At 39.0% G+C, this 57671-nt stretch carries 44 protein-coding genes, 1 tRNA gene and 1 pseudogene (1 of these 46 running past the window's edge); 27 read left to right on the top strand and 19 right to left on the bottom strand.

The window, feature by feature from the left end:
- On the bottom strand, positions 1-1091 hold the 5' portion of the coding sequence (locus PHT93_RS01865; protein WP_300238787.1) for a TolC family protein. The gene continues 247 nt to the left of window position 1, outside the view; only the first 1091 of its 1338 coding nucleotides appear in the window; it begins with the start codon at positions 1089-1091; its stop codon lies beyond the left edge, outside the window.
- A 392-nt stretch (positions 1092-1483) separates the two neighbouring features.
- Between PHT93_RS01865 and PHT93_RS01860 the strand changes: the two genes are divergently transcribed.
- Complete coding sequence (locus tag PHT93_RS01860) at positions 1484-1897, top strand: PaaI family thioesterase (RefSeq protein ID WP_300238785.1); 414 nt, start codon at positions 1484-1486, stop codon at positions 1895-1897.
- A 37-nt stretch (positions 1898-1934) separates the two neighbouring features.
- Here PHT93_RS01860 and PHT93_RS01855 read toward each other — a convergent pair whose 3' ends face one another.
- Together PHT93_RS01855 and ppdK are read right to left on the bottom strand one after the other, a co-directional pair.
- Positions 1935-4373: a DUF5686 and carboxypeptidase regulatory-like domain-containing protein gene (locus tag PHT93_RS01855; RefSeq protein ID WP_300238783.1), complete on the bottom strand. Its 2439-nt coding sequence runs from the start codon at positions 4371-4373 to the stop codon at positions 1935-1937.
- A gap of 185 nt (positions 4374-4558) precedes the next feature.
- Positions 4559-7276, bottom strand: a complete 2718-nt coding sequence (gene ppdK, locus PHT93_RS01850; RefSeq protein WP_300238781.1) for a pyruvate, phosphate dikinase — start codon at positions 7274-7276, stop codon at positions 4559-4561.
- Positions 7277-7458: 182 nt separating this feature from the next.
- Between ppdK and rlmD the strand changes: the two genes are divergently transcribed.
- The 3 genes from rlmD (at position 7459) to PHT93_RS01835 (ending at position 10993) form a co-directional block, all read left to right on the top strand.
- Entirely contained in the window at positions 7459-8871 is a 1413-nt protein-coding gene (gene rlmD / locus PHT93_RS01845; protein WP_300238778.1) for a 23S rRNA (uracil(1939)-C(5))-methyltransferase RlmD, read from the top strand.
- Positions 8872-8883: 12 nt separating this feature from the next.
- Positions 8884-10269 (top strand): transglycosylase SLT domain-containing protein, encoded by a 1386-nt coding sequence (locus PHT93_RS01840; RefSeq protein ID WP_300238776.1) that lies wholly within the window; start codon positions 8884-8886, stop codon positions 10267-10269.
- A 583-nt stretch (positions 10270-10852) separates the two neighbouring features.
- The gene (locus PHT93_RS01835; protein ID WP_300238774.1) at positions 10853-10993 is read left to right on the top strand and encodes a hypothetical protein; all 141 of its coding nucleotides are present in this window, start codon (positions 10853-10855) and stop codon (positions 10991-10993) included.
- A 15-nt stretch (positions 10994-11008) separates the two neighbouring features.
- Here the strand turns inward: PHT93_RS01835 and PHT93_RS01830 are convergent, their stop codons facing one another.
- The 5 genes from PHT93_RS01830 to PHT93_RS01810 form a co-directional block, all read right to left on the bottom strand.
- The gene (locus tag PHT93_RS01830; protein WP_300238772.1) at positions 11009-11752 is read right to left on the bottom strand and encodes a hypothetical protein; all 744 of its coding nucleotides are present in this window, start codon (positions 11750-11752) and stop codon (positions 11009-11011) included.
- Between the two features lie 57 nt (positions 11753-11809).
- Positions 11810-12142, bottom strand: coding sequence for a hypothetical protein (locus tag PHT93_RS01825; RefSeq protein WP_300238770.1), 333 nt, complete (start codon positions 12140-12142; stop codon positions 11810-11812).
- Positions 12143-12332: 190 nt separating this feature from the next.
- Positions 12333-12890: a DNA-3-methyladenine glycosylase I gene (locus tag PHT93_RS01820; protein WP_300238768.1), complete on the bottom strand. Its 558-nt coding sequence runs from the start codon at positions 12888-12890 to the stop codon at positions 12333-12335.
- A 13-nt stretch (positions 12891-12903) separates the two neighbouring features.
- Positions 12904-13923, bottom strand: a complete 1020-nt coding sequence (tsaD, locus tag PHT93_RS01815; protein ID WP_300238765.1) for a tRNA (adenosine(37)-N6)-threonylcarbamoyltransferase complex transferase subunit TsaD — start codon at positions 13921-13923, stop codon at positions 12904-12906.
- A 113-nt stretch (positions 13924-14036) separates the two neighbouring features.
- On the bottom strand, positions 14037-16562 hold the full coding sequence (locus PHT93_RS01810) for a glycosyl hydrolase family 8 (RefSeq protein WP_300238762.1): 2526 nt from the start codon (positions 16560-16562) through the stop codon (positions 14037-14039).
- Between the two features lie 229 nt (positions 16563-16791).
- Between PHT93_RS01810 and PHT93_RS01805 the strand changes: the two genes are divergently transcribed.
- The gene (locus PHT93_RS01805; protein WP_300238760.1) at positions 16792-18534 is read left to right on the top strand and encodes a DUF6057 family protein; all 1743 of its coding nucleotides are present in this window, start codon (positions 16792-16794) and stop codon (positions 18532-18534) included.
- Positions 18534-19979, top strand: coding sequence for a hypothetical protein (locus PHT93_RS01800; protein WP_300238758.1), 1446 nt, complete (start codon positions 18534-18536; stop codon positions 19977-19979). Before PHT93_RS01805 ends, PHT93_RS01800 begins: the two co-directional genes overlap by 1 nt.
- Before the next feature lie 105 nt (positions 19980-20084).
- Here PHT93_RS01800 and PHT93_RS01795 read toward each other — a convergent pair whose 3' ends face one another.
- Together PHT93_RS01795 and PHT93_RS01790 are read right to left on the bottom strand one after the other, a co-directional pair.
- Positions 20085-21992: a RagB/SusD family nutrient uptake outer membrane protein gene (locus tag PHT93_RS01795; protein ID WP_300238756.1), complete on the bottom strand. Its 1908-nt coding sequence runs from the start codon at positions 21990-21992 to the stop codon at positions 20085-20087.
- A 21-nt stretch (positions 21993-22013) separates the two neighbouring features.
- A complete protein-coding gene (locus PHT93_RS01790; protein ID WP_300238753.1) occupies positions 22014-25238 on the bottom strand; it encodes a TonB-dependent receptor in 3225 nt (1074 codons plus the stop codon).
- A 497-nt stretch (positions 25239-25735) separates the two neighbouring features.
- On the opposite strand from PHT93_RS01790, the gene PHT93_RS01785 reads away from it, so the two are divergent.
- From PHT93_RS01785 to PHT93_RS01690, 20 genes and pseudogenes are all read left to right on the top strand, one after another.
- Entirely contained in the window at positions 25736-26893 is a 1158-nt protein-coding gene (locus PHT93_RS01785; RefSeq protein ID WP_300238751.1) for an alpha/beta hydrolase-fold protein, read from the top strand.
- A gap of 432 nt (positions 26894-27325) precedes the next feature.
- Complete coding sequence (locus PHT93_RS01780; RefSeq protein ID WP_300238748.1) at positions 27326-27847, top strand: AraC family transcriptional regulator; 522 nt, start codon at positions 27326-27328, stop codon at positions 27845-27847.
- Between the two features lie 108 nt (positions 27848-27955).
- The gene (locus PHT93_RS01775) at positions 27956-29302 is read left to right on the top strand and encodes a sigma-54 dependent transcriptional regulator (RefSeq protein WP_300238746.1); all 1347 of its coding nucleotides are present in this window, start codon (positions 27956-27958) and stop codon (positions 29300-29302) included.
- A gap of 9 nt (positions 29303-29311) precedes the next feature.
- The gene (locus PHT93_RS01770) at positions 29312-30628 is read left to right on the top strand and encodes an ATP-binding protein (RefSeq protein ID WP_300238744.1); all 1317 of its coding nucleotides are present in this window, start codon (positions 29312-29314) and stop codon (positions 30626-30628) included.
- Positions 30629-31571: 943 nt separating this feature from the next.
- Positions 31572-32714 carry a 6-bladed beta-propeller gene (locus tag PHT93_RS01765; RefSeq protein ID WP_300238742.1) on the top strand — a complete coding sequence of 381 codons (1143 nt, stop codon included), beginning with the start codon at positions 31572-31574 and terminating at the stop codon, positions 32712-32714.
- A gap of 6 nt (positions 32715-32720) precedes the next feature.
- Positions 32721-33002, top strand: coding sequence for a hypothetical protein (locus PHT93_RS01760; protein WP_300238740.1), 282 nt, complete (start codon positions 32721-32723; stop codon positions 33000-33002).
- A gap of 258 nt (positions 33003-33260) precedes the next feature.
- A complete protein-coding gene (locus PHT93_RS01755) occupies positions 33261-33605 on the top strand; it encodes a hypothetical protein (RefSeq protein ID WP_300238738.1) in 345 nt (114 codons plus the stop codon).
- A gap of 67 nt (positions 33606-33672) precedes the next feature.
- Positions 33673-34815: pseudogene (locus PHT93_RS01750) on the top strand (6-bladed beta-propeller).
- A gap of 211 nt (positions 34816-35026) precedes the next feature.
- Positions 35027-36277: a 6-bladed beta-propeller gene (locus tag PHT93_RS01745; RefSeq protein ID WP_300238736.1), complete on the top strand. Its 1251-nt coding sequence runs from the start codon at positions 35027-35029 to the stop codon at positions 36275-36277.
- 5 nt (positions 36278-36282) lie between these two features.
- Positions 36283-37503, top strand: coding sequence for a hypothetical protein (locus tag PHT93_RS01740; RefSeq protein WP_300238734.1), 1221 nt, complete (start codon positions 36283-36285; stop codon positions 37501-37503).
- A gap of 293 nt (positions 37504-37796) precedes the next feature.
- On the top strand, positions 37797-39497 hold the full coding sequence (locus PHT93_RS01735; RefSeq protein ID WP_300238732.1) for a glutamine--tRNA ligase/YqeY domain fusion protein: 1701 nt from the start codon (positions 37797-37799) through the stop codon (positions 39495-39497).
- 31 nt (positions 39498-39528) lie between these two features.
- Positions 39529-40977, top strand: coding sequence for a tetratricopeptide repeat protein (locus tag PHT93_RS01730; RefSeq protein WP_300238729.1), 1449 nt, complete (start codon positions 39529-39531; stop codon positions 40975-40977).
- A 100-nt stretch (positions 40978-41077) separates the two neighbouring features.
- Positions 41078-41305, top strand: coding sequence for a 4Fe-4S binding protein (locus PHT93_RS01725; RefSeq protein WP_300238727.1), 228 nt, complete (start codon positions 41078-41080; stop codon positions 41303-41305).
- Positions 41306-41329: 24 nt separating this feature from the next.
- Positions 41330-42409, top strand: a complete 1080-nt coding sequence (locus PHT93_RS01720) for a 3-methyl-2-oxobutanoate dehydrogenase subunit VorB (protein WP_300238725.1) — start codon at positions 41330-41332, stop codon at positions 42407-42409.
- Positions 42410-42591: 182 nt separating this feature from the next.
- The gene (locus tag PHT93_RS01715; protein WP_300238723.1) at positions 42592-43356 is read left to right on the top strand and encodes a thiamine pyrophosphate-dependent enzyme; all 765 of its coding nucleotides are present in this window, start codon (positions 42592-42594) and stop codon (positions 43354-43356) included.
- Between the two features lie 18 nt (positions 43357-43374).
- Positions 43375-43917, top strand: a complete 543-nt coding sequence (locus PHT93_RS01710; protein ID WP_300238721.1) for a 2-oxoacid:acceptor oxidoreductase family protein — start codon at positions 43375-43377, stop codon at positions 43915-43917.
- 72 nt (positions 43918-43989) lie between these two features.
- Positions 43990-46074, top strand: a complete 2085-nt coding sequence (locus PHT93_RS01705; protein WP_300238719.1) for a putative porin — start codon at positions 43990-43992, stop codon at positions 46072-46074.
- Positions 46075-46091: 17 nt separating this feature from the next.
- Positions 46092-46913: a transporter substrate-binding domain-containing protein gene (locus tag PHT93_RS01700; RefSeq protein ID WP_300238718.1), complete on the top strand. Its 822-nt coding sequence runs from the start codon at positions 46092-46094 to the stop codon at positions 46911-46913.
- A gap of 37 nt (positions 46914-46950) precedes the next feature.
- Positions 46951-48180 (top strand): DEAD/DEAH box helicase, encoded by a 1230-nt coding sequence (locus PHT93_RS01695; protein WP_300238716.1) that lies wholly within the window; start codon positions 46951-46953, stop codon positions 48178-48180.
- A 25-nt stretch (positions 48181-48205) separates the two neighbouring features.
- The gene (locus PHT93_RS01690; RefSeq protein WP_300238714.1) at positions 48206-50326 is read left to right on the top strand and encodes a Tex family protein; all 2121 of its coding nucleotides are present in this window, start codon (positions 48206-48208) and stop codon (positions 50324-50326) included.
- 3 nt (positions 50327-50329) lie between these two features.
- On the opposite strand, the gene PHT93_RS01685 is transcribed toward PHT93_RS01690, so the two are convergent.
- From PHT93_RS01685 to PHT93_RS01645, 9 genes are all read right to left on the bottom strand, one after another.
- A complete protein-coding gene (locus tag PHT93_RS01685; RefSeq protein ID WP_300238712.1) occupies positions 50330-50725 on the bottom strand; it encodes a lipocalin-like domain-containing protein in 396 nt (131 codons plus the stop codon).
- The gene (gene hisB, locus PHT93_RS01680) at positions 50722-51849 is read right to left on the bottom strand and encodes a bifunctional histidinol-phosphatase/imidazoleglycerol-phosphate dehydratase HisB (protein ID WP_300238710.1); all 1128 of its coding nucleotides are present in this window, start codon (positions 51847-51849) and stop codon (positions 50722-50724) included. Before hisB ends, PHT93_RS01685 begins: the two co-directional genes overlap by 4 nt.
- Positions 51846-52883, bottom strand: a complete 1038-nt coding sequence (gene hisC, locus PHT93_RS01675; RefSeq protein ID WP_300238707.1) for a histidinol-phosphate transaminase — start codon at positions 52881-52883, stop codon at positions 51846-51848. Before hisC ends, hisB begins: the two co-directional genes overlap by 4 nt.
- A complete protein-coding gene (gene hisD / locus PHT93_RS01670) occupies positions 52880-54160 on the bottom strand; it encodes a histidinol dehydrogenase (RefSeq protein WP_300238704.1) in 1281 nt (426 codons plus the stop codon). Before hisD ends, hisC begins: the two co-directional genes overlap by 4 nt.
- Positions 54147-54686: a GNAT family protein gene (locus PHT93_RS01665; protein WP_300238701.1), complete on the bottom strand. Its 540-nt coding sequence runs from the start codon at positions 54684-54686 to the stop codon at positions 54147-54149. The genes hisD and PHT93_RS01665 overlap by 14 nt, the downstream gene beginning before the upstream one ends.
- A complete protein-coding gene (gene hisG / locus PHT93_RS01660) occupies positions 54683-55534 on the bottom strand; it encodes an ATP phosphoribosyltransferase (RefSeq protein WP_300238698.1) in 852 nt (283 codons plus the stop codon). The genes PHT93_RS01665 and hisG overlap by 4 nt, the downstream gene beginning before the upstream one ends.
- A 254-nt stretch (positions 55535-55788) precedes the next feature.
- Positions 55789-56172 (bottom strand): DUF2007 domain-containing protein, encoded by a 384-nt coding sequence (locus PHT93_RS01655; RefSeq protein ID WP_300238695.1) that lies wholly within the window; start codon positions 56170-56172, stop codon positions 55789-55791.
- A gap of 491 nt (positions 56173-56663) precedes the next feature.
- Entirely contained in the window at positions 56664-56882 is a 219-nt protein-coding gene (locus PHT93_RS01650) for a hypothetical protein (protein ID WP_300238692.1), read from the bottom strand.
- A gap of 15 nt (positions 56883-56897) precedes the next feature.
- Complete coding sequence (locus PHT93_RS01645; RefSeq protein ID WP_300238689.1) at positions 56898-57026, bottom strand: hypothetical protein; 129 nt, start codon at positions 57024-57026, stop codon at positions 56898-56900.
- Between the two features lie 441 nt (positions 57027-57467).
- On the opposite strand from PHT93_RS01645, the gene PHT93_RS01640 reads away from it, so the two are divergent.
- Positions 57468-57552, top strand: a tRNA-Ser gene (locus tag PHT93_RS01640).
- Positions 57553-57671 lie beyond the last annotated feature (119 nt).

The following is a 57671-nucleotide window of genomic DNA, read 5'->3' as shown; positions in this document are numbered from 1 at the left end:
GCTTTTTCGATCGTAATTTGCAGCTGACGTAAAGTTTCCGTTTGTTGTTCGGCAGCAATCCGCATGTTATTACGGGCGCGACGTATAGTAGTTCGATTCTCAAAACCATCAAATAGCGGGATACTGATATTCAAACTAATATATTCCCCACGGTTATTTTTGAACTGCGACTTGAAAGCTGCCGGATCGGCTGCTCCGGAAGATAGATTCTCAAAGTAATTAGTTGAGACACCTGCCGACAAAGAAATCGTTGGAAACAAACGCCCTTTCGCTATAAGATGCTGCAACTTATTATTCTTTAAAGTAAGTGCCGCCTGTTGCGCCAAAGGATTATTCTCTGAAGCATAAGCAAAAATAGCATCGGTTGATTCAGGTTGAAATGTATATTCCTGAGTGGTAAGAGTCGTATCCAGTTCCAATGAAAGACCTGCATCATAATTCATATATTCTTTCAGCGTTAGCAATGCCGTATTATACATGTTTTCCTGATGCGTAAGGTCATAATCATCCGAAGCAACCTGCGCTTCGATCTGCGCAACATCGGCTTTACCTTTCAATCCAAGTTCTTCCTGGCGTTTCGTTTTATAGAGTAATCGTGAACTTTCTTCTAATTTTTCAGCGGCCAATTTCGCCGTTCCCTGATAAAACACCACATCAATATACGCCTGCATCGTATTGATTGCTAATTCATCTTCCGTCTGACGTACAGTCTGTTTCCCCAGCAAACGATTTACTTTGGATAATTTCCACTGATTAATAAGACGACCACCATAAAATATGGGAAGAGAAGAAGAGATAGAATAACCGTTATTAAAGGTTGAAGTGTTACTATATGTATTTGTCTCCGGATCAATGGAACGACCATAGTTTAATTGCGCCCCGACATTTGCAGTCAATGAAGGAAGAAAAGAACCGAAAGCCGAAAGTTGTTCCGCCTTATACGTATCATTCGTATGAAGCGCTTTCTTTACTTTCGTACTATTCTCCACCGCATATTTCATACACTCATCCAGCGTCCAGACTTTTTCCTGAGCAAAAGAAAGACTTCTTAAGCCCACCAAAACCATTACTATATATATTTTCTTTTTCATATCCATTTGCCTTACTCCTTATTTAATCCAAAGCCCGTGCCAAAACGACAAAGCATCTATAAATCAAATAATTAACAAAACAGCAAAATTTCAATAGTGTCCATTTTTTTGACACTATTGTATAGTTTTTTGACAACGATCATATCAAGAAGACTAAAGCACTCACCAAAGACAAGAGTAGAGTCTTTGGAGGGAAAGACTATACTCTTTTTCTTCAAAGACTATACTCTTTGCAAAAAATGCCTCTGGGGTGACCTTTAATCCAGATTAGAATGCTGACCTTTTTTGGGGCCGATATACTCTTTTCCACACGTTTTTTGCTAAATTCGGAGCTTAATTAGACAATTCGACTAATAATGCCGGATTGTAAAATCATGATTCAAAAAATAAACATGAACGAAGAAATAAAAGAAAAGATAATCTCACGCGCTGAAAGTAATCCTTTTGTACGTCATTTAGGCGTAAAGTTTACCTCCATTGAAGATGGAGCTATCGAAGCAAAGATGACACTAAAACCTGAATTCAAGCAATATAGCGGAGTTATTCATGGCGGAGTATTGGCTTCTTTAGCAGATACGGTTGCCGGTTTTGCAGCTTATACGATGACTCCAACAGAGAAAGACGTTTTAACAGCTGAATTAAAGACATCCTTTCTCCGTGCAGCTTGGGGAGACGAACTGATAGCGAAAGGATTTGTGATCAAACCGGGAAGAAATATTCACTTCAGTGAATGTGAAATTTATTGTGACGGGAAACTTGTGTGCAAGGCCTCCGGCACTTTTTGCGTTGTTCATCCGCAGGTTTGAAAGACTACTTTTTTGCTTTTACCCCATGGTTATTTTTCTAAAAAGCACTAAGGTCTATTGCAAATCTCACACCGATTTTGTCATATTTCAAATCATTAAACGAGCTGAAAACACCAATATTCAACAACTTCCCCAAGCCAACCGAATAGCCTACTTCCATATAATTTTTTTTATTGGGAGTATATAAATATTTAGCACCAATGGTTTCACCAAAAACTTTTCCCTGCAAAAAAGGAAGACGTTTTAACAGGATATATTGACTATAGTAATTTACGTTGCCTGCTACCCAATGCTCGTTAGTGGAATGGGTGTAGTAGTCCAGCAACATATACGAATCAAAACTATTTTTACCGGTAAACATCAGATCAGAAGTATTGAAATGTTTATAATCGGCAAAATTCATTTGTTGACGAGAACCAAGAAAAGTTCCGGCGTTCAAAGAGTAGAGAAAAGTACTGAACAGTCCGGTTTTCACAGACTGCTTTATGTTGGCTTCCAGAAATTGGGATCTTTTATTATCTGAATTGTTCATCGGATGATTCTGACTGAAAGAGAGACCTATTGTCGGAGAGTTGGTTCGTCGATAAATTTTTCGTCCATCATAAAATTCGTAATATTGATTAAAGGTATATTCCAAACCAAGATCGTAACGGACACGGTCAAAATGTGAATCTGTCACTAAATTAGAAGTTATTCTATCTTTCTTTGCGAACAGGACATTCGAAGTTGTATTCTCCAGACTGCGCCTTTTAGACAGATCCACTTCTACTGTTAAACGTAGGGCATGCGCTAATTCTATTTTATTTTTCATTCGAATATAATCGTTCTGGTACAACATAGAACGATTCCTACCCCATAAAAAGGAGTTTAATGCATTCTCAATCCGCAATGCACCTTCCGGATTATAATCGCTCGTTGTACTTCCTGCCGACAATTCTACCTTTCCTAAACGTCGCGGTGCATAACCCAATGTTAACACCCCTTCCCAAAGAACACGTTTACGAGAAGTAACATAGTAAATTGAAGGAATAAAATGAAGCGGCCGGTGTTTATTAATATTGATACCCAAATCAAAGCGTTGCCCAAGCCAGAAGCCGTCCACAAAATTATATTCCGGTATAATACGAAGTAAACCACCGTAATTAAGAGAGAAAAGAGTTGAGTCTCCTCCTATCTTTCCCCCGTCCAGCAAACTCTTTAATTCAAACTTAGTGTTATGATAATTCTTCCGTATTGAATCAGTAAAAGCCTGAATAGAATCTTTTCTCTTGTAGCTCAACAGTTCGTCTTTTGAAAGCGGCAGTGTTCTTATTTCGTCCCAGAAAATAGAATCGCGGGATTTTGCCAAAGAATCCGATTTTACGACATAAGCTGTATCCGGTTTTATTTCCAAACTGCGTTTTTCTTTCTTCTTTTTCTCCTGGAGGATAATCGAATCGTTCTGCAATACGTCGATAAATTTAGTGGAAGAAAGATAACTTGCTTCTGCTTTCACTCCCATCAGGCTGATAGCCGACTCTATCTGATAAGTAGTTGGCAAATAAATCGATTCAGCCACAGGATCATATGTAATCGTGTAAATCTGAGTAGAACCCATCACTTTTTGATGAAGTTCTGCAAAACGAATATTCCATTCATCATCGGCAATATAGATATAACCGGAAACAAATAAGGGGTCGTTTAATTTCGGAATGATCCGGATTTTATTAATCACCTGGCCATCTTCTTCAAGAAAACCGTCGTAACGAAAACGATAATAAGAAAAAGCTTTAGGATGTAAGGGGGAAGTCAATCCGGCAAAAGTAGGCTGATACAAGGAACTCTTCGTTATCCGAAATACTTCTTCTGGATTCATATTATCCGGGATAGTACTGCTAAAACCCTTTACCGTCTGTTCATATTTATCCGGTGTGGTAAACCGGATTTCATTAAATGACTCCTGCATAAACAACTTATTCTTATAGTCATTCAGATTTATTCCGTCATCCGTTTCCATTTTCATCCCGGGTATTTTAGGTAGTGCAAGCAACTTAAGCTTCACTTTCTGATAAACCTCAGAATGGTATGATTTGATTTGTTGGGCGTGGAATGGAGCTTTGGCGATGGCCTGTCGCATAATTTCATAAGCGGGATCCTCATCACCGGTCACGACTACTTCTCCTAAAGAAAACGATTTTTCTTTCAGTATTACTTCCACAACAACCTCTTCGCTATCAGAAACATGAATTTTCTTTTGCTCCGTTTCATAACCCAAAGAACGAAATTCAACCCAATAATCTCCCACCTCCATATTAATCTGGAATGCTCCGTCTTCATTACAAACAATACCCTGCATGGTCTCACGAATATATACTGTACTACCAGGGATAGGTTGTCCGGATAGATCCGTAATACGTCCTTTAATTTTTTGGGCGAAAAGAGGAAATACTGAGATTAAAAAACAAATGGAGAAAAGAATTTGACGCTTCGTCATCATCGAGTCATTTATTATTGAAAAACAAACTTAAATGCTGTTTGAGTTAATAAAAGTATAGTCAACGTTAATTTGCGATAACAATACAATTAATGAAGATCTTAAAAACACAAAATCCCGGATTCAACACCGGGATTTTGTATAATTAGAATATTGCAGAGTATATTATCTCTGTGTCAACCAATATATTATTCAATAGCTGCTTGCGCTGCCGCCAAGCGAGCAATAGGCACACGGAAGGGAGAACAAGATACGTAGTTCAGACCAACGCGATGGCAGAACTTAACAGAAGATGGTTCACCTCCATGTTCGCCACAAATACCACATTTCAGATCAGGACGGATTGATCGGCCTTTTTCTGTAGCCATACGAACCAATTGCCCTACCCCTTTTTGATCTAAAACCTGGAATGGATCGACTTTCAGAATCTTCTTTTCCAGATATACAGGCAAGAAGGACGCAATATCATCACGTGAATAACCGAAAGTCATCTGAGTTAAGTCGTTCGTTCCGAAAGAGAAGAACTCTGCAGAAGAAGCAATACGATCAGCTGTCAAGGCTGCACGAGGAATTTCAATCATTGTTCCAACATGGTATTCAATACGATCTCCCTTTTCAGCAAATAAGGTTTCGGCCGTTTTACGAATGACAGCTTCCTGTTCCTTAAACTCATATAGAATACCCGTCAAAGGAACCATTATTTCAGGTTTAGACACTATACCTTCCTTCTTCAGCTCAAGTGCAGCTCCCAATATAGCACGCGTCTGCATTTCAGTTATTTCAGGATATGTATTCCCCAAACGACAACCACGATGACCTAACATAGGATTTTGTTCGCTCAACGAATTAACACGTTGTTGAATCACTTCGATAGACACGCCCATCGCTTTAGCCATATCTTCCTGACCTTTCAGATCGTGGGGAACAAACTCGTGCAAGGGAGGATCAAGAAGACGAACAGTCACAGGGAAACCACCCATTGCCTTAAATATACCTTTAAAGTCGGCTTGTTGGTAAGGTAGAATCTTTGCTAATGCTTTCTTACGACCTTCCGCATTTTCAGCCAAGATCATCTCACGCATAGCTTTAATCTTTTCACCTTCAAAGAACATATGCTCCGTACGGCACAATCCGATACCTACTGCGCCAAACTTACGGGCAATTTCTGCGTCATGCGGCGTGTCTGCATTTGTTCTTACCTGTAGCTTAGTATATTTGTCGGCCAATTTCATCAGATCATCGAAATCACCTGACACTTCAGCCGCTATCGTTTCGACTTTTCCGTCATACACCTCTCCGGTTGTACCATTGATAGAAATAAAGTCACCTTCCTTCAGAACTTTACCATCTATCTCTATTGTTTTCTTCTTATAATCTATATTTAACCCTCCGGCTCCCGACACACAGCATTTACCCATACCGCGAGCAACAACAGCCGCGTGAGAAGTCATACCTCCACGAGCAGTCAGAATACCCTCTGCAACCGCCATACCGGCCAAATCTTCAGGAGAGGTCTCAATACGTACTAACACAACCTTACGTCCATCTTCCGCCCATTCCGTAGCATCATGCGCAAAAAACACGATCTGTCCCGTTGCAGCACCCGGAGAAGCAGGTAATCCTTTTACCAGAACTTTGGCTTTTGATAAAGCTTTTTTATCGAAAACAGGGTGTAGTAGTTCATCCAACTTATTAGGTTCAACACGATTAAGCGCTGTTTTCTCATCAATCATACCCTGTTTCAATAAATCCATGGCAATTTTCACCATAGCAAACCCGGTACGTTTACCACTACGAGTCTGCAAGAACCAAAGTTTTCCTTCCTGAACCGTAAATTCCATATCCTGCATATCCCGATAATGGTTTTCCAGTTTTGTCTGAATTGCATCTAATTCCTTATATACTGCCGGCATAGCCTCTTCCATGGACGGATATTTAGCGGCACGTTCTTCTTCAGAAATACTTGCACGCTCAGCCCAACGTTGTGAACCGATTTTAGTAATCTGCTGAGGAGTACGGATTCCGGCCACAACATCCTCCCCTTGCGCATTAATCAGGTATTCACCATTAAACAGATCCTCACCATTACCGGCATCCCGAGAAAAACAAACCCCCGTGGCAGAAGAATCTCCCATATTACCAAATACCATCGCCTGAACATTAACTGCCGTACCCCATTCTGCAGGTATTCCTTCCATTTTACGATACAAAATAGCACGATCATTCATCCAGGAATCAAACACGGCACAGATAGCTCCCCAAAGTTGCTCATAAGCACAAGTAGGAAAATCCTGACCTGTTTGTTTCTTTACTGCCGCTTTGAATCTTACAACCAATTCTTTCAGGTCGTCAACAGTTAATTCATTGTCTAACTTTACTCCTTTTTCTTCCTTAACCTCTTCAATAATTTCTTCAAACGGATCAATCGCTTCTTTATCTTCTGGTTTCATTCCCAGAACTACGTCACCATACATTTGTACAAAACGACGGTACGAATCCCATGCGAAACGAGCGTTACCGGTTTTACGAATCAGACCTTCCACTACCTCATCATTCAATCCTAAGTTCAGGATTGTATCCATCATACCGGGCATGGATGCACGTGCACCAGAGCGTACAGAGACTAATAGAGGATTGTCAACGTCACCGAATTTAGAATTCATTAATTGTTCTATATTGGTTACAGCATTTTCAACTTCATTGGTCAATAATTCTACAACTTTATCCTTACCAAGATCAAAATACTCCGCGCAAACATCAGTGGTAATTGTAAAACCCGGAGGAACCGGTACTCCTATCAAATTCATTTCGGCAAGATTTGCCCCTTTGCCACCCAGCAGATTTTTCATATCCGCTTTCCCTTCGGCCTTTCCATTCCCAAAGGTGTACACTCTTTTCTTTTCCATAATCAAACAGTTATTATTAGATTCATTTTGCAATCTCGACATTACACTTGCGCAAATATATGCTATTTAATGTTTATTAGGAATAGGGAATGAAGCTGAAAATTTGTGTTTTACAACTATCCTGTATTATGTTATAAACTAAATATGTACATTTGTGTGGCGAAAATTTAAATGTAAACAAATTGGCAAAGAGAAAGAAGCAATTACCTCTGTTAGAGAAGGTAATGATTACGGGTGTTGCAGCTGAAGGTAAAGCAATAGCGAAAGTAAATGATTATGTGGTATTTATTCCCTATGTCGCACCCGGAGATGTAGTTGATATCCAATTAACAAGAAAGAAAAACAGTTATGCCGAAGGGCGCGTAGTCCATTTTCATGAATATTCACCTCAACGAGTTGAGCCTTTTTGTGAACATTTTGGAGTTTGCGGCGGTTGCAAATGGCAGCACCTACCCTACTCAGAACAATTAAAATATAAAAACCAACAGGTGCTTGACAACCTCACCCGAATCGGAAAAGTTGAAATGGAAGAAGTTTTACCGATCCTCGGTTCAGAACGCACCACCTTCTATCGGAATAAACTGGAGTTTACCTTTTCAAATAAGAAATGGCTGACAGATGAAGAAGTAAGATCAGGCGCTACGTTTGATTGCATGAATGCTGCCGGATTCCATATACCCGGTATGTTTGATAAGGTCTTAGATATTAATAAGTGTTGGCTACAGAGTGAGGTATCCAATAGAGTACGTTTGGCAATTAAGGCCTTCTGTCTCTCGCATGAAGGATATCCATTCTTCGATCTTCGCAATCAGGAAGGATTCATTCGCACGCTGATGATACGAAACTCCTCTACAGGGGATTTAATGGTTGTTGTAGTCTTTTATTATGAAGACAAAGAGAAACGGGAAGCTTTATTATCTTATATACAAGAACAATTCCCGGAAATCACCTCGTTATTATATGTCATAAACGAGAAATGCAATGACACAATCACAGATCAGGAAATACATGTTTTTGCCGGAAGGGATCACATGCTTGAAGAAATGGAAGGGCTAAAATTTAAGGTCGGTGCCAAATCATTCTACCAGACAAACAGTGAACAAGCTTATAATTTATATAAGATAGCCCGTGAATTTGCCGGTCTAACCGGTAATGAAATCGTATATGACCTTTATACAGGAACCGGAACTATTGCGAATTTCGTCTCTCGCCAGGCAAAGAAGGTAATCGGAATAGAATATGTCCCGGAAGCGATAGAAGATGCTAAAGTTAATTCATCCATAAACGGAATAGAAAATACATCTTTTTACGCAGGAGACATGAAAGATATCTTAGTAGAAGATTTTATCAAACAAAACGGACAACCCGATGTTATTATTACAGACCCTCCACGCGCCGGAATGCACGATGATGTAATAAATACGATCCTAAACGCAGAACCGGAAAGGATTGTCTATGTAAGTTGTAACCCGGCAACACAAGCCCGTGACCTGAATCTTCTTAGCGTAAAATATTCTGTTAAGAAAGTAAGACCTGTAGATATGTTTCCTCATACCCATCACGTGGAAAATGTAGTGCTTTTGGTAAAAAAATAAGAATTCTCTCTCATGATAAAGAAGGAATTACTCTGTTTATTCATTTTCAGTATTTTGTTTGGTTGCATTGGTCGAAAAGATACTGAAATGATCAGTATCCGATCCTTTGATCAGATTAAGGAATCCGGAGAAATCAAAGCGGTTACGTTATATGGCTCCACCTCCTATTTCCAATATAAAATGCAGGAAATGGGGTATGAATATGACCTGATTCATGACTTTGCCAAATCTCAAGATCTTAAATTAACAATCCTTATTGCAGAAAGTGTTCCCGAGCTAATCGAGATGATAAAGACAGGAAAAGCAGATGTGGCAGCTTATCCTATTTTTATCAATAATGAATTAAAGAAGGATGTGCTTTCATGCGGATACGAAGAATTGACCAGTCAGGTTTTAATACAACGGGCAAACAAAGGTGATAAGATATTAAAAGATGTAACAGAACTGATTGGCAAAGAAATACACGTAAAAGCAAATTCCAAATATTCCGAACGCCTGCAAAATTTAAATGAAGAATTGGGAGGAGATCTGATCATTCGTGAGGTTTACGAAGACTCTGTTACAACCGAAGATTTGATTGAGATGGTATCAAAAGGTGAAATAGCTTATACAGTAAGTGACGATAACTTAGCCCGATTAAACAAAACGTACTACTGGAATATTAATATTGGATTAAAGATCAGCTTTATGCAACGATCTTCATGGATGGTAAATAAAGAAAACAACGGTCTGGCTGATGCTATTGACGAATGGTCGTCAAATAATACAAGTAAACGTGCTTACAGATCGGCCATGAAACGATATTTCGAACTTAGCAAAATGCCGGATATAACCGAAACACCCGAAATCAAAAACGGACACATCTCCCGTTTTGATGAGTCTTTCAAGAAACATGCAAAATCCATCGGATGGGACTGGCGATTATTAGCATCAATAGCATATCAGGAGTCCAGATTCAATCCGAATGTTGTATCCTGGGCAGGAGCAGAAGGATTAATGGGGATAATGCCGGGAACCGCGAGAGGCTTTGGAATAAGTCCGCATGAACTACAAGATCCGGACATTGCTATTCACACAGCAGTACGCTGTCTGCTTGAATTTCGAAAAGGATTGAAGAATATAACTGATCCTGAAGAAAAAATAAAATTCACGTTAGCTGCTTATAATGCCGGTATAGGACATATATATGATGCACAAAGATTAGCCATTAAATACGGTAAAAGTCCAACTCTCTGGGAGAATAATGTTGTAGATTATATCCGGCTAAAAAGCGAACCGACCTTTTACAATGATTCCGTATGCCGACATGGTTATTTACGTGGATCGGAAACAGCAAATTACGTAAAAGAAGTTATGAAACGATTTACTTACTATAAAAACGTACAGACTAAATCTTAAATCAAAAGGGCAGAATGTGTTTCCCAACGAATTCCGCCCATCTACATTTAACCAAACTATTGTTTACAATTCTTGACTTCTCAGTCAATAATCATTTGTATATTAATTCACACCACAGGAATTAAACTTTACGCCATAACGCATAAATGCTCTATACGTCCACTGACAAAAAAAAGTAAAATCATTTACCTTCAATTCGTCCTGAGACGAGATAGGATATTGGTTAACTAAAGCAATGCAACAAGTTTTATTATCAATATGGAAAATACCTGAAGGTAAATCTTCATTTATCTTTTCTAATAATAATTGAATTTCTTTTGTTTATATTTAGCTATCGGAGTAGAAGAGATTGAAAAACTTGATATCATATCCTCATCACTCCTGACTTTGACGGTTTATTTTCGAAAACGAATGATTTTCAGCGTGTATTGTTTTTGTTTAGACACTACACCTAATTTCTACCATCCAGTTTAAATGGTACTGCTTGACAGGTATTTAAACATCGTTTAAATCAAAATGTATTTTTTACTTTTCGTTTAAAAAAAGTGTACCGTTCATTTTGCCAATTATACTTATATCGGATATGGAAAGATTAGCAACAAAACGACAAGCATACATCAATGCAGTAATGGCAAAAGAAGAAAATTCGGACGACTTAGGGGATGCCATTGCCGAATCCGTCCTTATCATCGCTCAAAAGAAAGGCTATAGCATAAAGAAGTAATTTCTCTTGCTATTTCTATCTTTTAGCAAAGATAAAATCAAATAACTCTTTATTCTCAGGAGAACTGAGCATCTTCTTCTTGATATAATGCTTTCTTTGCTTTACAACACTTATTTCTGTTGAGACAAAACATAGCGCCTTTGCATAAGAATCCAACGGCAAAAGAGAAAGGCAACATAATTTTATATCGTTTAGAGTCAGTTTTAGATCAATACTATAAAGCATTTCACAAAACTTATTGAATATCCGGTCGATTTCGTTTTGTAGCATTTTCTGTTTCTCATAACTCAAGACTTTAGCATCTTTTGTTCTTGGTTGTGCTTCCAGTTCTTTTAGTTCTGCAAACAATGCAGTTTGTACAAAAATATCAGCTTGTAAAAGAAAAGAAGAATATTCAATTTCTTTAATTTCTTTCGTTTTAGAATAAATCTCAGAATCAAGACTTTTGAGTTTATTTTCCCCTCTTTTATAGAATAAATGATTCTTTTTGTGTCGTAGATAAGCCCAGAAAAGTCCGACAAGTAATAAAGAACAGAGAAAGTCAACGAGTGTTTTTTCTCTTGAATTAGATCGATCTTCAAAAGTCGCTATTCTTTTATCAACAAAGTCTTTATGATTTCGGGTTTCAGCCTCTATTTCCTGTGACTTTTTATAAAGAAGCATCGCATTCTTGTGATATTCTTCAAGATAAGCCAGAGCAACCGTATAGTTCTCAAGTCGGGTTCCTATAAAATTCAGATATAAATAGTATTTCGACAAGATTTCTCAAACAGTCATTTTTTTCAACAATTCCAATCAAAATCACTTACTATTTTCTCAAACTTCAACATTCTGAATTTTATTATCACTGTCTAATTCCAGTACTCCATCCAGTTTTAATCTTGTATTATCAAAAGACACTTTATAAGTAGCCTTTTTCCCCTTAAAAGGCACCATTCCCGAAAGCGTATATAAGATAGTTTCTGTATATACCCCATTTTTTAATGTATAAGTACCGGAGGCACCGGAAATAATATTCCCCTTAGGGTCTGCTTTCACCCAGATAAAATGAGTTGCAGTAATAGGCTTTTGTTGTGTATAATCTTTAGCAACCGGGATACCACTACTTTCTACCAAATTCCAAGTACCTTGTATTTCCTGCGCCTTCATTATAGCATTTAAAGACAAAAACAAAACAACTATTAGAAATAGCTTCTTTTCATATTATTTTTTTTTAGAGTTAAACATGAAGACAAAAGTAAAGGATCTTTGCATGGAGAAAGACAAAAAAGGTAATATTACCAACATATACCAATCTAATAATCAACCCCTTAAATTCAGCAAGGTAATAAAGGCAAATTTATCGACAATGACACGCGATCAAATGATCATTCACGTATCCTACGGCCTGTAAATGGGCATAACAGATGGTTGTTCCGAAGAATTTGAATCCACGCTTTTTCATGTCTTTACTGATTGCATCGGACAATGGGGTGAAAGCGGGTACTTCTGCTATGGTTTGCCAATGATTAATTATGGGTTTGCCTTCGGGCAAAAATGAACGCATATAGGCGCAAAACGAGCCGAATTCCTTTTGTACTTCTATAAAATGAATGGCATTAGTAATTGTCGATTTGATTTTATTCCGGTTACGAATGATTCCGGTATCTTGCATCAGGCGTTCCACGTCTGCCTCTGTCATCTTAGCCACCTTTTCTACGTCAAAATTGTGAAAAGCGTTGCGATAACCTTCACGCTTTCTAAGGATGGTAATCCAACTCAATCCGGCTTGTGCATTTTCAAGAACGAGAAATTCAAACATTTTATGATCGTCGGTCACTTCTTTTCCCCATTCTTCATCGTGGTATTTTACATAAAGCGGATCCGTACCACACCAACCACAACGTGTTTTTTCCATAATTTCTTTTTTTTTATAATACAACGCGTGAAAAAGGAGCGGCATCCATTGGACAAAATTCCTTATCCATATATTTATAATAGCCCGTAATAGCCACCATGGCGGCATTATCGGTTGTGTAAGCAAACTTGGGTATATGTATTTTCCAGCCAAAACGTTTCGCATGATCGTGGAAGGCATCACGAAGTCCGGTATTAGCCGAAACACCGCCTGCAATAGCCACCTCTTTTATATTCAGGTCTTTTGCTGCTTTGCGCAATTTATTCATCAGAATATCGACTACGGTTACTTGTAAAGACGCACATAGATCGGCTTTGTTTTTTTCGATAAAATCCGGATCTTCCTTCAATCGATCACGGAGAGTATAAAGAAAAGAGGTTTTTAGTCCGCTGAAACTATAATCATATCCTGCTATATTCGGTTTGCTGAATGTAAATGCCTTCGGATTGCCTTCATTAGCCAGACGGTTAACAACCGGACCTCCGGGATATCCCAATCCCATGACTTTCGCACATTTGTCAAATGCCTCTCCCGCAGCATCGTCAATCGTTTGTCCGATCACTTCCATATCGTTATACGCTTTTACCTTTATGATCTGAGAATTTCCGCCTGAAACAAGCAGACACAGGAAAGGATAAGACGGCTGATCTGTATCTTCGGGCGTATCTTTAATAAAATGAGCCAAGACATGCGCCTGTAAATGGTTCACTTCAATCATAGGAATACCCAACGACATGGAAAGCCCTTTCGCAAAAGAAGTACCCACCAATAAAGATCCCATCAATCCCGGGCCGCGCGTAAAAGCGATCGCATCCAATTCGGATTTATCAATACCTGCGCGTTTAATCGCTTCACTTACCACCGGAATAATATTTTGCTGATGTGCACGCGAGGCCAATTCGGGAACAACGCCACCGTATGCTTCATGTACTGACTGACTGGCTATAACATTGGACAGCAATACACCGTCACGGATAACTGACGATGACGTATCGTCGCAAGAAGATTCAATACCTAATATTGTAATACTCATAAACTCGATATTTCTGCAAAAATAACGATTTCTCTGAGGATATAGCTCTACAGCATTCCTGTTTTATTACAATATCCCCAAAAGGCACTGATATGTTTACTGAAAAACAGGGCTCAATTCTTTTCGGGAAAGATAATCCTGTAATTTCCACTCAGATGCATAAAAGAGAATAAACGAAGCAAACCATCAAAATAAGCATCAAAGTATCCGTCTTCATAAGGGAGATGTTTTGCATTCCACAATTGATCTACAAACTCCCGGCTTTTCGGATGTGTACAATTCAACGATACGGCAGCAGATGTAGCCACCAATCCTAACGAGTGCCTCAGTTCTTTGTAGCCACCGGCATCCAATGTATCCGCCACCTGTGTTCCATCTACATTATATTGATCCACAAAAGTTTCAACCCCCTGACTGTAAAGGAAGTTTTGTATCTTATTACCATAATCTTGCTGCCACTTCTTGTCTGCGCACGACCAGGAATAATCCAGCGCAATATTCATCGGTACCCGCCAGGAGTCAAAGCGAAAGGCATCTCCTATAAGTCTGTTATAACCTAACAACGTTCCATCGTAGTTGTTATAATCCGGATTTAGGCCGGTTACCGGATGAATGCTTTTACGTAAATATTCCCGACTTTTCTCTGCACATTCCTGCCAGAACTCCGATCTTTCATCCTTTGCCCATCGTGCCCAGACTTCGTAAAAGGCCGGTAGATGATAGGAAGGATCAGTAAATCGTCCACCCCAGATATCGGGAACGAATGTGATCAATTTATGTTCCAGATTAATGAGGGGAGCAACTCGATTCATTCCTGCTTTTTGCATGGAACAATCCAGAATATGCTGTGCTTCGGCAAGATAATTTATCCCCGTGTCGTTACCCCAACGGTTGGATGCAAAGATGAGTGAGGTTATAAAATACAATTCTCCATCGGAAGCTGGGCCTTGCGCAAGACGTGTACCATCGGTTTTACAACTCCAGGCAAAGTAGCCCTTCAAAGGGCCATCCTTATGCTGCATATATTTTTTACTCCACCGCCACAAACGATCGAATAGATCTTTCCTGTCGAACTGCACGGCAATCATCATTCCGTAGGACATCCCTTCACTGCGCGCATCCTGATTTTTAATGTCACTTATATAGGCCATCGAATCACCAACTTCAAAATAAACTTTGTCCGGGCCGAAAAACACTCCATCGAACACCTCTTTCAGTTTGGCGTCGATATCTGCCTGCTTATAGCCCATTTCGGCAAATAGATTGCGGTATTCTCTCGTTTCAAAAGCGCCTTTTTCCCAAGGTAATTCATCAAAGCCTATCCAATCTATCTCTACATTACTTCCTTTTTGAAGAGAGACAGACAAATCCTGTACTCCTTCCGGTGCAAAACCAACGGGAGCAGTTACGACAGTCCAATCTTTACTCTGCGGTATATTGACCGATGCAATCACATCTCCGTCTTCACCGGCCGTTTGTATTTTTAATATACCTCCCGATTTCGAATTAAGCTTGATTTTTATTTTCTGAACTTTTTCATTGCCGAAATCTACACGATTGTATTGAACCCAGGCGTTCTTTTTACTGAAAACGGTTTTCCATCCGTTGAATTTATCACTTTCATCTAAAAAAGAGATCGATGCACCTGTAGAACTTATAGCAGTATAACGGTCTATCTGAATTCTCGCCCGCGCGTCGGACACGCCCACGCCACGCAAAGTAGGAGCAACTTTCTGAATCGTACCGTCCGCATTAAAGAAAAGTGAATCTACGCGTACGGATCTGTTCTTATCGAACTCCGGAGAGTAATCATTGTGATGATAAAACAAGTACCATTGGTCTTTGTATTCTATGATAGAATGATGATTTGTCCAACAGCTCGTAGGCGACTGATCCATAATTAATCCTTTAAACTCAAATGGTCCCATCGGACTATCTCCCATGGCATAGGCTAAGGTTTCCGTTTTATCCTGAATCCAGGGAAAAGTAAAATAATATTTTCCACTGCGCTCAAAAACAAAAGGACCTTCTTTGAATCCTTCCGGCAAGCCTTCTATCTGTAACGGTTCCGTAGCCAATTCCGTCATATTATCCTTCAGTTTTGCCATGAACATTCTGCGTCCTGCCCAGTAGATATAACTTTGGCCATCGGTATCGACCAAAACACAGGGATCAATTCCATGTATTCCTTCAATAGGTTTGAATTGCGGCATAAAAGGGCCGTAGGGCTTCTCTGCGATAGCAACACCTATGGCAAATCCGCGTTTCTCTTCTCCACGCGGAGTAGAAGGATAATAGAAATAATACCTTCCATCCTTATAAACGCAATCGGGAGCCCACATGGAATAAGACTCCGGCTGTATCCAGGGCACACGTTCTTGACTGACTATAACTCCATGATCTGTCCAATCTATCATATCTTCAGAGGAAAAAACATGGTAATCGGCCATACAAAACCATTCTTTCAAACGTTCTATAGGACTGGGTATGTCGTGAGAAGGATAAACATATATTTTCCCCTCAAAAACCTTAGCCGTGGGATCGGCGGAATATTGGTCTCGTATAATGGGATTTTGTGCAAATACCACGTGTGTAACTAATGATAAAAAAAGAATTAAAAGAGCTTGTTTACTGTTCATGATTGGTCGGATTTAAGATGTATGCTCAAAGTTATCCGACCGGCTACTTCTTCCCAAGAAAATACGTTACAAACACTTTATTATGTATTACGCTTAGGGCAATAATATCATTGTCTTCAGCACTGATGTTACAAAATTTTCTCCCTATGTTACATTTGGAGAAAAACCTCCGGCAGGAACTGTTTTCTATCATTTATTCTACATAATTTTGAGAATAAAGCCACAATCGATGGATAAACGAACAATCTATACGAACAATCTATTACAGACTTCAGGATGGGTAATCCTGTTGATTCTGTTCTTCTTTTTTATTCAAACAACAGGAGCATACAACTTTTGTTACGTTGAAGAATGGAACACTTTTTTTTATGACGCTCATTATATCCGGAATATTCTGGCATACCCCGGAGGACTTGCGCAGCTTATTGCTAATTTTCTGATTCAATTTTTTGTTTATCCTATAGTCGGAGTACTGATTACAGCGCTACTACTCACGCTGATCAGTTTTTTTACTACGCGTATTTTATACAAGCTTACACACAGTAACACCCTTTTATTTCTATCATTTTTCCCTGTTGTCTCTTTACTTTTCCTCCACTTTAATGTCAACTATCTTTACACGGGAACAATTGCTCTTTTATTGATGTTACTATGTATCTGTCTGCAATCCTATTTCCGTAAGTTCAGATCACGTTTCATCTATTCACTCCTGAGTACTTTTTTCTTGTTTATTGCCGCCGGTCCGGTAGCTCTTTTGTATAGCTGTCTTTTATTTATCATAGAACTGTTTCAAAATCCGAAAAAAGCATTCTGGTTTGTCCTTCTGCCTCTCTTCGTTTTTCTATTTGGTAAAACAGCTATGTGGTTTGGACTTTTCGGGAACTTAAAACATGCGATTCTGCCGGATGGATATTTTACGTTAAGACTTCATCCGGGATTTATCATATACCTGCCTTGGGTTTTATTCTTAATCGTATTTTCGATAGCGTGTATCTATAAAATAAGACCTTTCAAAAAGACTTGGACAAAGGGTCTGTTTGTAGCGCTTCAATTTGTAGCCGTAAGTTATTTTATTTTTGCCGGGACGACTAAATACATGGACACGAATAATGAGTTTTTCAAAGAACTAAATCACTATGCACGTCATAATGCATGGGATAAAATCGTTAACAAATGCGATAAAACTCCGATGACAAACCTGCTGTATCAGAACTATCTGAACGTTGCTTTGGCAGAAAAGGGCGTACTGGCTGATAATTTATTTTCTTATCCGTGTGTAGATATACGAAGCATCTATGTAACAGGGAATAAAACACCTTATATTTCAGCTTTGCTTAGTGATGTTTACTTTTCGATGGGACATATAGCCTTATCGCAACGATATGCTTTCGAAGCAAACGAAAGTGTGGGCAATTATTCACCTCGAATGATTCAACGTTTGGTTCAGACGAATCTGGCCTATGGGTATTATGGTACAGCGCAGAAATATCTCCGGTTACTTAATAAGACTCTGTTTTACAAAGATTGGACGATACAACATCAGCATTTTCTGTGGGATGACAAGGCGATAGAACAAGATTCCGTTTTGGGTGCAAAAAGGAGATGCCTCTTTCCCGATAATCGCTTTTCCGGCTATAAAGGGTTGGATGATGATCTGAAACAAATTATTATTCAAAATCCGTCTCATAAAACGACAATCCAATATTTAGGTTCATTGTATCTGCTTTCTAAAGATATGGAAGGGTTCAGATTGACATTGGAGAACTTTTATAACACACCGGCTTTGCCATCTGTTCTGCCTGTTTCATTTCAGGAAGGAGTGCTCGTATTGGCGGAAGAAGATTCGAATATGTTAAACAATTATCAGATACAGGAGAATACGATTCAACGTTATAAAGCATATAAACAGCATACGTTGAAAGAGCGTCATACGTTATGGCATTTTTTGAATTTAAAGACGAAAATTAAGTAATGAAAAAGCAGAATATTCTAAATTTATTTCTCTTCATTAGTGGTGGTTTGTTGACAGCTTGTTCTTCGGAGATCAAAGTAGATCATTTTATGGAATCCCTCCCTCCTATTTATCCGGATTATACAGAGGTTACCGTCCCTCCCAATATAGCTCCGTTAAACTTTACTATGCCGGACAGTTGTGGAATATCCGATCTTCATGCTGTTTTCAATGCCGGAGAAACTCAAGTGAATGTTTCTGATAGAAATGGGCAATTACGCATGGGTGCGTCTGATTGGAAAAAACTATTGGCTTCGGCTATCGGCTCGTCTATCTCTGTCCGCTTACAAGCTAATAAACAAGGGAAATGGGTAGAATATGCTCCATTTAATATCTATGTTGCCACAGAAAAAACAGATCCGTATATCGCCTATCGATTAATAGAACCGGGCTATGAGATCTGGAATGAAATGGGGATTTACCAGCGTTGCTTAGAGAATTATACAGAAACGGCCATACTTACCAACAAAATGACGAATTACGGATGTATGAACTGCCATTCTTTCTGCCTCCAGAATCCGGACAGAATGCTTTTCCATCTTCGCATTGACTATTCGGGTACTTATATTCTGGAAAACGGACAAGTAGAAAAACTGCCGGCAGAAACTCCTTTAGTATATCCATACTGGCATCCGTCGGGCGATTTTATCGCTCTTTCGACGAATACGACTAAACAAATGTTCCATACAACAGATAAAAACAGGGTTGAAGTCATGGATTTCGCCTCAAATATTGTGGTCTATGATTTGAAAAAACAACAGATAATCACATCTCCCCGACTGTCTTCCCCCGAAAGTTTTGAAACCTTCCCAACCTTCTCCCCCGACGGGAAAACACTTTATTTCTGTTCTTCGGATAGCGTAGCAATGCCTGACAATTATCAGAGCGTAAAGTATAATTTATGTGCCATAAGTTTTGATCCGGACTCCCGGTCTTTCGGTAGTCAGGTTGATACGTTATACAACGTACAAAAAGACAACGGAAGCGTTTCATTTCCCCGGATTTCTCCTGATGGAAAATGGTTGATGTTTACGCGTTCTTCTTACGGTAATTTTTCTATCTGGCACAAGGAGGCCGATCTATATCTTGTGGATTTAAAGACAAAGGCTGTGCATTCTTTATCTACCTTAAACAGCGATGATGTAGAGAGCTATCATTCCTGGAGCAGTAACAGTCGTTGGGTAATATTCAGCAGCCGCAGAATAGACGGTCTTTATACGCGTCCGTTCATCGCTTACATGGATATAAACGGAAACGCACATAAGCCTTTTTTATTACCTCAGAAAGCTACGGATTACTATACAAGCTTAATGAAATCGTATAATATACCTGAGTTTATTACAGGAAAAGTCAAGGCTAAATCATATACGATTGGTCGTTCTGTCCGAAACATGAACAGTCAATAATCGGCCTTTTTAAATAGGTTGTTTATAGACTAAGAATAAAGGCCATACCAAAAGTCTCCTCTTTGTACGGCCTCATTCTCAACTTAAATCAAAAAACTAACCTTTTTACTTATATGCATCATTCTGATCACAAAGCGGATTCTTGATCAATTCATCTGCCGGAATAGGCATATCCATTCTGCGTTCATCAAATTCAAAGTTACGTACAGTCTGCCAGTCACTTTTCGGATCAGACTGTTGAGCATGCTTTGGGTAGTTTATCGCTACATGTTCTGCCATAAATCCTGATTTAAGCATATCGGGGCATAAACACCATTCTGCACTGAATTCTTTACGACGCTCCATGTTTACAGCCACTTTCCATACAGGAGAAGTAAAACCTTTATTGGCCTTCAACTGTGCATAGTAGGTCTGAGCATCAGGAACTGTAACAGACTCCGTAGCAAACGAAACGGGATAATGATCTTTAATTGAGACATAATAACCAAAACCACCATCACCATAGAAAGAAGCCATTTGATCACTATAATAAGGTGAATAGAGACTCGTCAACGAAGAAGCACTTCCTACTTCTTTATTACCGAATGCACGTTCACGAAGTGTATTGATTTGATCCCATGCTTCAGCATCGCCTTCACCATAAAGAATGAAACGGCATTCGGCATAGTCTAACATAACGTTTGGAAGGCGTTTTCTATAGATTTGAGCAGGAGCCCACTGGTCGTTATTCCAGTGACAACGTCCCAAACGCCAATACTTTGTTGTATAAACAGCCGGAGCATATTCACCACCGGTATCATATTTATAATTATCATAGGCTAAATATTCCTGTACAAAAGGATTGAATCCGTTGGGAGAAGCTTGCGCCTTTTCAACATAGTTCGCATTTTCAGACGCACCCAGCCATTCCTGCGGTATAGAAATAGTACTCTTCCATTCCGCTTTAGCCAATTTACTTTCAGGAATACCGGCAGTAACTAAAGAACCGTCGCGACGTTTGTCTCCCGGCTCAAAAGAATCGTAAAGTTCCCATGACAAAGCAATAGTTCCCCAACCACCATTAGCAGGAGCCGCAGAGTAGTAAATAGTCCAACCATTAGCACCGCTAAGAGCGTTAGCATCCCAGCTACTCCATTTGTCACCTTCATTCAGCACCTGTTCATAGATTGATTCTTTCCCCCAAACACCGGTAGCATCCCACAACGTAGTGAATGATTTATTCAATTCATATTCACCGGAATTCAGCACTTGTTTCAAGGCTGCTTCCGCCTTCTGGTAGCATTCAGTAGCTTGATCAGAAACACGATAAGCCTTCCACATATAAGCATCACCTAAATAAGCTAAAGCCATCCCCTTGGTACAACGACCATATTGGTTATTATAGGGTTTCCAACTGAGTAGGCCTGCAGCAGTTTCCAAGTCTGCGATAATAAAGTCCCACATTTCTTCGTAAGTTTCAGCTCTTGCCTTATAAGGAGTGTTAACATAGGTTTCTCCTGTAGCCAACATAGGAACGCGACCAAATGTCGTTGCCAACCAGAAATAATGGAAGGCACGAACCACGCGGGCTTCACCTTCAGCCGTATTAACCACCTCCGTTGAGAGATTTGCAGCATTATCTGCCAAGTTCTGCAAGAAGTCATTACAACGGCTAATGCCACTATACGCATGGCTCCATCCGTCTTTCAACTCTGTTTTATCAGCAGTCCAACTCTGCGTCATAAAGTCTTTATCCCAACCTGTAGCTTGTGTATCCATCGTTGGATGACAACCTGTAAAAATATACGGTTTGAAGGGGTCTCCATTAAGCCCCTCATCATCCTCAGAGGGAAGCATAGAATCATAACAACCGTTCAAACTTCTAAGTGCGTGTTCATCTGTATCATACCCTGAATTCAAATCCAAAATGGAATAGTGGTCAACAGTCAGAAACTCATCGTTGTCACAGGAGGTAGTTCCCACCAAAAGAGCTGTTCCAGCGAATAAACTGTATAATATATTATTAATTTTCATATCATTCTTTCATTTAAATTGTTAGAATTGTACATTCAGACCGAATGAATAAGTACGTGGAGATGGATAGCGACCGGTGTCCAAACCTGTTACAAGTACACTACCTTGACCGCATTCGGGATCACCATATTTGTTATAGGAAGAAATGGTCAACAAATTGTTTACAGCTAAGTAAACACGTACATTCTGAATCAACAATTTGTCCACAAAGGATTTGGGCAAAGTGTATCCCACCTGAATATTACTAATCTTCAGGAAATCCCCATTCTTCACCCACGCATCAGAAGCACGCATGTTGTAATTTGCATCCATCAATGAAAGACGAGGTAACGTACCATTGGTATTATCCGGTGACCAAGCTTGTGCAGCAGCCTCTTTTAAGATGTTTGGAGTAGGGTCATCAGCAGTAAACACATTAGACAGACGCATGGCTGAATAAGAGTAAATTTTCTGTCCTAACACGCCATAAGTATAAAGAGAAAAATCCCAGTTTTTATAGGTAGCTCCAAAATTCAAACCATAGTTGAGTGCAGGAAAACCATCCCCCAGTACATCCATATCGTTTTCATCAATGAAACCATTACCATCCAAGTCTTTGAATTTAAAGTCACCGGCTTGAGTTTTATCATTCTGATAATAACCGCTGTTACTTCCATTAGTAGCGGCATTAGCGGCATCCACTTCCGCCTGATTCTTAAAGACACCTTCCACACGATAACCATAGAAAGCACCTACTGCGTATCCTTCCTGAGATACAGAGTGATTACCCCAGTGATAACCGGCTGCAGCACCTACAGCACCCGTATTGGAACCGTCTCCTGTACCCTCACCACTTGCATCTGAATTGGTATAATAAACAGGGTCACCCATCTTCTTGATTTCGTTCTTCAATGTAGAACCCGTCAGTGTTGCATTGATACTCCAATCCTTATTCAGACGTTTATTATAGCTGATACTCATTTCGAATCCCTTATTCTCGATTTCACCATAGTTCGTATAAACTTGTTTGAAACCGGTTGAAGGACGTACCTGACGATAGAGTAACAAATCTTTGGTTTTACGGACAAAATAGTCTGCCGTAATATTCAGATCTCCTTGCAGTAAGCCTAGGTCAACTCCCACGTTTGTTTGTTCATTCGTTTCCCATTTCAGGTTAGTGTCCACTAAACCCTGGTATGTACCGCCCGTAGCTGAAGGAGTAGAACCTATCCCCATATTTCCTCCTTGATTATAAAAATTATACTTCACAGAGGCAGCAGTCAGAGCAGAAACAGACAAGTCGGTAGCACCACCGGAATTACCCGTTTGTCCCCAGCCAAGACGTAATTTCAGGTTAGATACCCAATCTTGATCTTCCATGAAAGCTTCTTCAGAGATACGCCATGCAGCTGCTGCTGAAGGGAAAGTACCCCAACGATTACCAGAACCGAAATTAGAAGAACCATCACGACGTACAGTACCGGTAACAATATAACGATCCTTCAACGTATAAGACGCACGCGCAAAGTAAGAGATAGCACGTGATTCGAGATTCAACTCACCGTCAGCACTTAATGTACTGGCGTCGGAGGTCAAAGTCACTTTACGAATATTATCGCCGGGGAAATTCTTGGCACCTGCACTTGTCCATTGACCGTAAAAGCGGGAAACCTCATTACCGACCATCGCAGTAACATTGTGTATATCATTCTTCCAGTTATATGTAAAATAATTCTGGAGAGAAAGAGTCTGACTCTCGTTATTACTCAAATTAAAAGAGTTCGTATAATCGATCTTATTCAACGTAACTTCCACCATATTACCATTAATTTCATTATACCGTTGATTGTTGGTAGATCCTGCAAAACTTTTATACGACCCTCCATTGTAGTTATAAGAAGCCAAGGTTTTAAAAGTTAACCCTTTAAACAATGTCAGATTTAAATAAGCACTTGCCAGAACACGGTTGTTGCGGTTACGTGAACGGTTATTCATTTGGGTTGCATAAATATTATTGTATGAATCCAAAAAACCTTCGTTAGCATTCTTACCCAAAACGGCACTACCATATGTACCATCAGCATTCACAACATTCGGAGAAACATATGCTCCATCTGACGTAATATAGTCCATCGTGGGAGAGAGTATTTCCAAATCACGGAAAGAAGAGATATTACCAAAGTTACCGATACTACTATTTGAACCGTGAGAATCTGTATGAACATAGTTTAAATCACCTCCAAATTCCAGATATTTATTGATCTGCGTCTTTACGTTGGCACGAGTTGTGATACGTTGGTAACGGGAGTTTACAATTAACCCTTTGTTATCCAAATAGCCGACAGAGAAATTATACTGACTCTTGTCATTACCTCCTGAGGTAGAAAGGTTATAATTCTGACGCAAGGCCGGGTTAGTCATTTGATCTAACCAATCGATTACTTTACGCTTTCCATCGTATTGAGAGCTCCATATCTGATTGTAAAGCTCTGAAGCATCGTTAACGTGAGCCTGGCGAATAATTGCGGCATATTCATCCACACTACCTACATCCAAGCGGCTTGCGATTGTTTGGAGACCAAAGTCGGCCGTCAGATTCACGGTAGAGTGACCTTTAGCTCCATGTTTTGTGGTAATCATAATAACGCCATTGGCACCGGCTGATCCGTAGATAGCAGTAGCAGAAGCATCTTTCAAAATTTCCATACTTTCGATATCCGACGGATTCAGGAAATTAACATTGGTTCCCACTTGTATTCCATCCACTACGTAAAGAGGATCAGCTGACCCATTGATGGTCGCAACACCACGAATACGGATAGCAGCATTAGCTTCCGGAGCACCGTCCTGAGCCGTTACCATCACACCGGCAGCAGCACCTTGCAAACCTTGTGCAATGTTCACCGGAGCCTTACGCATCATGGTTTCACGGTCAACAGAGGCCACAGAACCGGAGATATCACTTTTCCTTTGTGTACCATAACCAACCACAACTACTTCTTCCAAAGCTTGTGAATCCTCGATCAACACAATGTCTAACGTAGTTTTTCCGGCTACTGAAACAGTTTGAGTGATGTAACCGATAAAAGAGAAAGCCAATTTAGCATTAGCGGGAACACTCATTTGATAAATACCGTTAAAATCGGAAACAACCCCATTAGCAGTACCAACTTGTAAAACATTTACACCGGGAATTACTTCCCCAGCGGCATCTTTAATCGTTCCTTTCACGGTAATATTTTGGGCATTTACCCAAACAGGTATCATTATCAGAAGGGATAATAACCCGATACACTTTTTAAAATTAATGTTGTTTTTCATACACGAAATAAATTAGTATTAGAGAAAAGAAAAATAATCTCAAAAAGGACAAGATCCTCCATTTTAGCAGTTTTCATGTTTTCATTATGTGGAATTTAAAAGGTTTAACATACGACTTAAAGTTCTACGCTCAAAATTATGGAGTTTATATGAAAGCCCTTTAAAATTATGATACACAAACTTTAAGTCATGTTACATCAACGCATTTTACCATTACATTTTTTTACAATTGTATTACATACACCTATTCAAAACCCGCTATATTCCTAACAAGTACGACTAATAAATATATCCACCTATTAACAAGAATAATCCACATCTATTAAAGCAAAAGAGAGTAAATTGCAGCTACAAATATTTTTCATCTATACCTCCATCGTGACAATTGGATGGAATGTTATTTTGCAATGCAACAAAACAGAACATATTTTAATTAAAAGTTTATGAAAAACACATTGAAATTTATTTTTATCTCATTGGTTTTATTACCTCTGGTTTCAAATGCTCAACAGACAGGGGTTTATCCTCCGGGCACGCAGCCGAACGAACACAATATTAATGGAGCCGATTATCCTCGCATAGGTGAAGACGGAAAGACTTATTTCAGGATTTATGCGCCTGATGCAAAAAAAGTCGAGATCAGTTTCCGAGGTGAGATGACAAAGGAAGCGGACGGCTTCTGGACATTAGTTTCTAAAGAGCCTGAGGTGGTAGGTTTTCATTATTATCAGGTTATTATAGATGGTGTTGGTACAGCCGACCCGAATGGCAAACCATTTTTCGGAATGGGTAAATGGGTAAGCGGTATAGAGATCCCGGAAAAAGGCGTGGATTACTATAAGGCAAAAAACGTACCTCACGGATTGGTGAGCGAAAGTTGGTATTATTCGGATATCCGTAACGAGTGGCGTCATTGTTTTGTTTACACCCCTGCCGGTTACGACAAGGATTCCGGGAAGAAATATCCGGTGTTGTATTTGCAACATGGAATGGGCGAGAACGAAACAAGCTGGGCAAATCAGGGAAAGATGAATTTTATTATGGACAATCTGATTGCTGAAGGCAAAGCCGTTCCGATGGTCGTTGTTATGGACAATGGCAATATTGAAGTGTTCAAACCGGAACCGGGAGAAACTCCTGATCAGGCAAGAATGAAATTCGGTGCGGATTTTTCCTCCATATTAATAAACGAAATTATTCCTCATGTGGAATCGAACTTCCGAGTACTCACTGATCGTGAAAACCGGGCTATGGCCGGCCTTTCGTGGGGAGGACTGCAAACGTTCAATACAACTTTAAATAATATCGACAAGTTCGCTTATATCGGAGGATTCAGTGGTGCCGGACAAATACCTTTGGATAAACTCGACACGGTATATGGCGGCGTATTCAAAGATTCGAAAGCGTTCAATGATAAAGTACATGTTTTCTTTATCGGAATAGGTTCGGAAGAACATCCGGAAAGAGCAAAAGGACTTAGCGACGGATTGAAGGCAGCAGGCATCAACAATGTTTATTACGAATCACCGGGAACAGCACATGAATTTCTAACCTGGCGCAGATGTTTGAACGAGTTTGCTCCGATGATCTTCAAAAAATAATGAAAAATTATTCCCCTCTTTGTCTATTCTTTTTCCTATTGTGCTGTGCATTTTCTTACGGTCAGCAATTAGAGTTGAATGATCAGGAGTATTCATTACAACCGCTACACCCTATATTTTCTTAGCGAATGCCGTAAAGGAATTAGCAAACAAGATAGGAAAATAATACTGTTGATTTTATAGATTAGATTTGCCCGATTGGATTCATAAAAGAGTCCGGTTGGGCTTTTATGCATTCAGTAAATAGTGTGAGAGTTTGACAATTTTCTCTATACGAATCCTTGTTTTATGCATCAATTGCGATATATTTGCCTCATGTCAATTGATTAACAGATGAACGACAATTTCTACTTAATATTATTTATCGGTTTGTCTTGCTGCATATTTTATATTATCTATCAGTATAGCAGAAAGCAAAAAAACAATCGAAAATTGCGAGAAGAAGAAATCGCAGAAAAACGTATGCAGGCATTGAAGGCTACTATCCCTAATGCTGATGAACAGCCGCCACACACGGACGAAGTGGCGAATAAACCGAAAGTAGATATTGACGCGATGATGAGAAACCTTAATTTTCGCCAAGAAAGATTCATTGAAGACAATCTTAAATCAGCTTCGCTTGCTGTTGGATATACGGATCAACAATTCATGCAAGATGTAATGGATATATTAGAGAACAATTATGCGGATTCTCAATTTGGCGTAAGAGAATTAACAGAAAAGTTAAATATAAGTTATACATTAATCTATAAAAAGCTGATTTCTCTAACCGGCCTCTCGCCTGTACGATTCATTCTATTGTACCGTCTCCGGATAGCCAAAAAGATATTAGAAAGCAGCAAGAACATAAACATTGCCGAAATAGCATATCATGTGGGCTTTAATGACCCCAAATATTTCACTCGTTGTTTCGTCAAACAATATAAGAAGACGCCAAGCAGTATGAGATTTTAGGTTCGTCATCAAGCTGATTTGCTATAAATGTGATTTACAGTCTTTTTAAACAACTCTAAAAAATATCTTTTGACTATCTTTGGGCATTCAAGAAATAGAGATAAAACGATGTCTAAACGAGGTACTATACTTGTAGTTGATGATAATAAAGCGATCCTGACGGCCATGAAAATGTTGTTGGAGTCTGTCTTTAAAAAAACAATTGTGATTTCTTCTCCTGAACAGATTAAAGCCGTATTGCGGAAAGAAACTCCGGATGTGGTTTTATTGGATATGAACTTCAAGGCTGGGGTTAATAATGGGAATGAGGGCTTATTCTGGTTGTCGGAAGTAAAAAAACTAAAACCGGCATTACCGGTTGTTCTTTTTACGGCTTATGCCGACATTGATCTGGCGGTAAAGGGTATCAAAGAAGGAGCTGCCGATTTTGTGGTTAAACCCTGGGATAATGACAAGTTAGTACAAACCCTGTTGAAGGCGGCTGCTTTAGAGGATAATCGAAAAGAGAAAAAAAACAAGGACAGTGCTCATATTGCAGCTTCCTCCGGAATGATCTGGGGAGAAAGCAAAGTGATGTTGCAATTAAAAGCGCTGATAGAGAAGGTCGCAATTACAGACGCCAATATCCTGATAACAGGTGAGAATGGAACCGGAAAAGAAATGCTTGCACGTGAAATACATGCTTTATCTAAGAGAAACAGGAAGGTCATGATTCCTGTCGATATGGGAGCTATTACGGAGAGCTTATTTGAAAGTGAATTGTTCGGTCACGTAAAAGGGGCGTTTACGGACGCAAATACGGATCGACCGGGCAAGTTTGAAGCAGCAAACGAAGGAACCTTATTCTTGGATGAAATAGGGAATCTCCCTTACCACCTGCAGGCGAAGCTGCTGACCGTGCTTCAGAGTCGCAGTGTTGTACGGGTGGGTAGCAACAAACCTGTCCCCGTGGACATCCGACTGATTTGTGCAACAAACCGGGATTTGGAAGAGATGGTTGTCGCGAATCATTTTCGGGAGGATTTATTGTACCGTATTAACACTATCCATGTTCGCATACCTTCGCTAAGGGAACGTCCGGAGGATATTATCCGATTGGCTGAAGTGTTCTTATCCCAATATTGCACAATCTACGGAAAGCAGGAAATGCAATTCACCAACGAAGCAAAGGAAAGTCTAAAACAACATCCATGGTACGGAAATATCCGTGAGTTGGAACATGCGATCGAGAAAGCAGTCATTATTAATGATGGGAGAGAATTAGATCGTGTTGCTATTGACCTGAATAAGGGAAAGGGCAAAGTAGAAAAAGAAATAACGACATTAGAAGAGATGGAGTATAAAATGATCAAAGAATCCATTGATAAGTTCGACGGGAATATGTCATTAGTTGCCCAACAGTTAGGTATTTCACGGCAAACGCTTTACAATAAAATAAAGAGATACGAACTTTAAGAGAGCAAAATGTTAGATCTATTACAGAAAAGATTATCCATCAGTCTGATTACTCTCACGTTATTATCAATTGTGAGTACATATCTGGCCATTCAGAAAGAATGGGTATTCTTAGGTGTTACTGTTTTCTTCTGGATTCTTATCTTTCTCTTAATCCTAAAACTTTATAAACGCAATGCCCAGAAAGTAGCGTTTATGTTTGACGCCATAGACAATGGAGATCAAGCATTTAACTTTGCAGAACAGGGTATATCCTATCCGGACGAAATGGTCAACAACTCATTGAACCGGATCAATAAAATTTTATTTCAGGCTAAAGCAGAAGTAATTCAAAAAGAGAAATACTATGAGTTGATTATTAACTCCGTTAATACAGGCATTATTGTTATCGATGAAAACGGATATGTTTTTCAGACAAACAGGGAGGCTATGAAACTTCTTGGAATGTCTGTTTTCACTCACGTAAAACAGCTATCCCGGATTGACCCCTCATTGGAAGAAGTTATTTCTAAAATCCATCCCGGAGCAAAAGAACAGATTAGTTTCTCGAATGAACGGGGCACAATGAATTTACTAATTCAGGTATCGGGCATAGAACTGCAATCCGTGAATATGCGTATTATTGCGATCAATGACATCAACAAAGAACTGGATGAAAAAGAGATCGACTCATGGATGCGTCTGACCCGCGTATTAACACATGAGATAATGAACTCGATCACCCCGATTACTTCATTAAGCGAAACTCTTCTTTCCACACAAGGGGAAGCTTGTCCTGAAATTAGAGATGGATTACAAGTGATCAATTCAACGGGGAAAAGCCTGATGTCTTTCGTTGAGTCCTACAGAAAATTCACACATTTACCAACCCCCACCCCGACCCTATTCTATGTAGCTCCTTTTGCTGAACGTATGCGACAATTGGCTTTGCATCAGAAAAACTATTCAAACATAAAAATAGAGATCGAGATCCCGCAAGAAGACTTGATTGTTTACGCTGACGAAAATCTGGTTAGTCAGGTGGTACTCAATCTTCTGAAAAACGGATTAGAAGCAATCGGCACAAAACAAGAAGACGGATTAATCATCATCAAAGCCTACACAAACAAAGAAGAAGCCGTTATCATAGAGATTATGAATAACGGGCCGGCTATCCCGACAGATGTAATGGAGCATATTTTTGTTCCGTTCTTCTCTACAAAAGAAAAAGGGAACGGTATCGGCCTTTCCGTATCCCGTCAAATCATGCGTTTATCAGGCGGAAGTATTGTTGTCAAGTCGGATATTCAGTCAGGCATTACCTGTTTCACGCTCACATTCCCCTGAAAATAAAAAAAACAAAATAATAGCAAATCCCACTATTTCCAAACAAATTAACACCAACCTCAACAGAGCTATTCCGGAGCGTTTTCTTAACTGGAATGACAAAATACATACCCCAAAAACAAACACTAAAAAACCAGGCTTAAAACACGTGACACAGCATGTCTATTTTTCCGGATTGCCGAAATTAGACGAAAAAAGCCAATGAAAAAAATCAATAGTATCCATAAAAAAAAAGATACTATTCAATTTTTGAAAATAAAGGATATTTTTCAAAAAATAACCTTTTAGTTGACCGCAAAAAATGGGCTTTTTTGGTCTTTATCCAATATTTTTTGGTTTAAAACAACACTAAAGATATAAAAAAAGAAGATAAGCGATTTTTACGTGTAAGCAAAAAGGCAAATAAAATAACTATTTGTCAAAATAAAATCTGAAAATAGAACAATCCCATGCCCATATTTATGATACATTATCCCGCACTCCAAACAGAAAAAGTTTTTGAAATTTATTGATAAAAAGCAAATGGAGTCACAATAAAATGCTATCTTGCATTTGAGAATCAATGAATAACGAATTCGATGAAAAGAACACTCAATCGATATACTCTAATACTATTGTCAGGCGGTCTTTTTCATCTCTAACAGTGTTGATTATTGATGAAAACAACAATACTATTATTGATGAAATATATGTTGATCCGCAGTCAGAGATTATTCCATAAGATTATACATCTCGAAATAGGTTGAGTTGTTCATCATCAGACGCTACATTAAAATTGGGTTTGTTAAATAATTCGTTTATTGGTATTTTCTCAAAATAGCATAATAGACTTGCATCATCTATGATATCTTACATAAATGATAAGTAAAGTCTACGATGATAAATAAGTGTTATCGTTCATTCTGAGATAGTCTTTTTCTTATTATTGATTAAATAAAAAATTATGAAGATCAATTATTTTATTTTACTGATATCTTTTTTTGTAATAGATAGTCAGGTAATATATTCCCAGTCAAGTACAGGAGACTTGCCAATTCTTGACTTTTCAAAAAACTATCCCAAAAAGGAAATACGTCTTCAAGACATTGCTGATACAAAATATATTCCATTAGAAACGACCGACGATGTTCTTTTAAGTGAAAACGCTGTACTTTCCGCTGTTTCCGACAAATATATTATAATCTATGAACCTATACGGGGAGATATATTTATTTTTAATCACACGGGAAAAACACTTGCTCATTTCAATCACAAGGGGAATAGCGGTCAGGAATACGCATGGATCAGAGGTTTGGTTTTTGATGATAAAAAGAAGGAAATATTTGTCTACAATCAGTCCATTCAGGTTTATTCGCTGATAGGAGAATACAAACGAACGTTGAAAATTAATACTCTGCAAAATGAATCAACGGTTTACAATTTCGATGATGAAGCACTACTTATATATGACAACGTAATAATAGATACAGGACTTGAACATAAGACGAAAAAAGAGCCCTACCGTCTCATATCAAAAAAAGATGGAAGTCTGATTTCCGTTTTGGATATTCATTTGTCTAAAAGGTATTCATCCCGTATTCTTAAAAAAGAAGGAAAAAATGAAAGAGGTATTATAATGAGTTATCCCTCCAGCATATATTACGGTCAGGATTTTATGCTTGCAGATATTTCATCAGACACTTTGTGTATGCTAACTCAGGACAAGAAAATTACCCCTATATTAACCCGTAAGCCATCGGTTCATACATCCGAACCCAGGAATATATGGGCAACCTTTTTAACAACAGATAAATTTATCCTCCTTGGTACGATTCTTTTAGATTTTAATTTAAAAAGTGGAAAGATTCCATACTATATATATGATTTTAAAACTGGAGAAATCAATAAAGTAACATTTATAGATGCAGAATCATTTAGAGGAAAATGGGGACCAAACTCATCCCCTGCAATAGGGAAAAACAAGTTTGCCGAACTGATACAACCCTCGCTAATAAAAAAAGCGAATGAAAAAAGTGATCCATTAAAAGCATTAAGGGCACTTAAAGAAGATGACAATCCGGTTGTAAGAATTATTAAATTCAAATAATAATGTATGATAAAAACTATTAACTCAATTGACGAAAAAATAATTAGGAACAACCTTATTAACCTTAAAAATCTTGTTTTTGAAGTTACTGAAAAAAGTAATCTAAATTGCAAGTATTGTGGATTATCAGACCATTTATATGAGAAATACGATGTGAGAAAATCTCGTGATTTATTATTTGAAAAAGCTGTATTAATGATAGATTATTTGGTGAATTTGTGGAAAGATAATTATGTGTCAGATATAAATTCACCTCTTGTTATCAGTTTTTATGGGGGGAGCCATTAATGAATATATCGTTAATAAAAATGATGATTGATATAAAACAAAACATATGCTATGATCCCCAAATTATTTATCAGGTTTGGGTAGTGGAAAAAAGTTATTGTCATATTTTTCGCAAATAATGTTTTTGATAAAATATTTGATTGTCTAACTTTTTAAAATTTAAAGTATGAAAAAGTTTTTGAATTTTATTGATAAAGAGCAAACGGAGTCACAATAAAATGCTATCTTGCATTTGAGAATCAATGAATAACGAATTCGATGAAAAGAACACTCAATCGATATACTCTAATACTATTGTCAGGCTTTCTTTTCTCCTGCAATCAACATACCACCATAGAAGAATTTACCCGGGCAGAACAACTGATGCTTTCCCATCCGGATAGCGCCCTGATATTACTTGAATCCATCCCTTCACCCGAAAAAATGAGTCGTGCCGATTACGCGGCATATTGTCTGTTGCTTACCGAAGCGCAGGACAAAAACTACTATACGTTTACTACCGATTCGGTGATACGGGTGGCCGCGGAGTATTTTTTAGATAAAGGTGATAATCACGTAAAAGCCCGTGTTTATTATATCTGGGGGCGGTTAAATCATAGTTGAAAAGAGTAATATTTTTGATCTATATAATTTATATTACTCTTTTCTTTCAATAAAAAACATTTTCTATATGAACGATCACCTATCTAAACTCATTTTTATCCTGCTATGCAGCTTTTTGATGGCTTGTGTTAATCAGAAAAACGAAAAGAAGCAAGAAGAAAAAATATTCCCTATTACCTATAAGATTGATCTTATAGAGAAGGAAAGTCCGCTTGTCAGTGATATTTTTAAGGAAGTTGCGTACATCCCTCTTGAAACATCGGACTCAGTATTATTGCCGGGAATTAATGATATAAAACGGGTCCGAATGCATAAAGACTGTTTTTATATTGCTGATTATAAAAAAATAACAATTTTCAATTCTGAGGGGAAATGGCTTCGAACCATTGACCATAAAGGAGATTCTCCTTAGAATTTTACGGGTATTAGCAGTTATGATATATGGCCTGATGGAGAACTCTTGTTAGCCACTCTGTATGGTAGAAAACTTATGTCTTATTCTTCTGAAGATAAATTTTTAAATTCGTATTCTACTGACAGTTTGAGGGTTAATGATTCTTTTTGTTATGATGACAGTCTGTTTATCGTAAAATCATATCCGGATGAATCATTTTATAAATTTTATATTTTTAACCGGAAATCATTACAGCCCGTCAACGGCTACTGGCCTAATGTAAAATCAAGATCTGAACATTACGGTTGGGATTATCATGTACGTTATAACGAAAAAATGCTGTTTCATGAAAAGAAAAACACCAGTATCTTTGAATTAACGCCGGATAGTGCTATTTTGAGATACACTTTTGATGTGGATGGCCGTACTCCTCCGGAGGGTTTTTGGGAGAGAACAGATTTAGATGTATACCAATTTGATGATGAATACGAAGAAAAAGGGTATATAGGTCATATCCTGTTCTTCAGCGAAACGGATACACATCTTTTAGTCTATTATGAAGGAGGAACCAGGAAATTATCAGGATATGCCTGGATAGACAAAAAGACAGGAGCATATCAATTGTTTGATAAAATTATTTTTGATGATGACTTCAAATGGAGACCTCACAAAATGTATGCCTTATCTGATGGACAGATTATAATTCCTATTCCTGCGGATGTGATATTAGAGGCGTCTGAAAGTCAATTTAGAAAACGATTTCCAAACCTCAAAGAAGATGATAATCCCGTTCTTTGTGTTGTAACAATGAAGTGATATGATTAAACTAATTAAGGTCTCAGGCCTTTGCAACAAACCTATTTGCAGATCAGAAGCCCATTCCGATGGAAGGAGAACTTAGCCCTATCATAGTTCGTTCCACAATTTCTACTCCGTCTGTAGAATTATCATTTAATGAGACAGTCTTGGATTATATTAGCACATCTCTTTAACCTTATTTATTATGAAACATAATCGATCTGTTTTTTTGTTTATTGCAGTTCTATTTTTTTCTTGTACAGCAAGTAAAAAGGGAGACCTTTCTGTTTCAGAATTTGAAGGGGAAGCAGAATCGGGTTTAACCGAGAAAGAGAGTAAAATAGCTACAAAAGAAAAGCTATATGAATTAGCTGTTTATTCTTCTTGCAAAAATTATGACAATAACCTGTCATCTTTTGCACATTCGGTTGAATTTATCCCTTTACCCCTGGAGCCCTTAATCAACGACTTTCAGGTTTGTGACATTGCTTTTTGTAATGACCGCATATTATTATCCGGTCTGTCGTTTATCTATCAATACGATAAAACAGGGGATTTTATAAGACAAATTGGGAATAGAGGTATGGGGCCAAAAGAATATGTTAATATTTCTTATCCATTACAAATTGACGAAGAGAAATCTCTAATCTATGCAACTGATTTGGGGAGAAATCGGGTTGTCATATTTCACATTGATGGTGATTTTTATAAAACGATACCGCTTCCGCCTAATAGCTGCATAGATCTTATTGATGAAAATTTGATCGCTTTACGTCAAACTATAGGACAAAGGAATAAACCTGATTGCGCTTCTATTAGATTCATGGATAGCAAAGGCAAAATTATCAATAGCTATCGGAGTAATATATATCCTATAAAAAAGAAAACGAAGATGCTGGGGGCTGACATGAGTCGGGTTTGGCGGCATAAGGGCAATCTTTATTTTCTGGAATATGCATCTGATACCCTATATCATATAAAACATGACTCAATAGTACCGAGATATCGGCTGACCGGTGAGTTTAAGTTAAATCAGGACGATTATTTCAAAAAAGAAACGGGAGATAAATTTGGAATTATGACTTATATAATGCGTCCTAATTCTGGGATTTTTGAATCTGATAATTATATTGTTTTTCGAATGGGAAACAATTCCGGAAATTTTTTTATGGTTTATGACAAAATCAAGTCACGGTATTATCGAACATACCATAAAGATGCAGTTGCAAACAGAACCGGTGCTAAAAATATGGATTATTTCATTGATGATATGGTTTCAGGTTTGAAATTTAACCCTCAATATCAGAATGGGAATAAAGCAATTGCTATACTATCTTCGGAAACGCTAATGGAAGAGAAACAAAAGATGTTAGATTTTATATCCGTAAATCCAACTCCTGAAGGGGAACAACTGAAGAGCTTTCTTAAGCAATTATCCGAAGATGATAATCCCTATTTAATAATTGTTACCTTTAAATAAAAAAAATGATTAGCTACAAACAAATAATTATGATGTTCTGCATGTTTGTATATGGAACATCCGTTTTTTCTCAAACAGAGAAAGTTCAATCCTTTTCATTTTCGAATAGTGAGGGATACAATCGCATTCCCTTTAATTATATAAATGATCGGATCTACATACCTGCAATCATTGAAGACAGTGTTAGATGCAACTTATTTTTAGATACTGGATCTAAAAATGTTTGGTTAGATTCTACTTTTGTTGAGAAGAATAAAAAGCAATTAAGTCTGATTATCAATCCACAACCCAATAATTCTACAACTCCGGATGGAACTCGTCGTTTTTATCAAACACTATTTGTGTGGAAAAAGGGGCAAGAAAAGAAACAGAATCAAAAAATTCAGGTTAATAATACAGTTGTTTTTGAAGAACATCCAGCCGTTGCGGATCATAGAGGAGATGCGTATGGAAAAGGTGTACTTCCTCTGGCTTTATTAGCAAAAAATAAGATTGTCAATATCAATATTAAAGAGAAGAAAATGGCTCTATTGGATAGAATCGATAATAAGTCAGACTCTATCCGTTTTGAAATCGAGCCTTATACTTCTGCTCCATTAATCAAAACAGAGATTCTGCTCCAGGATGCCGATACATCTTATTTATTGAAAGGCTCTTTTCTTTTGGATTTAGGATTCAGAGGAGATCTGATGCTTTCAGAATCCATTTTAGAAAAACAGCTGAAAGGAGTTCCATACTACGAGTTTGTTTACGCCTCTTCAGCAATCGGAAATACGTCTTCAATAAAAGAGAGTTATAATCTTTCTTTGAAGATTGATAATATTCAGGCTAAGAATATCAGAGTAACTTATGTACAAAAAATGCCACCGGATATTATAGGCGTTATAGGTATAATCATGTTAAAACATATAAACTTTGCTCTGGATTATCGTAATTGTTTTTTTCATTATCACATGCAAGAGCCTTCCATTCAAAATAAAGCACATTTTATAAACGAAAAGGATTTTGGAATTTTTTTTATGAAGCAATCGTCGCTCTTGTATATAGCTCAGGTCAGGAAAGGTGGAAAAGCCGACTTGTCAGGCGTAAAACCCTTTGACCAGATTGTACAAGTTAATGATGATTTTGTGACAATAGAAAATTGTGATTCCTTATATAGGTTGTCTTATGTAAAAAAAATAGTAGTCCAACAAAAAAGTGGAAAGAAAATTACTCTGCAAAAATAACCACTACTGACCGATTAAAAATCTGAAAAGAAAGGCTACTCCCTTTCGGTTTCGCCTTTCGTTTGTAACGTTGTTGTTCCAGATTGAAAAAGTGATCGATCTATTTCACTCTTTTTTAAGATGGTTCCTTTGTTGCTTATTCGGATTTATGCAATGAGTTAAAAATAGAATATATTGCGTTAGAGACTGAATAACGTATTGAAGGAAGGGTTTTGATAGATCAATCTCCTGAATTATACTGCTGTTCTAAAAATTCACTATCTTTGCATTCTTAAAATCAAACTGAGTGTGATATGAGCGAGGTGAAAATGAACGAGGAAGGAAAAAAGAGCCTGAATTTTATTGAATCCATTGTTGAAAAAGATTTAGCAGAAGGTAAGAACAGCGGACGTGTTCAAACCCGTTTTCCACCGGAACCGAATGGTTATCTTCATATAGGTCACGCCAAAGCAATTTGCATCGATTTTGGTATTGCAGAGCGCTATAACGGGGTGTGTAACTTACGTTTTGACGATACGAATCCGGTTAAGGAAGATGTAGAGTATGTAGATTCTATCATGGAAGATATCAAATGGTTGGGATTCCAATGGAATGAAATTTTTTATGCCTCGGACTATTTCCAGCAACTCTGGGATTTTGCTGTCAAGTTGATCAGGGAAGGTAAAGCTTATATCGACGAACAAAGTGCCGAAACTATTGCAGCACAAAAAGGAACGCCAACTCAACCCGGCACCGAGAGCCCATACAGAAACCGTCCGATTGAAGAAAGTTTGGATTTATTCAACAGAATGAATGCGGGTGAATTTGAAGAAGGAAGAATGACTTTACGCGCAAAGATAGATATGGCATCCTCGAATATGCATTTCCGCGATCCGATCATTTATCGTATAATTAAACATCCGCATCACCGCACGGGTACTACGTGGAAAGCATATCCCATGTATGACTTCGCGCACGGACAGAGTGATTTCTTCGAAGGGGTAACACATTCTATCTGTACGCTCGAATTTGAAGTACACCGTCCTTTATACGACTATTTTATTGATGAACTGAAAGAAAACGACAATTACCGTCCGCGTCAGATCGAGTTTAATCGTCTGAACTTGACTTACACGGTCATGAGCAAACGTAAGCTGTTGCAATTGGTAAAAGAAGGTTTGGTAAACGGATGGGATGACCCTCGAATGCCGACAATCTGCGGGTTCCGTCGTAGAGGATATACCTCGCAGTCGGTACGCAATTTTATTGATAAAATAGGCTATACGAAATACGATGGCATCATTGATGTTGCCTTACTTGAGCACTCGGTTCGTGAAGATCTGAACAAGATCGCGCCACGTGTTTCGGCTGTTATCAATCCGGTTAAATTAATCATCACAAACTATCCGGAAGGACGGGTTGAGATGCTGGAAACGGTAAACAACCCGGAAGATCCGTCTGCAGGAACACATGAGATCGCTTTCTCTCGTGAACTTTATATTGAACGGGAAGACTTTATGGAAGATGCTCCAAAGAAATTCTTCCGTATGACACCGGGACAGGAAGTTCGCCTGAAAAGTTCGTATATCGTAAAATGTACAGGCTGTAAGAAAGATGAAAACGGAGAGATTGTTGAAATCTACGCAGAATATGATCCAATGACTAAAAGCGGTATGCCGGACAGTAATCGCAAAATAAAAGGCACATTGCATTGGGTTTCTGTAGAACATAGTCTGCCGGCAGAAATACGTCTTTATGATCGCTTATTCACTGCTGAAGATCCAAGTGAAGAAAAAGACAAAGATTTCCACGAACTGTTAAATCCGGACTCGCTGAAAGTTTTAACCAACTGCCGTGTAGAAGCAGAATTGGCTCACGCAAAACCTTATGACAACTTCCAGTTTCAACGTTTGGGATACTTTAACTTAGACCCGGACAGCAAATACGGAAAACTTATTTTTAACAGAACAGTCTCTTTGAAAGATACCTGGACAAAAGTAAAAGCCAAGTCCTGAGATAACTTTTCAACAGAGAAGGAGTCGAAATATGAAACAAAACAACGCCTCGAATCTCCTGAAACGATATCTGGCTGCGCAAGAGACAGGGAAAGAAGTATATTTTGATGCCGATGAAATAGACGAGATACTTGAAAGTCTCGAAACATCGGATGATTTTACACATTATGAAGCTATTCTTTCCTTGGGCCTGCGTTTGCACCCTGATAATCCGGAATTACGAGTAAGACAATGCAAATCACTTATCTATAATGAAGAGTATGATAAAGCTCTGACATTGATAGAGAGCCTTGCGGATGCAGATCAATTTGAATTGGATCTCATGCGTCTGGAATGTTATTGTGCATTAGACCAATACCATAAGGTAGTAAGCTATATCGAATCCCGAATAGACAAACGGGAGGATCTGGAAGAGATATTTGAATACCTTACTCCTATTTTAAGCGATATGGATATGGAGGAAGAAACATCCGATTTTATACAAAGAGGACTTTTACTTTTTCCGGATAACATCACATTAAAAGATGAACTATGCTTGCATCTTGAATCTATCGGAGATTTTAAAGGTGCAATTAAAATATGCAATGAGCTGATCGACAAGAATCCGTATTCTGTAGATTACTGGTTCATGCTGGGGCGGCTGTACTCCATGTCGGGCGAATACGAGAAAGCCATTGAAGCTTTTGATTTTGCACTCACCTGTGACGACTCGGATGTCGAACTAAAAATACTCAAAGCCTATTGTTTGTACATGAATGAGAATTACGAAAAGGCTATTGAAGTATATTCTGATATAATCAGTACGGAATGGGATATGAAAAATAGGCTCAATCCGCTATTAGCTGAGTGCTATATAAAGTTGGGAAAATTTGAAGATGCTTATCAGATATTAAAGAAACAACTGTCTGAAAAAGTTCTTTCTTCCGAAGATGATGTCTCTGTTTTCTTAAACTATATCCGTTGTTGCATGGAGACAGAGCGAGAAGAAGACGCGACAGAAGCGCTCGACAAAGCAATTGAATTGTATCCCGACAATATTCGCCTGCTTTCTATTCTGGCTATAAAGTACACCGAAGAAGGGAAGAGCGAAGAAGCAAAAAAAGTTACGGAAAAGTTATTTCAATTAATAGATGAGGCAGAAGACAGTACAGTAGAAAACGCAGAAAGTCTTTTTCAGACAGCACAATATCTGAATCTAAAGAATGAAGTCAAAGAAGCCTTACAGTATTATCTGAAAATTCTGAATATAGACCCCCAGATGCCTTTTATTAACATGTACGTTGCGATGGCTTATTTAGCAATGGGGGATATTGATTCATTTAATAAATATTATCAGCAAACCCCTCCGGAAGAATTAACGAATTTCCTCAACAACTCCGGTATAAATGTTGACGATTTGTTACGCAACCTTGAAACTAAGCATATAGAGCCTGAAAATCTGACAAAAGAATTTCTAAAGAATAAAGAACATAGAAACTAAATATCAACAGGTAGAAACGGAAATTCCCGTTTACAACTTGGATTTATCACTTTAGTTCTTAACTTTGCGACTCTACGCGATAATACATAATTAGTAGTTTATGGCTAAAATTAAAGGGGCGGTAGTGGTTGATCAGGAAAGGTGCAAAGGCTGTGATCTTTGTGTTGTAGCCTGTCCTACAGACGTTTTGGAACTTCACCCGCGTGAAGTAAACAACAAAGGATATCACTACGCATACATGAAAAACCCGGATGACTGTATCGGCTGTTCCAGTTGCGGTATGGTCTGTCCGGATGGGTGTTTAACTATCTACAAAGTTAAATTGTGAAATCAACTCAATCTTAAAACCGGTATGGCAGAAGATATAAAATTAATGAAAGGGAATGAAGCTGTAGCTCATGCCGCTATTCGATACGGAGTGGATGGTTACTTCGGCTACCCTATAACTCCCCAATCTGAGATTCTGGAGACACTTACGCTTGAAAAGCCATGGGAAACGACCGGAATGGTTGTTCTGCAAGCTGAAAGTGAAGTTGCTGCAATCAACATGGTATATGGAGGTGCCGGAACAGGAAAACGTGTAATGACGTCTTCTTCGAGTCCGGGTATCAGTCTGAAACAAGAAGGTATTTCGTACATTGCCGGAGCAGAATTGCCTTGTCTTATAGTAAATGTAATGCGTGGCGGCCCGGGTTTAGGTACTATTCAGCCAAGTCAGGCCGATTATTTCCAAACAGTTAAAGGAGGCGGACACGGAGACTACAGACTAATAACTCTTGCGCCCTATTCTGTACAGGAAATGGCAGATTTTGTGGGATTAGGCTTTGAACTGGCGTTCAAATATTCCAATCCGGTAATTATGCTGGCAGATGGTATCATCGGTCAGATGATGGAGAAGGTTATTCTTCCGCCTTTTCATACAAGAAAAACAGAAGCGGAAATTATAGCAGAATCTCCATGGGCAACGCAAGGTAAAACAGCTGGACGCAAACCGAATGTCATAACGTCTCTGGAACTTGACCCGGCTAAAATGGAAGAGAACAACATACGCTTTCAGGCTAAATATAAAAAGATTACGGAAAACGAAGTCAGATACGAAGAGTTTCAATGTGATGATGCGGAATATCTGCTTATTGCATTTGGTTCTTCAGCTCGTATCTGTCAGAAAGTGGTTGAAAACGCACGTAATGAGGGGATCAAATTAGGCTTACTGCGTCCTATTACGTTATGGCCTTTCCCGAGTGAAATCATCAGCGACTATGCTTCTCGTGTAAAAGGTATGCTTTCTGTTGAACTGAATGCCGGACAAATGGTTGAAGATGTCCGATTGGCAGTAAACGGAAAAGTTAAGGTGGAACATTTCGGACGATTAGGAGGTATTGTATTCACTCCCGATGAAATATTAGAGGCTTTCAAACAAAAAATATATTAATAATGCAACGCGGAAGTAGAACAGACGAAATATTCACTCTTATATTTATGGCTTTTGCAGTTATAGCTGCTGTTTGCGCCTTGTTCGTCAGCAACCGCGTCTATTTTTTAGTTTTTGGAGGTATTGCTGTAGTAGTAAGGATAGTACAATACATCCTTAGATTTTTTAAATAAATAGTATCTATGGAACTATGCGATATAATTAAACCGGAGAATCTGGTCTATAAGAAACCGGAGCTAATGAATGACAATCCTATGCATTATTGCCCGGGCTGTAGTCATGGTGTTATTCATAAATTAATAGCGGAAGTGATTGAAGAAATGGGCATGAAGGAAAAAACAATCGGTGTCTCGCCGGTAGGTTGTGCTGTTTTTGCCTATAATTATTTAGACATAGACTGGCAGGAGGCAGCTCATGGTCGCGCTCCAGCTATTGCCACTGCAATTAAGCGCCTGAATCCCGGAAAAATGGTTTTCACTTATCAGGGAGATGGCGACTTAGCGGCTATCGGAACAGCAGAAACGATCCATGCAGCCAACCGCGGAGAGAATATCGTCATCGTCTTTGTCAATAATGCTATTTACGGTATGACCGGAGGACAAATGGCTCCAACGACATTGGAGGGAATGGCTACTTCCACAACACCTTATGGTCGCGATATAGCCTTAAACGGACACCCGTTAAAAATATCCAACTTGTTGGCGCAACTCGAAGGGACTGGCTTAGTGACTCGTCAAAGCGTTCAAAATCCGGCAGCGGTGCGTAAAGCAAAGAAAATGCTACGCAAAGCATTTGAAAACTCAATGATGGGAAAAGGAACGTCGGTTGTTGAATTTGTATCCACTTGTTCATCAGGATGGAAAATGACTCCGGCACAATCCAACAAATGGATGGAAGAGAACATGTTCCCGGCCTATCCATTAGGCGATTTAAAGAATGTGGACTAATCCCTAAAGTTTAAACGGATGAAAAAAGAAATTATAATAGCAGGCTTCGGAGGACAGGGGGTTTTATCTATGGGAAAGATATTAGCCTACTCCGGTCTGATGGAAGGCAAAGAAGTAAGCTGGATGCCATCTTATGGCCCTGAACAAAGGGGAGGAACAGCCAATGTAACAGTCATACTAAGTGATGATCCGATAAGCTCTCCTATTTTAAACGAATTCGATATCGCAATTATCCTGAATCAACCTTCTTTGGATAAGTTTGAGAATAAGGTAAAACCCGGAGGAATACTCATTTATGATGGCTACGGAATTCATACTCCGGTTAAGAGAACAGACATCGACGTGTATCGCGTGGATGCTATGGATGCGGTAACGGAAATGCAAAATGAAAAGGCTTTCAACATGCTTATTCTGGGAGGTTTATTAAAAGTATCTCCAATGGTAAAGATTGAAAACGTATTGCTTGGTCTGAAGAAATCGTTACCGGAACGTCATCATAAATTGATTCCGATGAATGAAGCTGCCATAAAAAAGGGCATGGAGATTATCCGTAAAGTGTAGGCTCATGCTAAAAGATTATAATGAAGGGTGTTTCTTTCGCAGAAACGCCCTTTTCTTTTATCTTTGCATCCCATGAAGTATTGCTTATACATATTCATTATCATAATTATATCCGTTTCCTCCTCCTATGCGCAACAAGGAGGAGGACAAAGAGGAGGCTTCTCTTTGTCAAACTTAGCATCTTCAAAAAATGCGTTACCGGATAGTTTGCTTTTTAAGGACAGTACGGAGTTAAAAAACAAACGGATCATAGCTTATTCACTGACCCCTTATATCGGGGACTCTTATATTGCTCCTCTCGATACAAACAAATTAAACTATGCCAATAGCACATTAATGGATGGGCACGGACTATCTGTAGCCTATTTAGGGAATGTGGGCTCTCCTGCTCAAAGCCGTATATTTTCAGAACGGGGAGAAGCGCGAGACTTTATTTTTGCTGACGGATACAATTATTACAAATACACTCCGGAAAACGTTCATTATTTTGACGTAAAAACACCTTATTCAAATGTAACTTACACATTTGGAGGTGCAAGCATTAATAAAGAAGAGAGATTAAAGGGGGTATTAACGACCAATTTCGGGAAGAAGATAAATGTTGGAGCTGATTTTGATTATATTTATGGACGAGGTTTTTACAACTCCAATGGAACAAAATTAGTTAGTTACCGGCTTTTCGGAAGTTATCGAAGCGACAGATACGAACTAAATGCTTACCTGAGTAATCAACATTTTGTCATCAACGAGAATGGAGGTATCTCTGAAACTACTTACATTACCGACCCTGACAGTCATCAGCAAAATAACAGGGAAATTGACTCAAAGTCTATCCCAACCCGTTACAGTACCACCTGGAACCGCGTAAGAAACAAACAATATTATCTTACGCATCGTTACAACCTCGGATTTGTACGTACATTAGATGATTTTGACGAAGAAGGGAATGCTAAAGAAATATTCGTTCCTGTATCAAGTATTATTCATACGTTTGAATACGAAGACAATAGAAGACGTTTCTACTCCAGCAGTACAGCCGTCACAGATACGAGTTATCAGAATATATACAACTTAGACCCGGAACTAAACGACCGGATGTCTTCGTGGAATTATAAGAACACATTCGCACTCTCTCTGCGTGAAGGGTTTCAGGATTGGGTTAAATTAGGTCTTACGGCTTTTATTCGTTTTGAACAAAGAAAGTTCAGAACACAAGCACCGATACAAGAGTTGATCGACAATCCGATTAAGCCCGGGAATACAACGCTTTATCCGACTCTTTCTTTAGATTTCCCTTTAATAAAAGATTACAGTGAATCTTCCACCTATTTAGGAGGAGAGATCTACAAAAGACAGGGAAGTATTCTTACATATAACGCTCGGGGAGAACTTGCTATTGTTGGTGATGATATTGGGGAGTTCCGTTTAGACGGAGAATTACAGACCCGTTTCAATTTATTCAACAAGGAGCTTTCTATCAAAGCGAATGGATATATCAAGAATGTTACCCCGGCTTTTTTTCAACGTCATTTTTATTCCCGTTATTTTTGGTGGGATAATAAGCTCAAAAACACCAAACAGGTTTATGTTGGTGGAGAAGCAAAAATAGAGGCGACAGAAACGACTTTATCAGCTGGCGTGGAAAGTATAGAAAACTATGTATTCTTTAATTCTGCCGGCGTTCCCGAGCAATCCGGAAGCAATATACAGATTGTCTCCGCAAGATTAAAACAGGATTTTCATTACAAAGCTTTTGGTTGGGAAAATGAGATTGTCTATCAGTTAAGCAGCGAAAAGAAAGAGTTGCCTCTTCCTCAGGTCAGTGCATATACGAATATATATCTGGCAACTAAATTGGCTAAAGTTTTGACTGTACAAATTGGTGCGGATGCGCATTATTTTACCGAATATGATGCGCCATATTATGAGCCAGCTACGCAGCAGTTCCAACTTCAACGAAAAGGATATGAAATGAAAGTTGGTAATTATCCTTTGGTCAACGCGTATGTGAACTTTCATTTGAAACAAACACGTTTCTTTATTATGATGTACAATGTAGGCACATTGTTTACCGACCCCAACTATTTCTCTTTGGCAAACTATCCGCTCAATCCGATGCACTTAAAGTTTGGTCTATCTGTTAATTTCAACAATTAACTTTTTCAGTTCCGGATATGAAGTCAAAGAAACTCTTGATTGTCTATTTAGTCCTTCTCCTTATTGTAATCCTTGTGATGACAAGTCTATGGCAATTCTTAAACAAGAGCAACGCCTTACGCGATTATCCTCAAATTGCACAAGAAGGAGTGATTCGTATTGTCACAGAGTATAATCAGGCAGGCTATTATATTTCGGGCGATACGATAGAAGGTTTCCAATACGACCTCAGTCAGGCTATCTCCAATGTTTCAGGACTTGAAGTACAGATTAGCTTGAGCAATCGCTTATCAGATAGTTTTAAGCAATTAACCGAAGGGAAATACGATATTATTGCCCAAAACATCCCCGTAACCGCAGATCGAAAAGAAGAGTTTCTATTTACTGACCCGATTGTTTTTAATAAGCAAGTGCTCGTACAAAGAGCAAACAGAAATGACAGTGTTTCTGTAATCAGAAATCAACTTGATCTGGCAAAAAAACAAGTATATATACCGGAAGAATCTCCAGCCCTGCTCCGAATTCATAATCTGGAAGACGAAATAGGAGATTCGATCTATGTGGTGGAAGATAAAACCTATTCGGAAGAACAATTGATTATTATGGTTGCAAAAGGTGAAATAGATTATGCGGTATGCGACCAGCAAATAGCAGAAACGTATCACAAACTATATCCGGAAATAGATATAGATACAGATATAAGTTTTACTCAACTTCAATCGTGGGTAGTCAGAAAAGATGCTCCGATTCTCTTAGACAGTCTCAATAGTTGGTTAGATAAGATCAGGAAAAACGGTATCTATGACAATATCTATAAACGCTATTATAAAAGACGCTAATTATTCCTATCTTTACCCTATATTATAGTAATGACACATGAGATTTGATGAATTAGAGCTTGAAGATGCCGTTTTGGACGGATTGGATGCTATGAACTTCTTAGAGACAACCCCTGTTCAGGAGCTTACAATCCCTATTATTTTAGAAGGAAAAGATGTGATTGCCTGTGCGCAGACAGGAACAGGAAAAACGGCAGCCTACGTATTGCCCGTAATTAACGAGTTAAGTAAAGGGAAACATGAAGCTAATGCTATCAATGCTATTATTATGGCTCCTACTCGTGAATTAGCGCAGCAAATTGACCAACAGATAGAAGGTTTTACGTACTTTATTCCTGTATCAGCAGTTGCTATTTATGGCGGAACAGATGGAATCGCATGGGAGCAACAAAAAAGAGGGGTTGAAATGGGTGCTGATATTGTGATTGCCACTCCGGGACGATTATTATCACACATGAAATTGGGAAATATTGATTTCTCGCACGTCTCTTTCTTTATCCTTGACGAAGCGGATCGTATGTTAGATATGGGATTTTTTGACGATATCATGTCTATCTATAAAGAGCTGCCCCAGAATTGTCAGACAATCATGTTTTCAGCGACAATGCCTCCTAAGATACGGACATTAGCTAAGACGATTCTCAAAAATCCTGAAGAAGTAAAGATCGCCATCTCACGCCCGCCCGAGTCTATCATGCAAACGGCTTATATCTGTTATGAACCGCAGAAGATCGCAATCCTGCAAAATTTGTTCGTACAGAGTCGCCCTCAACGTGTCATTATATTTTCATCATCGAAACTAAAGGTTAAAGAACTTGCTTCTACGCTTAAAAGGCTCAAGTTTAACGTTGAAGCCATGCATTCTGATTTGGAACAAAGTCAGCGCGAAGAAGTGATGAAAGACTTCAAGAATGGACGGGTTGACATACTTGTTGCCACGGATGTTGTTTCTCGTGGTATAGACATCAATGATATCCGATTAGTAGTAAATTTCGATATTCCGCATGATCCTGAAGATTACGTACACCGCATCGGACGTACAGCACGTGGAACTGGCGGTGAAGGATTGGCTATCACATTTGTTTCGGTAGAAGAGCAATATAATTTTAAGAAGATTGAAGACTTCCTAAAGAAAACCGTATATAAAATTCCCGTTGACCCGATCATCGGAGAAGCACCTCTATACGAACCGGAAAAGAACAGACAAAAGAAATACGGTAAGCCTGCAGGCAAACGGCCATCCAATAATTTCCGGAGAAAACAATAAAAATAACACGTCCTATAGTTTCAAGATGACAACATTTCATTCGCTTATTTCTCAAGCACTAAATATTCCTGAAAGACAGGTTAGCAAAACAATCGAATTGCTGAATGAAGGTGCTACTATTCCCTTTATCAGTCGCTACAGAAAAGAAGTAACCGGAGGTTTAGACGAAGTTCAGATCGGCCAGATTAAAGATAATCTCGACAAACTGACAGAACTGAAAAAACGGAAAGCAACGATTCTTTCGTCTATCGAAGAACAGGGAAAACTAACTCCGGAACTGAAAAAGCGTATTGAGGAATCCTGGGATGCAACCGAATTGGAAGATCTTTACTTGCCGTATAAACCAAAGCGGCAAACAAAAGCAGAGATAGCCAGAAAGAAAGGATTAGAACCTTTCGCGGAAATTGTTTTCAAACAAAACGAACGGGATCTGTCTGCCCGTGTTCTCCCATTCCTGAATGAGGAGGTAAAAGATGAAGATGAGGCTCTGCAAGGAGCAAGAGATATTATTGCGGAATGGGTAAATGAAAATGAGGAAGCACGTAATACTATTCGTAACAGCTTCGAACGTACGGCCGTTATTTCCTCCAAGGTAATTAAAGGGAAGGAAGAAGAAGGAGCAAAATATCAGGATTATTTCGATTTTTCGGAACCACTTAAACGTGCCTCTTCACACCGTCTGCTTGCCCTTCGTCGTGGTGAGGTGGAAGGGATCCTTCGGGTAAGTATATCGCCGGATACGGATAGTTGCATTGAGCGGTTAAAACACAAATTTATAAAAGGACGTGGTGAAGCTTCGAGTCATGTTGAGACAGCCGTAGAAGATGCGTTTAAACGCCTTTTGAAACCGTCTATAGAAACAGAATACGCCAATTTAAGTAAAACGAAAGCCGACGAAGAAGCAATACGTGTTTTTGCAGAAAATCTTCGCCAATTATTACTTGCGGCTCCGCTGGGGCAAAAACGGGTTTTGGGTGTTGATCCGGGATATCGCACAGGATGTAAATTAGTCTGCTTAGATGCACAGGGAACACTTCTGCATAATGAAACAATCTTTCCGAATCCTCCTCAGAACGAACGATCAAAAGCGGCTTCCAAGGTGGCGCATTTAGTAGAAACCTACGCTATTGAAGCCATTGCAATAGGTAATGGTACTGCCAGCAGGGAAACAGAGAAGTTTATAACTGAAATCCGGTACGATCGGAAAGTTCAAGTGTTTGTAGTCAGCGAAAACGGAGCTTCCATCTATTCGGCATCCCCTATTGCTCGTGAAGAATTTCCGAGTTATGATGTAACAGTACGTGGAGCAGTGAGTATTGGCCGTAGATTAATGGATCCATTGGCCGAATTGGTTAAGATCGATCCCAAAAGCATCGGAGTGGGACAATATCAGCATGATGTTGATCAGGGTGCTTTAAAGAAGAGTTTGGATCAAACGGTAGAAAGCTGTGTAAATGCTGTAGGAGTCAATGTAAATACGGCCAGCAAACATCTGTTGACTTATATTTCAGGACTTGGGCCGGCCTTGGCTAAAAATATTGTTGCATATCGCACAGAGCATGGGGCATTCCGCAACCGTCGTGAGTTACTGAAAGTGCCACGTATGGGAGAAAAGGCCTTCGAACAATGCGCAGGATTTCTTCGCATTCAGGGAGGGGAAAATCCATTGGATAATTCGGCTGTTCATCCGGAAAGTTATCCGATTGTTCAGCACATGGCAACAGACCTGAATTGCAGTGTTGAGGAACTGATCACCAATAAGGAATTAAAGAAGAAACTGGATCTTAAAAAGTATGTATCAGACAAAGTGGGTATGCCGACTTTGCAAGATATTATTGAAGAGTTAGACAAGCCGGGACGTGACCCGCGTCAGGCAATAAAAGTATTTTCCTTTGATCCGACAATCAAAACAATAGAAGATCTGCGTGAGGGACAGGTGTTGCCCGGAATTGTTACCAACATCACCAATTTTGGTTGCTTTGTAGATGTTGGCGTTAAAGAAAACGGGCTTGTTCACATTTCTGAATTAGCCGACCGTTTCGTTAGTGATCCGACAGAAGTCGTATCCATCCATCAACACGTTACTGTTAAAGTACTGAGTGTTGATATGGGACGGAAACGCATTCAACTCAGTATGAAATTGTAAGTTTTAGAATTTACGGAACACATATCGTTTATTTTCTCTGTTCAGAATCATTTTACTGTTTGTCAATGTCTCAACCGTAAAGGATTCTGTCACTTCCTTCCAATCCGTATAAGGCAAGAAACTATTGCCTCCTTCTAATTCAAGGAGCAATTGCTTGTCGCCGTCCCACGTCTTAAAACCATAACAATGACGCATACCGTCTGTTGCAGGGATATAGATTTGATACAAGAACAGTGAAGTCTGGAAATTGTAATAGACGGTATCTACTTTGATAATCTGCCCATCGGTTTCCACCTGTTGGAGTTGCCACTTGCCCTCCAACTTATCGTCATCGTCTTTACTACACGAAACAAACAGTAATACGCCCAGAGACAGGACGGCCAACAAATATCGTATCATAAAACTCCTTTAGTACTTGGTAACGTAAAATTATAAACATCCCGGCGAATTGCCATACGAATGGAGCGCGCCAAGGCCTTAAAGATACCTTCTATTTTGTGATGTTCGTTATTTCCTTCGGCTTTTATATTCAAATTCATTCGCGCGGCATCACTCAGGCTCTTAAAAAAGTGAAGAAACATCTCCGTAGGCATATCTCCTACCCGCTCGCGATGAAACTCCGCATCCCAGACCAACCAGGGACGCCCTCCGAAATCAAGCGCTACCTGACACAGACAATCATCCATCGGCAAACAATAGCCGTATCGTTCAATTCCACGTTTGTCTCCCAATGCTTTCAGCAACGCTTCCCCAAGTGCAATCGCCGTATCTTCTATGGTATGATGTTCATCCACTTGCAGGTCACCTTTTACATGAACGGTAAGGTCTATACCCGAATGTTTCCCGATCTGATCCAACATATGATCAAAAAAGCCCAAGCCGGTTGACACGTTCGTCTTTCCACTACCATCTAAGTTGAGCGAAACATAGATATCCGTCTCATGCGTGGTACGCTGAACAACAGCTATCCGTTCTCCGGCAAAGAGAAATTCCGTTATTTTATCCCAATCGTCCGTAATTAAAGCCACCTCCAGGTCTCGTTCATATGCCTCTAATTCCCCTTCTGCTCCTTTCGGATTACGTAACCAGATCGCTTTTGTTCCTAAATTAGCGGCCAGTTCCACATCGGTCAACCGGTCACCAATCACATAACTATTTGCCAGATCATATTCTTCACTCAAATATTTTCCAAGCATGCCGGTACGGGGTTTACGATTCGGAGAGTTATCTTCCGGAAAAGAACGATCAATCAACACATCATCAAAAACGATCCCCTCACCTTCCAATGTTTTCATCATCAGATTGTGAGCCGGCCAGAAGGTCTCTTCAGGAAAAGAACTTGTTCCCAATCCATCCTGATTTGTGACCATGACAAACTCAAAGTCTAATTGTTTACGGATAAAATGCAAATTACGGAACACCTTAGGGTAAAACTCCAATTTCTCCAGGCTATCCAATTGATAATCTACAGGCGGTTCAATGACTAATGTACCGTCCCGGTCTATAAACAACGCTCTTTTCATAGTTCAATCATTTGTAACTCATTCAACAACTGTTTATTTTCGTCTTCCGTACCTACCGTAATACGCAGACAGCCTTCACAAAGCGTAACATTCGTACGATTACGCACAATGATCCCTTTATCAACCAATCGATTATAAATTCCGTTTGCGTCGGAAACACGTACAAGAACAAAATTAGCATCTGAAGGATAGATCTTCTTCACGCAAGGCAACTCACGTAATCCACGTTCCAGATCTGTACGTCCTTTAAGAATACAAACAAGCTGTTCTTTCATTTTAGCTTCCTCTGCAAAAAGTTTCAACGCATACTCCTGGGTAAGCTGATTTATATTATACGGATATTTGATTTTATTCAGTACTCCTATTATTTCAGGTGAAGCAAAAGCCATCCCCAATCGTACGGCTGCCGCTCCCCAAGCCTTTGAGAACGTCTGCAATACAACTAAAGTCGGATGCTTATCCAACTCTGTCAAGAAAGAAGGTTCAGATGAAAAATCAATATAAGCTTCATCCACAACAACCAAACCGTCAAATGTATTTAAAACGTTATATATTTCCCTTCGACTCAGGTTATTCCCTGTCGGGTTATTCGGAGAACACAAATAAATGAGTTTGCTGTCTGTTCCTGCCGTACGAAGAAGTTCAGAAGCATTCAGTTCAAAATCAGCAGTCAATGGAACTTTCCGAAATTCCACATTATTCACCTCAGCCGAAACCTCATACATCCCGTAGGAAGGAGTAATAGAAGTTATCGCATCTTTACCTGGCTCACAAAAAGCACGGATTAGTAAGTCAATAGGCTCATCACTACCATTCCCTAACAGAATACTTTCTTTGCGAACACCCTTCAACTTGGCGATCTTTTCTTTTACTTTCCATTGCAAGGGGTCAGGGTAGCGATTGTAGGGAGAATTAAACGGATTCTCATTTGCATCTAAATAAACAGACGCTTCACCGTGAAACTCATCTCGTGCCGATGAATAAGGCTTCATCTTCCGCACATTGTCTCTTATTAATTGATTTAACTCCTTCATAATGTGTTCAATCTTACAGTTACGGCATTTCTATGCGCTTCCAGTTCTTCATTTGATGCCATGATGCGAATAGTATCTCCCAGATTACGAATACCATCCGCTGTTATTTCCTGGAATGTAATCTTTCGGATAAAACTATCTAAGTTTACCCCGCTGTAAGCACGTGCATATCCATTTGTCGGCAAGGTGTGATTTGTTCCCGATGCATAATCACCGGCACTTTCAGGTGTATATGCCCCCAGGAAAACACTTCCGGCATTCTCCACCTGTTCCGCCAGACTCAAATAATCTTTCGTTTGGATAATCAAATGTTCCGGAGCATAGAGATTGGTAAACGCAACGACTTCTTCTTCATCCTTCAACAGCACAATACGACTATGTTCAAGTGCCTTCGCGGTTATTTCCTTACGGGGAAGCTCGTTCAATTGACGATTTATAGCAGCTTCAACACGAGGAATAAGCGCCGCATCGGTGGTCACCAGGATTGACTGACTGTCGGCGCCGTGTTCTGCCTGAGAAAGAAAATCAGCGGCAATAAAATCCGGATTTGCTGTCTCGTCCGCAATAACCTGTACTTCGGAAGGACCTGCCGGCATATCAATAGCAACGTCTTTCAGACTTACCAATTGTTTCGCAGCCGTTACATATTGGTTGCCCGGTCCGAATATCTTATCCACTTTGGGAACAGACTCCGTACCATAAGCCATCGAGGCAATCGCCTGAATACCTCCGGCCTTTATTATTTTATGTACTCCTGCAATCTGCGCGGCAAAAAGAATCGCAGGATGTATATTTCCATTCTTATCGGGAGGCGTACATAGTACTATTTCTTTACAACCGGCAATTTTAGCAGGAACAGCCAACATCAGGACAGTAGAAAACAAGGGAGCTGTTCCCCCGGGAATATACAAGCCTACTTTTTCAATAGCAACCGCTTTCTGCCAGCAAGTCACACCCGGCGTTGTTTCTATTTTCTTTCCTGTAAATTCCTGGGCCTTATGAAATTTTGCGATATTAGCATAAGCAATACGAATGGCTTGCTTCAGATCATCGGAAACGTTTGTAATCACTCCGGCCATTTCTTGTTCGGTCACCAACAATGAGTCTAATGCAACCTTATCAAATTTCTCCCCATATGCTTTTACCGCTTTATCACCACCCTTTTTCACATCCGATAAAACAGAATTTACTGTATCGAACAAAGTGCTGACATCCAAAGCAGGACGTTTAGCGATATCTTTCCAGGTACTTCTATCGGGATAATTAATTATTTCCATCTTTCTTATATTCTTTTTTCAGCAGACTATATATATTAAGATCGGTGTATTTATTGTCAACCAACAGTTCGCCATCCCGTTCAACTCCTTCCAATGTAAAATCAAGTTTAACGGGAATCCGATTGCTTTTCGCATTTTCAACCGCCACTTTTATTTGAATGCGATTAACCCCTAAATGCTCAAAAGCATAATCAATCAACGCTTTTACGGAACGAACCATCACTCCTTTTCCCTGCATATATTGTGAAAGCCAATAGCCTATTTCAATCTTTCCGTTAACTTCATCAAAATCTTTAAAACCGATCAGACCGATTAGTTTACCCATATAGCGGATCGTGAATTGTTCTGCTGAGGAATTCACCATATCTCCAACAGCTTTCGCCGTATCTTCTTCCTGATGAGTGTTATCTACAAATGGTAACCATTCACGCATATACTCCCGTTCGTCATTCAATATCCGGAAGATATCGGTAGCATCATCTAAACACAAAGGTATTAATTGTATGTCATCCGAAATACGTATCATAAGATCATTTTTTCAATAGGTAGAACTAAAATTCCTTCTGCCCCCAATGATTTTAGTTTTCCGATGATCTCCCAGAAATGTTTCTCTGCGATAACCGATTGTATTGACACCCATTCTCCGTCTGCCAAAGGGGTAACAGTGGGACTTTTCATTCCCGGAAGTACTTCAATAATCTGATTGAGATTTTCTTTCGGCGCATTCAGCAGCACATACTTTTTACCTTCAGCAGCTTGTATTGCATCAAAACGGAACAACAGTTCGTTCAGAATTTCCCTTTTTTCAGAAGTCAGCTTATTATTCGCAATCAACAACGCTTCGCTACTCATAACCACCTCAACTTCTTTCAGACGATTACTTACAAGCGTACTTCCTGAACTAACAATATCAAAAATAGCATCAGCCAAACCTATTCCCGGAGCAATTTCGACAGAACCACTAATCACATGCAATTCCGCATTTACATTATTCTGTTTCAAATAAGCACTCAGTATTTCAGGATAAGAGGTTGCAATCGTTTTACCCTCAAACCATGTCACGCCATTGTATTTTTCATCCTTCGGAATAGCTAAAGACAAACGACATTTACTAAAACCAAGGCGTTTGATTAACTCCGCTTGTCCCCCCTTCTCCACATACTCATTCTCTCCAACAATACCAACATCAGCTACACCATTAGCAACGGATTGAGGTATATCATCATCTCTGAGGAAAAGAACCTCCACCGGAAATCCTTTAGCCGACAAAAGCAAAATACGTTTTCCTTTATTCAGTTTGATACCTGCTTCTTCCAGTAAAAGCATTGTTTCGTCGAACAAACGACCTTTCGATTGTACTGCAATTCTTAACATCTTAGTTCTATTTAGTTTATTTATAAGCATAAAAAAAGGCTCACCTATACGGCAAGCCCAATCTGTTTTATTAAAGTATTTACATACCACACAGCCTACCGAACTACGAGTCCGCTATACAATGATGGTGGTGATGTAAACTAATTCTTATCATTTCAACATTAATTATGTTCGCAAAGTTACAATAATAATTGAATATCCAAATTTTTCTATCATTTTTTAGGCATAAAAAGAATATATACCATTAAGTCCAATTACAAGGACGCTAAAAAAATCAACAGGCCCAACAATACAGCAATAAAAGCAAGTATCACCAGAATCTGCTTCTCAGCAGACAAGTTCCGAAGAATCGGAATCTTTTTTGTCCACCCTGCCACAACCTGTACCATCTCACCATTTTCATCCTCATCAGGCAACTCATACCCTCCATCTTTCATCACTTCAAGCGCATGCTGCACTTCACTTTCCAATATCTCAACCCTTGCTCCTCCCACATCAACATAACCAGCCATAACCTGAGATGAATACTCATTTCTCAGATAACAATCAATCCCCTCAGACCGAAGAAGAGCCATCAACAACTGAGCTTCCGCCGGATACTGAAAACGAGCTATTTCCACCATTTTATCCTCACCCATAAAATTCACTCGTAACCATTAATAATTCAGATAAAGATAAAACTATTAGATGAATAAAATCGCATACTGATAATTTTATTATTTCGCACAAAAACATCCGCATGTACTTCCGAGGTATCTTGGGGTGATTTTTCACAATAGAACAAATAAAAAATATAACCTATATTATTCATAAACCTTCGAAATCGTACTTTGCTCTTTTTTGTACTTCTCAAAATCTGAGTTTTTTCATCTTTGCGGTAAGTCCGGCAAAAAACGTGGGGAAAAGAGTCTGTCGGATCCCCAAAAGGTCAGAATTTTGATCTGGATTAAAGTACTCACCAAAGGCATTTTTGGCAAAGAGTATAGTCTTTGAACAAAAAGAGTACACTCTCTTTCCCTCCAAAGACTATACTCTTGTCTCCGGTGAGTGGTTTAGGGTGAGTCCTCAGACTTGCCCTTTTTCTGTTTATGTTTGTCTGGTTAATGGTAGAGTCCGGATATGATTTCTCTTATCCCGTAAAGTAATCAGGCACACTCACACAAACCACCATCCGGCGTTTCGTCTTCCAACATTCCGCGCCATAGAGAAAACTTCGATAAAGACGAACAGGTTCCTTATACCTCTTATATGTCTGTTCTGCTTCTTCAACACAACAGATATAACCCGCGTGACGGGTATCCTCAAGTACATGGGTCAGCTTATCGATAATCGAACTTTGCTGCTCCATCTCACGTAAGAGTAATTATCCGCCGTAAGAAGACGTATCAGGGCTGGTATAGCTTACTTCTATTTTACGGTTTTGAATGCCTGAGAGATGAAATAACTCGCCTTGAGCATGGTTCTTTGACTGGATTATTGTACTTTCGTTCATGAGGAGAATCTTTTTTGTTTATTTTTATTGGTCATTAAATACAACAAATATCCGTTGATATACAAAATGTATCAACGGATATTCTCCTCTCTTTATGAATAATTCAGGCTAAAGGTTATTTTCGGAAATATAAAGGATGAACCCTCTGTAAAAAGTATATTTTTTCAAAAATACACTTTATATTTTTACGTCTATTTTGATTTTCAACGAAGAAAATGAGCCCTATTTTCGACATTAAAATAGTATATATTTAACCAGCCAACAGTTCTACACATAATTAATTAACCACCCTTCTCCAAAATCCTAAAAATAAGACAGTTCACAAAATAAGTTTTCCATCTAAAAAAATCACCTTAAAGAAAAACACAAAAAGATTTGCCAAATAAAAAACTATCACTACATTTGCACCGCAATCAGAGAGATGGTTGCAAGAAAAACAAAGGAGAGGTGGCAGAGTGGTCGATTGCGGCGGTCTTGAAAACCGTTGAACCGCGAGGTTCCCGGGGTTCGAATCCCTGTCTCTCCGCTGGAAGGCAAAGCCAAGAGCAGCCAAAAAGTAGACAAACCCTACAAGTTCAATGACTTGTAGGGTTTTTTGCTTCTATACAGTCCGGTGAAAAAGACAGGAAAATGCCAAAAAGGGAC

Origin of the sequence: Massilibacteroides sp. (assembly GCF_028705895.1) — a bacterium.
In the GTDB taxonomy this organism is placed as follows: Bacteria; Bacteroidota; Bacteroidia; order Bacteroidales; family Tannerellaceae; genus Massilibacteroides.
This window is presented reverse-complemented; position numbering and strand designations above follow the sequence as displayed.

Excerpts from the sequence above, each read along its gene's own strand:
- PHT93_RS01730 (WP_300238729.1), top strand. The coding sequence starts at position 39,529 with ATGAAACAAAACAACGCCTCGAATCTCCTGAAACGATATCTGGCTGCG.
- PHT93_RS01860 (WP_300238785.1), top strand. The coding sequence starts at position 1,484 with ATGAACGAAGAAATAAAAGAAAAGATAATCTCACGCGCTGAAAGTAAT.
- PHT93_RS01805 (WP_300238760.1), top strand. The coding sequence starts at position 16,792 with ATGGATAAACGAACAATCTATACGAACAATCTATTACAGACTTCAGGA.
- tsaD (WP_300238765.1), bottom strand. The coding sequence starts at position 13,923 with ATGAGTATTACAATATTAGGTATTGAATCTTCTTGCGACGATACGTCA.
- PHT93_RS01790 (WP_300238753.1), bottom strand. The coding sequence starts at position 25,238 with ATGATACCTGTTTGGGTAAATGCCCAAAATATTACCGTGAAAGGAACG.
- PHT93_RS01775 (WP_300238746.1), top strand. The coding sequence starts at position 27,956 with ATGTCTAAACGAGGTACTATACTTGTAGTTGATGATAATAAAGCGATC.
- PHT93_RS01795 (WP_300238756.1), bottom strand. The coding sequence starts at position 21,992 with ATGAAAATTAATAATATATTATACAGTTTATTCGCTGGAACAGCTCTT.
- PHT93_RS01705 (WP_300238719.1), top strand. The coding sequence starts at position 43,990 with ATGAAGTATTGCTTATACATATTCATTATCATAATTATATCCGTTTCC.
- PHT93_RS01720 (WP_300238725.1), top strand. The coding sequence starts at position 41,330 with ATGGCAGAAGATATAAAATTAATGAAAGGGAATGAAGCTGTAGCTCAT.
- PHT93_RS01715 (WP_300238723.1), top strand. The coding sequence starts at position 42,592 with ATGGAACTATGCGATATAATTAAACCGGAGAATCTGGTCTATAAGAAA.
- PHT93_RS01835 (WP_300238774.1), top strand. The coding sequence starts at position 10,853 with ATGGAAAGATTAGCAACAAAACGACAAGCATACATCAATGCAGTAATG.
- PHT93_RS01840 (WP_300238776.1), top strand. The coding sequence starts at position 8,884 with ATGATAAAGAAGGAATTACTCTGTTTATTCATTTTCAGTATTTTGTTT.
- PHT93_RS01645 (WP_300238689.1), bottom strand. The coding sequence starts at position 57,026 with ATGAACGAAAGTACAATAATCCAGTCAAAGAACCATGCTCAAGGCGAG.
- PHT93_RS01825 (WP_300238770.1), bottom strand. The coding sequence starts at position 12,142 with ATGAAGGCGCAGGAAATACAAGGTACTTGGAATTTGGTAGAAAGTAGT.
- PHT93_RS01765 (WP_300238742.1), top strand. The coding sequence starts at position 31,572 with ATGAAGATCAATTATTTTATTTTACTGATATCTTTTTTTGTAATAGAT.
- PHT93_RS01800 (WP_300238758.1), top strand. The coding sequence starts at position 18,534 with ATGAAAAAGCAGAATATTCTAAATTTATTTCTCTTCATTAGTGGTGGT.
- PHT93_RS01810 (WP_300238762.1), bottom strand. The coding sequence starts at position 16,562 with ATGAACAGTAAACAAGCTCTTTTAATTCTTTTTTTATCATTAGTTACA.
- PHT93_RS01685 (WP_300238712.1), bottom strand. The coding sequence starts at position 50,725 with ATGATACGATATTTGTTGGCCGTCCTGTCTCTGGGCGTATTACTGTTT.
- PHT93_RS01650 (WP_300238692.1), bottom strand. The coding sequence starts at position 56,882 with ATGGAGCAGCAAAGTTCGATTATCGATAAGCTGACCCATGTACTTGAG.
- PHT93_RS01820 (WP_300238768.1), bottom strand. The coding sequence starts at position 12,890 with ATGGAAAAAACACGTTGTGGTTGGTGTGGTACGGATCCGCTTTATGTA.
- PHT93_RS01695 (WP_300238716.1), top strand. The coding sequence starts at position 46,951 with ATGAGATTTGATGAATTAGAGCTTGAAGATGCCGTTTTGGACGGATTG.
- PHT93_RS01785 (WP_300238751.1), top strand. The coding sequence starts at position 25,736 with ATGAAAAACACATTGAAATTTATTTTTATCTCATTGGTTTTATTACCT.
- ppdK (WP_300238781.1), bottom strand. The coding sequence starts at position 7,276 with ATGGAAAAGAAAAGAGTGTACACCTTTGGGAATGGAAAGGCCGAAGGG.
- PHT93_RS01735 (WP_300238732.1), top strand. The coding sequence starts at position 37,797 with ATGAGCGAGGTGAAAATGAACGAGGAAGGAAAAAAGAGCCTGAATTTT.
- hisB (WP_300238710.1), bottom strand. The coding sequence starts at position 51,849 with ATGAAAAGAGCGTTGTTTATAGACCGGGACGGTACATTAGTCATTGAA.
- hisC (WP_300238707.1), bottom strand. The coding sequence starts at position 52,883 with ATGAAGGAGTTAAATCAATTAATAAGAGACAATGTGCGGAAGATGAAG.
- hisG (WP_300238698.1), bottom strand. The coding sequence starts at position 55,534 with ATGTTAAGAATTGCAGTACAATCGAAAGGTCGTTTGTTCGACGAAACA.
- PHT93_RS01855 (WP_300238783.1), bottom strand. The coding sequence starts at position 4,373 with ATGATGACGAAGCGTCAAATTCTTTTCTCCATTTGTTTTTTAATCTCA.
- hisD (WP_300238704.1), bottom strand. The coding sequence starts at position 54,160 with ATGGAAATAATTAATTATCCCGATAGAAGTACCTGGAAAGATATCGCT.
- PHT93_RS01760 (WP_300238740.1), top strand. The coding sequence starts at position 32,721 with ATGATAAAAACTATTAACTCAATTGACGAAAAAATAATTAGGAACAAC.
- PHT93_RS01710 (WP_300238721.1), top strand. The coding sequence starts at position 43,375 with ATGAAAAAAGAAATTATAATAGCAGGCTTCGGAGGACAGGGGGTTTTA.
- PHT93_RS01700 (WP_300238718.1), top strand. The coding sequence starts at position 46,092 with ATGAAGTCAAAGAAACTCTTGATTGTCTATTTAGTCCTTCTCCTTATT.
- PHT93_RS01655 (WP_300238695.1), bottom strand. The coding sequence starts at position 56,172 with ATGGGTGAGGATAAAATGGTGGAAATAGCTCGTTTTCAGTATCCGGCG.
- PHT93_RS01770 (WP_300238744.1), top strand. The coding sequence starts at position 29,312 with ATGTTAGATCTATTACAGAAAAGATTATCCATCAGTCTGATTACTCTC.
- PHT93_RS01665 (WP_300238701.1), bottom strand. The coding sequence starts at position 54,686 with ATGATACGTATTTCGGATGACATACAATTAATACCTTTGTGTTTAGAT.
- PHT93_RS01725 (WP_300238727.1), top strand. The coding sequence starts at position 41,078 with ATGGCTAAAATTAAAGGGGCGGTAGTGGTTGATCAGGAAAGGTGCAAA.
- PHT93_RS01740 (WP_300238734.1), top strand. The coding sequence starts at position 36,283 with ATGATTAGCTACAAACAAATAATTATGATGTTCTGCATGTTTGTATAT.
- PHT93_RS01755 (WP_300238738.1), top strand. The coding sequence starts at position 33,261 with ATGAAAAGAACACTCAATCGATATACTCTAATACTATTGTCAGGCTTT.
- PHT93_RS01690 (WP_300238714.1), top strand. The coding sequence starts at position 48,206 with ATGACAACATTTCATTCGCTTATTTCTCAAGCACTAAATATTCCTGAA.